The sequence below is a fragment of the Natrinema sp. CGMCC1.2065 genome (genome assembly GCF_051225675.1).
GTDB classification, from domain to species: Archaea; Halobacteriota; Halobacteria; order Halobacteriales; family Natrialbaceae; genus Natrinema; species Natrinema thermotolerans.
In genome coordinates, this window is sequence record NZ_JBPJSJ010000021.1 from 1 (window position 1) to 55,236 (window position 55,236).

General features: G+C 60.9%; 54 protein-coding genes, 3 tRNA genes, 2 rRNA genes and 1 pseudogene. 30 read left to right on the plus strand and 30 right to left on the minus strand.

The window, feature by feature from the left end; translation table 11 throughout:
* The 3 genes from ACSBP4_RS16935 to ACSBP4_RS16945 form a co-directional block, all read right to left on the minus strand.
* On the minus strand, window positions 1-1,741 hold a 1,741-nt coding region (locus tag ACSBP4_RS16935; protein ID WP_435552921.1), incomplete at its 3' end, for a heavy metal translocating P-type ATPase.
* A 2-nt stretch (window positions 1,742-1,743) separates the two neighbouring features.
* Entirely contained in the window at window positions 1,744-2,535 is a 792-nt protein-coding gene (locus ACSBP4_RS16940) for a sulfite exporter TauE/SafE family protein (RefSeq protein WP_049905818.1), read from the minus strand.
* 98 nt (window positions 2,536-2,633) lie between these two features.
* Window positions 2,634-2,849 carry a hypothetical protein gene (locus ACSBP4_RS16945; RefSeq protein ID WP_006182632.1) on the minus strand — a complete coding sequence of 72 codons (216 nt, stop codon included), beginning with the start codon at window positions 2,847-2,849 and terminating at the stop codon, window positions 2,634-2,636.
* Between the two features lie 100 nt (window positions 2,850-2,949).
* On the opposite strand from ACSBP4_RS16945, the gene ACSBP4_RS16950 reads away from it, so the two are divergent.
* From ACSBP4_RS16950 to ACSBP4_RS16965, 4 genes are read left to right on the plus strand one after another with little or no spacing between them, the layout of a single operon-like run.
* Window positions 2,950-3,153, plus strand: coding sequence for a hypothetical protein (locus tag ACSBP4_RS16950; RefSeq protein ID WP_049965075.1), 204 nt, complete (start codon window positions 2,950-2,952; stop codon window positions 3,151-3,153).
* Window positions 3,150-3,956 (plus strand): cytochrome c oxidase subunit II, encoded by an 807-nt coding sequence (locus tag ACSBP4_RS16955; protein ID WP_006649999.1) that lies wholly within the window; start codon window positions 3,150-3,152, stop codon window positions 3,954-3,956. The genes ACSBP4_RS16950 and ACSBP4_RS16955 overlap by 4 nt, the downstream gene beginning before the upstream one ends.
* Window positions 3,916-5,697, plus strand: coding sequence for a b(o/a)3-type cytochrome-c oxidase subunit 1 (locus tag ACSBP4_RS16960; RefSeq protein WP_435552922.1), 1,782 nt, complete (start codon window positions 3,916-3,918; stop codon window positions 5,695-5,697). Before ACSBP4_RS16955 ends, ACSBP4_RS16960 begins: the two co-directional genes overlap by 41 nt.
* The gene (locus tag ACSBP4_RS16965) at window positions 5,698-5,907 is read left to right on the plus strand and encodes a hypothetical protein (protein WP_049965077.1); all 210 of its coding nucleotides are present in this window, start codon (window positions 5,698-5,700) and stop codon (window positions 5,905-5,907) included.
* A gap of 37 nt (window positions 5,908-5,944) precedes the next feature.
* On the opposite strand, the gene ACSBP4_RS16970 is transcribed toward ACSBP4_RS16965, so the two are convergent.
* Both ACSBP4_RS16970 and ACSBP4_RS16975 read right to left on the minus strand, forming a co-directional pair.
* Window positions 5,945-6,982: a mannose-1-phosphate guanylyltransferase gene (locus tag ACSBP4_RS16970; RefSeq protein WP_435552923.1), complete on the minus strand. Its 1,038-nt coding sequence runs from the start codon at window positions 6,980-6,982 to the stop codon at window positions 5,945-5,947.
* Window position 6,983: 1 nt separating this feature from the next.
* On the minus strand, window positions 6,984-7,295 hold the full coding sequence (locus tag ACSBP4_RS16975) for a DUF7091 family protein (RefSeq protein WP_049965079.1): 312 nt from the start codon (window positions 7,293-7,295) through the stop codon (window positions 6,984-6,986).
* 111 nt (window positions 7,296-7,406) lie between these two features.
* Between ACSBP4_RS16975 and ACSBP4_RS16980 the strand changes: the two genes are divergently transcribed.
* The 3 genes from ACSBP4_RS16980 (at window position 7,407) to ACSBP4_RS16990 (ending at window position 10,063) form a co-directional block, all read left to right on the plus strand.
* Window positions 7,407-8,297, plus strand: coding sequence for a dihydrodipicolinate synthase family protein (locus ACSBP4_RS16980; RefSeq protein ID WP_435552924.1), 891 nt, complete (start codon window positions 7,407-7,409; stop codon window positions 8,295-8,297).
* A 190-nt stretch (window positions 8,298-8,487) separates the two neighbouring features.
* Window positions 8,488-9,417, plus strand: a complete 930-nt coding sequence (locus ACSBP4_RS16985; RefSeq protein ID WP_006649993.1) for a hypothetical protein — start codon at window positions 8,488-8,490, stop codon at window positions 9,415-9,417.
* A 1-nt stretch (window position 9,418) separates the two neighbouring features.
* Complete coding sequence (locus ACSBP4_RS16990; protein WP_006182641.1) at window positions 9,419-10,063, plus strand: RPA family protein; 645 nt, start codon at window positions 9,419-9,421, stop codon at window positions 10,061-10,063.
* A gap of 44 nt (window positions 10,064-10,107) precedes the next feature.
* Here ACSBP4_RS16990 and ACSBP4_RS16995 read toward each other — a convergent pair whose 3' ends face one another.
* A complete protein-coding gene (locus ACSBP4_RS16995) occupies window positions 10,108-10,779 on the minus strand; it encodes an alpha/beta hydrolase (protein ID WP_435552925.1) in 672 nt (223 codons plus the stop codon).
* Entirely contained in the window at window positions 10,776-11,756 is a 981-nt protein-coding gene (locus tag ACSBP4_RS17000; RefSeq protein ID WP_435552926.1) for a VOC family protein, read from the minus strand. Before ACSBP4_RS17000 ends, ACSBP4_RS16995 begins: the two co-directional genes overlap by 4 nt.
* 149 nt (window positions 11,757-11,905) lie before the next feature.
* On the opposite strand from ACSBP4_RS17000, the gene ACSBP4_RS17005 reads away from it, so the two are divergent.
* Window positions 11,906-12,310 (plus strand): ribbon-helix-helix protein, CopG family, encoded by a 405-nt coding sequence (locus ACSBP4_RS17005; protein ID WP_006182644.1) that lies wholly within the window; start codon window positions 11,906-11,908, stop codon window positions 12,308-12,310.
* 24 nt (window positions 12,311-12,334) lie between these two features.
* Here the strand turns inward: ACSBP4_RS17005 and ACSBP4_RS17010 are convergent, their stop codons facing one another.
* On the minus strand, window positions 12,335-12,562 hold the full coding sequence (locus ACSBP4_RS17010) for a hypothetical protein (protein WP_006649990.1): 228 nt from the start codon (window positions 12,560-12,562) through the stop codon (window positions 12,335-12,337).
* Between the two features lie 149 nt (window positions 12,563-12,711).
* Window positions 12,712-13,167: a DUF5814 domain-containing protein gene (locus tag ACSBP4_RS17015; RefSeq protein WP_006182646.1), complete on the minus strand. Its 456-nt coding sequence runs from the start codon at window positions 13,165-13,167 to the stop codon at window positions 12,712-12,714.
* 166 nt (window positions 13,168-13,333) lie between these two features.
* Between ACSBP4_RS17015 and ACSBP4_RS17020 the strand changes: the two genes are divergently transcribed.
* From ACSBP4_RS17020 to ACSBP4_RS17030, 3 genes are all read left to right on the plus strand, one after another.
* A tRNA-His gene (locus ACSBP4_RS17020) sits at window positions 13,334-13,405 on the plus strand.
* Window positions 13,406-13,602: 197 nt separating this feature from the next.
* Window positions 13,603-15,564 carry an ATP-binding protein gene (locus tag ACSBP4_RS17025; RefSeq protein WP_435552927.1) on the plus strand — a complete coding sequence of 654 codons (1,962 nt, stop codon included), beginning with the start codon at window positions 13,603-13,605 and terminating at the stop codon, window positions 15,562-15,564.
* Between the two features lie 214 nt (window positions 15,565-15,778).
* A complete protein-coding gene (locus ACSBP4_RS17030; protein WP_006649988.1) occupies window positions 15,779-16,132 on the plus strand; it encodes a hypothetical protein in 354 nt (117 codons plus the stop codon).
* Between the two features lie 30 nt (window positions 16,133-16,162).
* On the opposite strand, the gene ACSBP4_RS17035 is transcribed toward ACSBP4_RS17030, so the two are convergent.
* Window positions 16,163-17,011 carry an alpha/beta fold hydrolase gene (locus tag ACSBP4_RS17035; RefSeq protein WP_006649987.1) on the minus strand — a complete coding sequence of 283 codons (849 nt, stop codon included), beginning with the start codon at window positions 17,009-17,011 and terminating at the stop codon, window positions 16,163-16,165.
* A 143-nt stretch (window positions 17,012-17,154) separates the two neighbouring features.
* Between ACSBP4_RS17035 and ACSBP4_RS17040 the strand changes: the two genes are divergently transcribed.
* Window positions 17,155-18,426 (plus strand): hypothetical protein, encoded by a 1,272-nt coding sequence (locus tag ACSBP4_RS17040; RefSeq protein WP_435552928.1) that lies wholly within the window; start codon window positions 17,155-17,157, stop codon window positions 18,424-18,426.
* Between the two features lies 1 nt (window position 18,427).
* On the opposite strand, the gene ACSBP4_RS17045 is transcribed toward ACSBP4_RS17040, so the two are convergent.
* Window positions 18,428-19,288: an aldo/keto reductase gene (locus ACSBP4_RS17045; RefSeq protein ID WP_049965087.1), complete on the minus strand. Its 861-nt coding sequence runs from the start codon at window positions 19,286-19,288 to the stop codon at window positions 18,428-18,430.
* 176 nt (window positions 19,289-19,464) lie between these two features.
* On the opposite strand from ACSBP4_RS17045, the gene ACSBP4_RS17050 reads away from it, so the two are divergent.
* The 5 genes from ACSBP4_RS17050 (at window position 19,465) to ACSBP4_RS17070 (ending at window position 22,742) form a co-directional block, all read left to right on the plus strand.
* Window positions 19,465-19,755: a DUF7577 domain-containing protein gene (locus ACSBP4_RS17050; protein WP_006649984.1), complete on the plus strand. Its 291-nt coding sequence runs from the start codon at window positions 19,465-19,467 to the stop codon at window positions 19,753-19,755.
* 152 nt (window positions 19,756-19,907) lie between these two features.
* A complete protein-coding gene (locus tag ACSBP4_RS17055) occupies window positions 19,908-20,297 on the plus strand; it encodes a hypothetical protein (RefSeq protein WP_100243426.1) in 390 nt (129 codons plus the stop codon).
* A 3-nt stretch (window positions 20,298-20,300) separates the two neighbouring features.
* Window positions 20,301-20,501: a helix-turn-helix transcriptional regulator gene (locus ACSBP4_RS17060; RefSeq protein ID WP_006649982.1), complete on the plus strand. Its 201-nt coding sequence runs from the start codon at window positions 20,301-20,303 to the stop codon at window positions 20,499-20,501.
* A gap of 479 nt (window positions 20,502-20,980) precedes the next feature.
* The gene (locus ACSBP4_RS17065) at window positions 20,981-21,193 is read left to right on the plus strand and encodes a YgaP-like transmembrane domain (protein WP_006649981.1); all 213 of its coding nucleotides are present in this window, start codon (window positions 20,981-20,983) and stop codon (window positions 21,191-21,193) included.
* A 301-nt stretch (window positions 21,194-21,494) separates the two neighbouring features.
* Complete coding sequence (locus tag ACSBP4_RS17070) at window positions 21,495-22,742, plus strand: tyrosine-type recombinase/integrase (RefSeq protein ID WP_435552929.1); 1,248 nt, start codon at window positions 21,495-21,497, stop codon at window positions 22,740-22,742.
* Window positions 22,743-22,750: 8 nt separating this feature from the next.
* Here the strand turns inward: ACSBP4_RS17070 and ACSBP4_RS17075 are convergent, their stop codons facing one another.
* Both ACSBP4_RS17075 and ACSBP4_RS17080 read right to left on the minus strand, forming a co-directional pair.
* On the minus strand, window positions 22,751-22,951 hold the full coding sequence (locus tag ACSBP4_RS17075; RefSeq protein WP_435552930.1) for a hypothetical protein: 201 nt from the start codon (window positions 22,949-22,951) through the stop codon (window positions 22,751-22,753).
* Between the two features lie 481 nt (window positions 22,952-23,432).
* Window positions 23,433-23,579: a DUF7557 family protein gene (locus ACSBP4_RS17080; RefSeq protein WP_175607270.1), complete on the minus strand. Its 147-nt coding sequence runs from the start codon at window positions 23,577-23,579 to the stop codon at window positions 23,433-23,435.
* Window positions 23,580-23,642: 63 nt separating this feature from the next.
* On the opposite strand from ACSBP4_RS17080, the gene ACSBP4_RS17085 reads away from it, so the two are divergent.
* Entirely contained in the window at window positions 23,643-24,344 is a 702-nt protein-coding gene (locus tag ACSBP4_RS17085) for a hypothetical protein (RefSeq protein WP_435552931.1), read from the plus strand.
* Window positions 24,345-25,339: 995 nt separating this feature from the next.
* On the opposite strand, the gene ACSBP4_RS17090 is transcribed toward ACSBP4_RS17085, so the two are convergent.
* Window positions 25,340-25,672, minus strand: a complete 333-nt coding sequence (locus ACSBP4_RS17090; RefSeq protein WP_435552932.1) for a hypothetical protein — start codon at window positions 25,670-25,672, stop codon at window positions 25,340-25,342.
* A gap of 264 nt (window positions 25,673-25,936) precedes the next feature.
* Between ACSBP4_RS17090 and ACSBP4_RS17095 the strand changes: the two genes are divergently transcribed.
* Window positions 25,937-26,155 carry a winged helix-turn-helix transcriptional regulator gene (locus tag ACSBP4_RS17095; RefSeq protein WP_435552933.1) on the plus strand — a complete coding sequence of 73 codons (219 nt, stop codon included), beginning with the start codon at window positions 25,937-25,939 and terminating at the stop codon, window positions 26,153-26,155.
* Window positions 26,156-26,214: 59 nt separating this feature from the next.
* Here ACSBP4_RS17095 and ACSBP4_RS17100 read toward each other — a convergent pair whose 3' ends face one another.
* From ACSBP4_RS17100 to ACSBP4_RS17120, 5 genes are all read right to left on the minus strand, one after another.
* On the minus strand, window positions 26,215-27,294 hold the full coding sequence (locus tag ACSBP4_RS17100) for a hypothetical protein (RefSeq protein WP_435552934.1): 1,080 nt from the start codon (window positions 27,292-27,294) through the stop codon (window positions 26,215-26,217).
* 233 nt (window positions 27,295-27,527) lie between these two features.
* On the minus strand, window positions 27,528-27,926 hold the full coding sequence (locus ACSBP4_RS17105) for a hypothetical protein (RefSeq protein WP_435552935.1): 399 nt from the start codon (window positions 27,924-27,926) through the stop codon (window positions 27,528-27,530).
* 58 nt (window positions 27,927-27,984) lie between these two features.
* On the minus strand, window positions 27,985-30,651 hold the full coding sequence (locus ACSBP4_RS17110; RefSeq protein WP_435552936.1) for a DUF1156 domain-containing protein: 2,667 nt from the start codon (window positions 30,649-30,651) through the stop codon (window positions 27,985-27,987).
* Window positions 30,652-30,654: 3 nt separating this feature from the next.
* The gene (locus ACSBP4_RS17115; RefSeq protein WP_435552937.1) at window positions 30,655-31,545 is read right to left on the minus strand and encodes an alkaline phosphatase; all 891 of its coding nucleotides are present in this window, start codon (window positions 31,543-31,545) and stop codon (window positions 30,655-30,657) included.
* Window positions 31,529-34,030, minus strand: a complete 2,502-nt coding sequence (locus ACSBP4_RS17120; RefSeq protein WP_435552938.1) for a DUF499 domain-containing protein — start codon at window positions 34,028-34,030, stop codon at window positions 31,529-31,531. The genes ACSBP4_RS17115 and ACSBP4_RS17120 overlap by 17 nt, the downstream gene beginning before the upstream one ends.
* 485 nt (window positions 34,031-34,515) lie before the next feature.
* On the opposite strand from ACSBP4_RS17120, the gene ACSBP4_RS17125 reads away from it, so the two are divergent.
* Window positions 34,516-37,860 carry a hypothetical protein gene (locus ACSBP4_RS17125; RefSeq protein WP_435552939.1) on the plus strand — a complete coding sequence of 1,115 codons (3,345 nt, stop codon included), beginning with the start codon at window positions 34,516-34,518 and terminating at the stop codon, window positions 37,858-37,860.
* A gap of 228 nt (window positions 37,861-38,088) precedes the next feature.
* Here ACSBP4_RS17125 and ACSBP4_RS17130 read toward each other — a convergent pair whose 3' ends face one another.
* Both ACSBP4_RS17130 and ACSBP4_RS17135 read right to left on the minus strand, forming a co-directional pair.
* Window positions 38,089-39,723: a MarR family transcriptional regulator gene (locus tag ACSBP4_RS17130; RefSeq protein WP_435552940.1), complete on the minus strand. Its 1,635-nt coding sequence runs from the start codon at window positions 39,721-39,723 to the stop codon at window positions 38,089-38,091.
* An 84-nt stretch (window positions 39,724-39,807) separates the two neighbouring features.
* Window positions 39,808-39,881: transfer RNA gene (locus tag ACSBP4_RS17135), tRNA-Phe, on the minus strand.
* A gap of 220 nt (window positions 39,882-40,101) precedes the next feature.
* On the opposite strand from ACSBP4_RS17135, the gene ACSBP4_RS17140 reads away from it, so the two are divergent.
* A complete protein-coding gene (locus ACSBP4_RS17140; protein WP_006182656.1) occupies window positions 40,102-40,548 on the plus strand; it encodes a DUF7344 domain-containing protein in 447 nt (148 codons plus the stop codon).
* A gap of 231 nt (window positions 40,549-40,779) precedes the next feature.
* Here the strand turns inward: ACSBP4_RS17140 and ACSBP4_RS17145 are convergent.
* Window positions 40,780-40,853 (minus strand) — tRNA-Val (locus ACSBP4_RS17145).
* 416 nt (window positions 40,854-41,269) lie between these two features.
* Here ACSBP4_RS17145 and ACSBP4_RS17150 point away from each other — a divergent pair.
* Window positions 41,270-41,722 (plus strand): annotated as a pseudogene (locus ACSBP4_RS17150) (DUF192 domain-containing protein); the annotation flags it as partial.
* A gap of 54 nt (window positions 41,723-41,776) precedes the next feature.
* Entirely contained in the window at window positions 41,777-43,711 is a 1,935-nt protein-coding gene (locus ACSBP4_RS17155; RefSeq protein WP_435552941.1) for an ABC transporter ATP-binding protein, read from the plus strand.
* Between the two features lie 93 nt (window positions 43,712-43,804).
* On the opposite strand, the gene ACSBP4_RS17160 is transcribed toward ACSBP4_RS17155, so the two are convergent.
* Window positions 43,805-44,149 carry a DUF5789 family protein gene (locus tag ACSBP4_RS17160; protein WP_049965090.1) on the minus strand — a complete coding sequence of 115 codons (345 nt, stop codon included), beginning with the start codon at window positions 44,147-44,149 and terminating at the stop codon, window positions 43,805-43,807.
* 116 nt (window positions 44,150-44,265) lie between these two features.
* Here ACSBP4_RS17160 and ACSBP4_RS17165 point away from each other — a divergent pair, with 116 nt between their 5' ends.
* The gene (locus ACSBP4_RS17165) at window positions 44,266-45,003 is read left to right on the plus strand and encodes a creatininase family protein (protein WP_049965103.1); all 738 of its coding nucleotides are present in this window, start codon (window positions 44,266-44,268) and stop codon (window positions 45,001-45,003) included.
* A gap of 24 nt (window positions 45,004-45,027) precedes the next feature.
* Here the strand turns inward: ACSBP4_RS17165 and ACSBP4_RS17170 are convergent, their stop codons facing one another.
* Window positions 45,028-45,480 (minus strand): DUF5790 family protein, encoded by a 453-nt coding sequence (locus ACSBP4_RS17170; protein WP_006649967.1) that lies wholly within the window; start codon window positions 45,478-45,480, stop codon window positions 45,028-45,030.
* 271 nt (window positions 45,481-45,751) lie between these two features.
* Between ACSBP4_RS17170 and ACSBP4_RS17175 the strand changes: the two genes are divergently transcribed.
* The 3 genes from ACSBP4_RS17175 to ACSBP4_RS17185 all read left to right on the plus strand — a co-directional run bounded on the left by ACSBP4_RS17175 (window position 45,752) and on the right by ACSBP4_RS17185 (window position 48,002).
* Window positions 45,752-46,108, plus strand: coding sequence for a dihydroneopterin aldolase family protein (locus ACSBP4_RS17175; protein WP_006649966.1), 357 nt, complete (start codon window positions 45,752-45,754; stop codon window positions 46,106-46,108).
* Window positions 46,109-46,193: 85 nt separating this feature from the next.
* Window positions 46,194-46,967 carry an NAD-dependent glucose-6-phosphate dehydrogenase Azf gene (gene azf, locus ACSBP4_RS17180; RefSeq protein ID WP_006649965.1) on the plus strand — a complete coding sequence of 258 codons (774 nt, stop codon included), beginning with the start codon at window positions 46,194-46,196 and terminating at the stop codon, window positions 46,965-46,967.
* Between the two features lie 63 nt (window positions 46,968-47,030).
* Window positions 47,031-48,002 (plus strand): aldo/keto reductase, encoded by a 972-nt coding sequence (locus ACSBP4_RS17185; RefSeq protein ID WP_435552942.1) that lies wholly within the window; start codon window positions 47,031-47,033, stop codon window positions 48,000-48,002.
* Between the two features lies 1 nt (window position 48,003).
* On the opposite strand, the gene ACSBP4_RS17190 is transcribed toward ACSBP4_RS17185, so the two are convergent.
* The 4 genes from ACSBP4_RS17190 to ACSBP4_RS17205 form a co-directional block, all read right to left on the minus strand.
* Window positions 48,004-48,876, minus strand: a complete 873-nt coding sequence (locus ACSBP4_RS17190; protein ID WP_435552943.1) for an LLM class F420-dependent oxidoreductase — start codon at window positions 48,874-48,876, stop codon at window positions 48,004-48,006.
* Window positions 48,877-49,012: 136 nt separating this feature from the next.
* Window positions 49,013-49,627, minus strand: a complete 615-nt coding sequence (locus ACSBP4_RS17195) for a DUF309 domain-containing protein (RefSeq protein ID WP_435552944.1) — start codon at window positions 49,625-49,627, stop codon at window positions 49,013-49,015.
* A 320-nt stretch (window positions 49,628-49,947) separates the two neighbouring features.
* A complete protein-coding gene (locus ACSBP4_RS17200; RefSeq protein ID WP_006649961.1) occupies window positions 49,948-51,045 on the minus strand; it encodes an aminopeptidase in 1,098 nt (365 codons plus the stop codon).
* Between the two features lie 90 nt (window positions 51,046-51,135).
* Complete coding sequence (locus tag ACSBP4_RS17205) at window positions 51,136-51,861, minus strand: queuosine precursor transporter (RefSeq protein ID WP_435552945.1); 726 nt, start codon at window positions 51,859-51,861, stop codon at window positions 51,136-51,138.
* A 457-nt stretch (window positions 51,862-52,318) separates the two neighbouring features.
* Here ACSBP4_RS17205 and ACSBP4_RS17210 point away from each other — a divergent pair, with 457 nt between their 5' ends.
* The 3 genes from ACSBP4_RS17210 to ACSBP4_RS17220 all read left to right on the plus strand — a co-directional run bounded on the left by ACSBP4_RS17210 (window position 52,319) and on the right by ACSBP4_RS17220 (window position 54,834).
* The gene (locus ACSBP4_RS17210; protein WP_006182670.1) at window positions 52,319-52,513 is read left to right on the plus strand and encodes a cold-shock protein; all 195 of its coding nucleotides are present in this window, start codon (window positions 52,319-52,321) and stop codon (window positions 52,511-52,513) included.
* 254 nt (window positions 52,514-52,767) lie between these two features.
* The gene (locus ACSBP4_RS17215) at window positions 52,768-53,043 is read left to right on the plus strand and encodes a PadR family transcriptional regulator (protein WP_006182671.1); all 276 of its coding nucleotides are present in this window, start codon (window positions 52,768-52,770) and stop codon (window positions 53,041-53,043) included.
* Window positions 53,044-53,487: 444 nt separating this feature from the next.
* Window positions 53,488-54,834 carry an RNase J family beta-CASP ribonuclease gene (locus tag ACSBP4_RS17220; protein WP_435552946.1) on the plus strand — a complete coding sequence of 449 codons (1,347 nt, stop codon included), beginning with the start codon at window positions 53,488-53,490 and terminating at the stop codon, window positions 54,832-54,834.
* Between the two features lie 96 nt (window positions 54,835-54,930).
* Here the strand turns inward: ACSBP4_RS17220 and rrf (ACSBP4_RS17225) are convergent.
* Window positions 54,931-55,052, minus strand: a 5S ribosomal RNA gene (rrf, locus tag ACSBP4_RS17225).
* 71 nt (window positions 55,053-55,123) lie between these two features.
* Window positions 55,124-55,236, minus strand: a 5S ribosomal RNA gene (gene rrf, locus ACSBP4_RS17230); the annotation flags it as partial.

Sequence of the window (55,236 nt, forward strand, 5' to 3'; positions counted from 1 at the left end):
CGATGTCCGCGCCGGGGCTGGCTGCCGTCGCGTCGTCGGGTGCCGCGTCGGCGACGGCGGCCGCGACGGGGTGTTCGGAGAGGGACTCGACCGCGCCGGCCCGTCGGAGCAGTTCCTCGCGCCCGGGGCCGTCGCCCGCGGCGTCGCCGCCGACCACATGGACGGCGTCGACGGTCATCGTCCCGGTCGTGAGCGTCCCCGTCTTGTCGAGGACGACGGTATCGACCTCGGGGGCGTCCTCGAAGATCGTCTCGGCGGCGACGACGATCCCCCGTTCGGCGGCCGACTGGACCCCCGCAGCGATGGCAAGCGGCGTCGCCAGCCCCAGCGCGCAGGGACAGGAGACGATGACGACCGTGAGCCCGAGCAACAGCGCCGTCGACGGGCTCGAGCCGGTCGCCAGCGAGACGGCGACCGTCCCGGCGGCGAGGGCGACAACCAGCGGGACGAAGACGGTCGCGAGCTTGTCCGCGAGCCGCTGGACGCCCGGCCGGGAACTCTGGATCGACCAGAGCAGGGAGACGAGCCGGTCGAGGGTGCTTTCCGCCTCGTCGCCGACCGCGACGACGATCGGGGCGTCAGTGACGACGGTCCCCCCGCGGACCGGATCGCCCGGCTCCTTCTCGGCCGGCAGCGACTCGCCGGTGACCAGCGACTCGTCGACCGCGGCCGATCCCTCCACGATCTCGCCGTCGAGGGGAACCCGCTCGCCGGGACGAACGAGCAAACGATCGCCGGGCTCGACCGCCTCGAGGGGCACCGTCTCGCCGCTCTCGCGGCGGGCCTCGTCGACCTGTCGTTCGGTCAGGTCGGAGAGCAGGCCGGTCGCGCGGCGCTTGACGATCCGTTCGTAGCGCCCGCCCGCGGTGACGACGAGGACGACGGCGACGGTGACGTCGAAGTAGAGGTGACTGCTGCCGAGCAGCGTCGCGACGGCGCTGTAGCTATAGGAGCCAAGCGCCGCCGTCGCCACCAGCAGGTCCATGTTCGGGCTGCCGGCCCGGAGGCTGACGTACGCACCCCGGAGGATCGGATAGCCGGTATAGAAGAGGACGATCGAGGCGAACACCCAGATGTTCGCCGACAGAAAGGCGGTCTCGTACCCGCCGAAGTCGGCGACCGGCTCGTAGCCGAAGTACCTCGGGTACAGGAACAGGACGTACCACACCATAATCATCATGCCGAAGAACCCGCCAAGCAGGAGCGGTGCAAGCCCGTCGTCCGATCCGCTCGCATCATCAAGAGCCGATCGGTCGGACGCGGTGTACCCGTAGCCGGAGACGAGTTCGGGGAGGTCGTCGGAATCGAGTCGATCGGGATCGTAGACGAGCCGAATCGTATCCGTCGCGTAACTCGCCGTCGCGCCGCGGACCCCGGGTTCTCGCTCGGCGGTGGTCTCGAGGAACGCCTCACAGGTCGAGCAGTGCATGCCGTCGACCGCGAGGTAGGCGTCTTCGCCGTCGAGATCGTCGAGGTCCGGCCCGTCGTCGCCGGAATCGAGGCGGGATCGTACCGCCGCCTCGTCGGGCGCGTCGTCGGTCCCGTCGAGCGTGCGAGCGACCTCGAGACAGCCACGACAGCAGTACGTGCCGTCGACGTCCGGGTCGGTGATCGGCTCCGCGGGTGTCGGCAGATCACAGAGGTCGCAGGTGTCGGCAGCCGCATCGTCGACCGTCGCCGTCCCGCCGGTTGCAGCCGGTGACGATATCGAGCCTCGTGCGGGTGGTGAATCCGGTGTCATCGTTAGAATAGTGGTTCGTACGGGAGCGGGGGATGGGGCAGGTGGATGCCGTACAGCATCAGACCGTGCGAAAGGGGAATATAGCCGAGGAGGATAAACGCCGCGCCCAGCGCGCGGTGGAGTCGCACCCGCGTGTCGACATCGATCGCGGTCATGGCGGTGCCGTAGACGAACAGCGTGGGGATCGTTCCGAGTCCAAGGACGGCCAGCGAGAGCGCGCTGCGTGCCGGCGATCCCAGCGCGAACGCGTAGAGATACGCGGGATAGATGATCGGACACGGCATGACCCCGTGAACCGCTCCGAGCGCGACGATCCCCGGCGACGTCGCGAGCCGATCGACGCGGCTCGAGAGCAGCTCCGAGAGCCGGCGAAACAGCGTGCCGACGATCGGGAGCCCGTGGCCGGGAACGGCGGTCTTGCCCCGGAGATAGTAGAGACCGCTCGCGACGATCGCGATCCCGACGAGGATTCCGGTCGCCCCCCTGACGCTATCCCCGACCGCGGCGACGGCCTCGCTCGAGGCGACCGTCACCGCACCGAGGAGACCGAACAGGCCACCGATCGCGGCGTAGCTGGCCGTCCGACCGAGGTTGAACAGCGCGTGCTGGCGCACCTCGTAGCCGGTCAGCGTGTCGTCGCGGCGCTTGTCACTGGCGTCACCGATCCGATCGGCGTAGGTCGTCACCAGCGGGCCGCACATACCCAGACAGTGTGCGCCGGCGAGCAGTCCGACGACGAAGAGAACGAACAGGTTCACGTGTTCGGGGGCGAGTCCGGGGCCCGGACTCGCCATCAGCGGTGTTCCGACGGGGAACCGGACGGCTCCGTACCCCGCGCTAGTCGTCAGTAGCTCCGGGGAAAGTGAACTGAGGGTCATCTCGCGGGCGGCGGTCACCCGGCAGTTCCGTTGCCGTCACCGTGGTGATCGCCGTGCGAGCCCTCGACCGGGGACATCGCGAGGTACAGTGAGCCGACGATAAGAACGACGTTAACCGCGCTGACGGCGCCGGCGACCGTCGAGTTGGTGAGCCCATAGACGAGCAGCGGAACGATCGCCAGTAGCCCCGCGATCGCAGCCAGCCGCGGCGGTACTGTCTCGAGGTTCATACTCGGTACTGGGCGGGACGAGCGCTTAATACCCCACCATCTTCCCATCGAACGGGAACCAAGGTTGATAGTAAGTCGTCCCTATTCCCTACTCGTCCGTATGAGTTCCAGAACTGAACAACGGGAGCCCGATCATGTTCAAACACTCGGGCACGAGGAGTACGATCCGATCGGGACGGCGATCCTGATCGGAATCTACTTCCTGATACTGGTATTGTTGTGGATATTCATGTACTTCGTTGAGTTCCTCGGCAACGGGCCGACCGTCGTCGGAATGGCCCTGACGGTGGTGGGACTGGCATGAACATTCACACCTACGAGAAGGTATGGCTCGTCGCCGCCATGGTATTAATCGTTGGTTTCATCGCGACGATCACCTACGGGGCAGTCGGCCCGGGTATCGCGATGATCGACGACGAAGGCGGCGACATCAACCCCGACGAGATCAACGACGACGAACGGTTCGCCGAGCCCGGCGTCGAACACGTCGGCGGCAACGAGTACGAAGTCGCGGTCGTCGCACAGGCGTGGTCGTACACGCCGAGCCAAATAGAGGTGCCAGCCAACAGCGAGGTGACCTTCTATGTCACCAGCCGGGACGTGACACACAGTTTCTCCGTCGTGGGAACGAACGTGAACACGATGGTCATTCCCGGGCAGGTCTCGGAGATGACCGTGAAGTTCGACGAACCCGGCGAGTACGGCATCCTCTGTAACGAGTACTGCGGCGAGTATCACCACACGATGGAAGGCAAACTGAACGTCGTTCCCGAAGACGAGTTCGACATGACCGAACTGTCCGTCGAGGCCGACGACGAGGTCGAATCGGGCAACGAGACGACGATCACCGCGAACGTGGAAAACGGCATGCAAGAGGACCTCGAGACGACCGTCTCCCTCGAGATCGGCGACGAGACGCGTGAAGAAGCCGTCACCGTCCCCGGCGACGGCAGCGAAGAAGTCGCGTTTACCGTCGACAGCGCCGACCTCGGCGAGGGCGACCACGACTGGACCGTGACCGTCGACGACTACGAGGAAAGCGGAACGCTGTCGGTCGTGACCCCCGATGGCAACGAGTCCGCCGACGGAGGTGACGGCGATGCGTAACGCCTACGTCGACCAGTTCCCCGACGAGGCGCGAGTGATCAAAGCCGCCTTCTGGAGTTCCTTCATCGCGCTGGCGATCGGCGGGACGCTCGGCCTGGTGCAGGCGCTTCACCGGACCGACGTCTTCAGGTTCATTCAATCACCCGACTACTACACCGTCCTGACCGCCCACGGCGTGTTGCTGGCGATCACGTTCACGATCTTCTTCCTCGTGGGGACCTTCACGTGGGCGGTAACGACCAGTCTGGACCGGGGCGTCGTCGACGTCCGGTTCACCTGGGCCTGGTACATCATGATGGTCGTCGGCACGGTACTCGTCGCGATCGCGATCTTTAGCGGCTTCCTCGAGTCGGCGCCGTCGGTACTCGGCTCGGAGCTGAACGCCGACGTCCTCTTTACGTTCTACGCGCCGCTAGAGGCCCATCCGATCTTCTACATCGGCTTGGTGCTGTTCGTGGTCGGCTCCTGGCTCGCCGGCGTCGACTGGTTCCGAACGTGGTTGGCCTGGCGGAGCGAGAACCCCGACGAGCGGATCCCGCTGCCGACCTTCATGGTGCTGACGACGACGCTGTTCTGGTACATCTGCACGCTCGGTGTTGCCCTGTCGATCCTCGTGTTCCTACTGCCGTGGTCGCTGGGGATCACCGACTCGGTTAACCCGCTGTTGACCCGGACGCTGTTCTGGTACTTCGGCCACGCCGTCGTGTACTTCTGGCTGATGCCGGCGTACATGATGTGGTACATCATGCTGCCGAAGTTCTCCGGCGGGAAACTGTTCAGCGATCCGCTTGCACGCGTCGTCTTCGTGCTGTTCCTGCTGCTCTCGACGCCGCTCGGAATCCACCACCAGTATCTGGATCCGGGCATCGCTGAGGGGTACAAGTTCATCGCGATGACGAACACGATGTTCCTCCTCCTGCCGAGCCTGCTGACCGCCTTCACTGTCGTCGCGAGCATGGAACACGGCGCGCGCCAGCGTGGCGGCGAGGGCTACCTCGGCTGGCTGAAGGCGCTCCCGTGGCGCAACCCGATCTTCACCGGGATGGCGCTCGCGGGCCTGATGTTCGCCGCGGCCGGCTTCTCCGGCATGATCAACGCCGGCATGAACATCAATTACCTCGTCCACAACACGTGGTGGGTCGTCGGTCACTTCCACCTCACCGTCGGCACCGCCGTCGCACTGACGTTCATGGCAGCGTCCTACTGGTTCATCCCGCAGCTGACGGGCAAGGAACTCTGGAACCGGTCGGTCGCGCTCGGACAGGTCCTCCTCTGGTTCATCGGCATGACGTTCATGTCCAACGCGATGCACCGCTCCGGACTGTTCGGGATGCCCCGCCGGACCGCCGAACCGCAGTATCAGGGCTTCGACTTCGAACCCGCCGTGGGTACCGTCGGCGAGATCAACATGCAGGTCGCCCTCGGCGGCGTCATCCTGACGCTGTCGCTGGCCCTGTTCCTCCTGAACATGATCATGACGTCGATCGGCGACGACAGCGAGTCGATCCCGGACAACACCTACGCGGGGACGCTCTCCGGGGCCGAGGACTCGCCGCGCATCCTCGACAACCTCAAGCTCTGGACCGCGATCGCCGTCGTTCTCGTGATCATCGCGTACACGCTCCCGCTCGCGAGCATCATCGACGCCGGCGGCCTCTTCGGGCCCGGCATCGAGGGCGTCAGGCTCTCGACGTGGGTCGACCCCGCCGTTATCGAGTCCCTCAGTGGGGTGATCCGCTAGATGCGCATCTCGAAGGGGGCGCTACTGGTCGTCGTGGCCTTGCTCGTCCCGTTCGTCGTCGAGTTCCGAACGGCGCTGTCGTGGTTCGGGATCAAACTCACCATCCTCGAGTCGCTCGCCCTCGCCGGCGTCCTCGTCCTCGGGCTCCTGCTCTGGGCGGTATGGCCGGAAAACGGTAACGGCGGGACGGGAACGGCCGACTCGAGCTGACAGCCGAACTCGTTTCGCTGCGTTCCGTCGCTGTTTCTCAGAAGGCGTCGCGTTCGCGAAGCCGATCGACGACTTCGCGAACCCGCTGTGACGACGTCCGTGGCGCGACGAGGATCCGGTCGTCGTCGGCGGCGACGATCAGGTCCTCGACCTCGAGCAGGGAGACGTGCCGGTCGGGCGCGGCGACGACGTTGTTCGCCGCGTCGACCGACAGGATCTCACCGGCGACGCGGTCGTTTGTTCCGTCCGCGTCGCGGTCCGAGCGGGTCCGCCCCACGGCATCCCACGTCCCGAGGTCGTCCCAGTCCACCGGCAACGGCGTCACGAAAACGTCGCTCGCCCGCTCCATAATCGCGTAGTCAACGCTGACGGCATCGACCGCGTCGAACCCGCGTTCCGGCTCGCCGGCCTCGAGGGCCTCGACCAGCGGGGCAAGCGGCGAGTCCCGCGCTTCCCGCAGCAGGGCGGCGGGCGTCCAGGCGAAGATCCCAGCGTTCCAGTACGCGCCCGCCTCGCGGAGCCGCCGCGCTTCCTCGCGGTCGGGTTTCTCGGTGAAGCGCTCGACGGCGTCGTAGTCCGCGCTCGCCCCCTCGAGTTCGTCCCCACCGTCGGGAATGATGTAGCCGTAGCCCGTCGCCGGCCGAGTGGGTTCGACGCCCAGCGTCACGAGGCCGCCGGTGTCGGCGGCGATCCCGGCGGCGCGCTCGAGGTGGGCGGCGAAGGCGGCGTCGTCGCCGACGTGGTGGTCGCTGGGGAGACAGACGAGGACGGGGTCGCGGTCGAACCGTTTTCGGAGCCGCCAGGCGGCGTAGACCAGCGCCGGTCCGGTGTCCTTGCCGGCGGGTTCGACCAGCAGGCCCGCCTCCGGCGCGTGGTCGTGGATTTCGTCGGCAAACGATTCGCGAGTCAGGACGAAGCGCTCGTCGGCGAACGCCGTCCGATCCATCGTCTGCGAGAGGAGCGAGCGGTCGCCGCCGAACTCGAGGAACTGTTTCGGGCGCTCCCCGCGACTCGCGGGGTAGAGCCGGCTGCCGATACCCCCGGCGAGGACACAGGCAACGATGGGCCGATCCATCTTACCAGGTCTCGATCCGCCCGCGTCGGACGTCCTCGGCACAGCCCTCGCAGTCGGGGTGGTCCGCCTCGTAACAGGCCGGTCGGTACTCCTCGTCTAACTTCGCCGCCCGCTGTTGGGCGTAACGCCGACAGACGATCTTCGCTCGGCCCGCCTCGTCGGTGGGTAACTCGCGGGCGTTTCGCGCCACCTCGTAGGCCTCGCGGGCCTCCTCGAGCTGGTCGTCGGTCGATCTGCGAAGCTCCTCGAACTGCTCGCCGGCTCCCTGCAGCGTCGTACGCAGGAACCGCTCGAGTCGACGCCGATCCGCCATTGCCCCGTGGTTCGACCGCCGGACACATAGGCCCGCCGGTGGTCGGAGGCGCGGCGACGGCTCGCGGAACCGATGCGAACGATTTTCATCGTCCCGACGGAGGCAACGAGCATGGCTATCCGCGATGCACTCCGCGGGATCACCGCACCGACGGTGACCCCCTTCGACGACGGCGCGATCGACGAGGCGGCCCTGACCGATCTGCTCACCCATCTCGAAGACGGCGGCATCGACGCGGTCTTTCCCTGCGGGACGACCGGCGAGTTCCCGAGCCTGACCGCCGACGAGCAGCGCCAGGTCGTCGCGGCGACCGTCGACCGCGTCGACGTCCCGGTCGTCGCCGGTGCGGCCGCCACGAGCGTCGCCGACACCGTCGCGGCCATCGACCGCGCGGCCGCGGCCGGTGCCGACGCCGCCGCGATCGTCGCGCCGTATTTCACGACCGCGAACGCGCCCGACGGCAATCGAGCGTTCTTCGAGGCCGTCCTCGAGGAGGCGGCGCTCCCCGTCCTGCTGTACAACATCCCGCAGTGTACGGGCCGGCGCATCGAGCCCGAGACCGTCGCCGCCGTCGCCGATCGCGACGGGGTCCTCGGGATCAAGGACTCGAGCGGCGACCTCTCCTATTTCCTCTCGGTGCTGCGGGCGACGCCCGAGGAATTCCTGTGTCTGCAGGGGTACGACGCTTTGCTGGTGCCCGCCTTGCGGATGGGGGCCGACGGCGGGATCAATGCCCTGTCGAACGTCGTCCCCGAAGTGCTTGGCGAGGCGTTCGAGCAGGCGGACGCGGAGCGCGGGCAGGAACTCCAGTCCGACGCGATCTCGCCGCTGTTCGAGGCCTGTACGAGCCACGGCTTCGCGCCCGCGACGAAGACGGCCCTCGCCGAGCGCGGCGTCATCCCCTCCGACGAGGTCCGCCCGCCGCTGGTCGGCGTCGACGACTCGGGAACCGACGCGATCGCCGCCGCCCTCGAGACGGCGCTCGAGGACGGCAAGCAGTAACCGCCAGTCCGCGGGATCGGCGGAACCCGACGACACCGCTGCAGACCGACATCTCCAATCGGCTCCGCAACGCCTTCTTGCGGTTTCTTCCCCGGGCGTTCACTTTCGCTCCGGTGGCGGTAGTTTAAATACCATCGGGAGCGAACGGACGTATGCCTCCCACTGAAACCGAAGAGGAGGCGTGAAGCCAATGAGCGACGTACGACAACACGCGGACGACATCCACGAGCAGTTTTCGGACCACCTCGACGTCGACGTCGAGGACGTCGAAGAGCGCCTGACGACGCTCGTCGACGAGTACAAAGTACCGATGGACGAGGCGCGCCGGAGCGTCACCAACCACTACCTCGAGGAGGCCGGCCTCGATCGCGAGGACATCTCGAGCGGCGACAGCGAGGCGGCCAACGTCGAGGACGTCGACGAGCCCGAGGAGTGGATCGACCTCACCGCGAAGGTCATCGAACTCTGGGATCCCCGCAGCGACTCCGTCGCACAGGTCGGCCTGCTGGGTGACCCGACGGGGACGATCAAGTTCACCAAGTGGGCCAAATCCGACCTCCCCGCGCTCGAGGAGGGCGGCGTCTACGAACTTCGCAACGTCGTCACCGACGAGTACCAGGGCCGGTACTCGGTCAAACTCAACTCGACGACGGTGATCGAGGAACTCGACGAGGACCTCGAGGTCGGCAACGACACCAGCGAGGTCGAGGGCGCACTGGTCGACATGCAAAGCGGCAGCGGGCTGATCAAGCGCTGCCCCGAGGAGGGCTGTACCCGCGTTCTCCAGAACGGCCGCTGTAACGAACACGGCGAGGGCGAAGGCGAGTTCGACCTCCGTATCAAGGCCGTCGTCGACGACGGTATCGACGCCCACGAGGTCATCTTCGACAAGGACGCCACGGAGAACTTGACGGGACTGAGCCTCGAGGAGGCCAAAGAGATGGCGATGGACGCCTTAGATACGACCATCGTCGCCGACGAGATCCGCGAGGACATCGTCGGCACCTACTACCGCATCGAGGGACCGACCTTCGGCCGGTACGTGCTGGCCGACGACGTCGAGGAACTCGACGGGCCGATCGATGGCGAGGAACTGCTGATCAAAGCGAGGTCGATGTGATATGAGCCAGGCAGAACTCACCCGCGAAGTCGCCCGCCGCGTCTTCGCATCGGAATTCAACGACTCGACGTACACCTTCAAAGAGAGCGACGACGAGCGCGCGCCCAACTACGCGCTCTTACCGACGGGCGACCGCGCGAACCGCGTGTTCGTCACCGGTACCCTAACCGAGACCGAAGACGTCGGCGACGAAAGCGAGTACTGGCGCGGCCGGGTCGTCGACCCGACCGGGACGTTCTTCGTCTACGCCGGCCAGTACCAGCCGGAAGCCGCCGCCGTCCTGCGGGACACCGAACCGCCGGCCTACGTCTCCATCGTCGGCAAACCCCGGACCTACGAGACCGACGACGGCACGGTCAACGTCTCCCTGCGACCCGAGTCCATCGCGGTCGTCGACGACGCCACTCGCGATCGCTGGGTCGTCGAAACCGCCGAACGGACCCTCGATCGCATCGAGGCCTTCGAGGCCTGGGAGGCCGAGCAGGAAGCGCCCGAAAGCGGCTCGACCGCACCCACGAACGAGTACGCCGAGATGGCCCGCGAGCGCTACGACTCGCCGGTCGTCAACTACCGCAACGACGTCATTCAGGCGCTCGAGCAACTCGAGGACGTCGAGGAGCCCGACGACGCGGAAGCGACGGTCTGACGGCTGGACCAGTCGACCGGTTTTTGTTGTAGTCGAACCGCGAGCTACAGCGCGGCCTCGAGCATCGCCCCGATCGCGTCGAACTCATCGTCGGTGACTTCGTGGCCGGTCTCGGGATACCGCCGCTCGTCGACCGCGGCGGCCGCCTCTTCGAAGATCCGGGCCGTCTCGGTGACGTGGGCCGAATCGGCGTGTGGGTCGTCGGCGCCGTAGCCAAAGAGTACCGGCGTCCCCTCGAGCGAGCCGGCGATCGCGGTCGCACGGAGTTCGGCGAGCGTCCCGGGAAGCGTACCCGAGAGGACGGCGATCCCGCCGTACCGCGCCGGGTTCAGGCGGGCGAACTCGGCGGCGACGCAGGCCCCTTGCGAGAAGCCCGCGACGACGGTACGCTCGGGCGGGACGCCGATCTCGGCTGCCGCCTCGAGGGCCGCCGCCACGCAGTCGACGCTCGAGGAGAGCCACGGCTCGTTCTCGGCTCGAGGGGCGGTCGCCCGGCGGGGGTACCAGCGGCTTCGCTCGGCGTCCGGCGCGAGGACGGCGACGCCGTGGCGGACGGCCGGTTCCATGAGGTTGATAACGCCCTGCGCGGTCGCGCCGCGGCCGTGACAGGCGACGAGCGCGGCGTCGGCGGCCAGCGCGGGCGCGCCGGCAGTGAGCAGCGGTCGGCCGGCGTGGGGTCCCGAGACGCCGTCCATCGAGCGGCCGGAGTCGGTCATCGGTCCGTTGGAGAGTCGCCGCTCTCGTCAGTCTCACTCCCGGTCGGCGCCGTCAACTCGGGGAGTTGGCTCTCGATCAGCTCCCGGTCGCGTTCGAACCACTCGGGCAGGTACAGCGACTCGCCGGGACCCCCGGTCGGCCCGCTGGCGGCGACGCCGTCGGTCTCCGTCGCCAGTTCGAGGAGGATGCCCCCTGGTTCACGGACGTACAGTGAGTGAAAGACGTGCCGGTCTTTCACGCGGGACACGTCGTCGCCGCGCTCGTCGAACAGGTCCCGCCACTCGTGGAGGGCGTCCTCGCTCTCGACCCGGACCGCGACGTGATGCAGCGTTCCCTGTCCCTCGCGGCCGAACGCCGCGTCGCGATCGAGGACATCCACGACTGCGGCTCGTGAGCCGGACGCACGATACCGGATCCGATCGCCGTCTTCCGCCTCGTGTTCGAACCCGAGCGTCTCGAGCGCGCCCGCGGTCGCGTAGGGGTTGACCGACAGCGTCGCGACGCCGTGGAGACCGCGGATCGCGCGGTCCGTCGGGATCGGTCCTTCGGTCCACGGCTCGACGTCGCCCGGAACCGGCGGGCCGGCGACCAGTTCGAGTCGCGTTCCCGCGGGGTCGGCAAAGCGCAGGACGCGTTCGTCGAACCGCTCGAGGGGCCCCTCGACCGCGACCTCGTGGTCCGCGAGCCGATCCGCCCAGTACGCGAGCGAGCCGTCGGGGACGACGAACGCGACCGATTCGGGCTGGGGAGCCCCGAACCGGCCGGGATCGCCGTGGGGGTCCGCGAAGTGGGTCAGGACCGTCCCCGGCCGGCCGGCGGCGTCGCCGAAGTAGAGGTGATGCTGGAGGATATCCTCGAAGTTGACCGTCTGCGTGACGAGCCGGAGCCCGAGGACGCCGCCGTAGAAATCGATCGCCGACTGGGCGTCCCCGACGATCCCGGTCACGTGGTGGAGTCCCGCCGTGTCAGTCAGCATACGCCGTGTTGGGACTCGAGGCGCATAGCGTGTCGGGTCCCGAGTGGTCATGGCGGTTCTCGCCCGGCGCTCGAGCGCGGTCAGCGGTCACCGCGACGCCCCGTGTCTGACTAATAGTTAAGTTCCGTGAACGACGACTAGGGGTATCGATGGGGAACAAGAACAAGACCATCTCGTTCCGGGTCAACGAGGACGCCTTCGAGGCGCTGCAGGCGATCGCCGAGGAGCGCGACATCTCGCTGTCGGCCGTCTTCCGGGACTACGTCGACCAGTTGGTCGAACACGACGGTCAGGTCGAGGTCGTCCCCGAGGCCGACCTCGAGGCCCGCACGGACGAGGGGGAGGACGTGTCGTTCCCACCGACCGTCGAGGTGCCAAAGCGGTTCGTCCGCGAACACGAGCGGCTCGAACTCGAGGCCGAACACCTCCGGGAGCAACTCGAGGAGTACAAGGCCTACGTCAACGACCTCCAGGACCGCCTCGAGGACGAAGAAGAGGAGATCCTGTTGCTCGACGAACTCGACGACGAAGACGAATCCTACCAGTTGCGCTGACGATCGGTCCCGGTCGGAACACACCTAGCGGTCGTCGTCCGCGCCCAGATACCCGAGTTGCTGTAAGTCCTCGCGGGTCGAGTCGTCGAGATCGGCGTCCGCGAGCGCGTCTCGTCCGATGTCGTGTCGTTCTTCGACCACCAACAGCAACTGCCGCACAGTCCGGAGCTTGAACCGTAGGTCCGGGTCCTCGAGTTCCTCCTGGACGCTATCGAGCATCGTGTTGATCGTCTCTATCGTCGTGTCCGGCATCGATTCTCGATAGGGGAGGACCACTGATGTCGCGCTCGATGATTATAGATTATTAATAATGTTCGAAACGCGTAGGTGGCCACTACAACCGAGAGACGGCGTGTCGACCAGGGTGTAAGGGCGGAATCGGAGAACGGAACAACAGTCGGTTACCGCTCGAGGTTCCGTTTCGCCCGCCGGATCTCGTCGTGTTTCTCCCCGGCACCGTCCACTCGCGCCAACCCTTCGGCGGCCTCGAGGGTTCGAACGGCGTTATCGAGGAAGGAGAGAACGTCCCCGGAGTAGGCATAGACCATGTAGTCGTCGGTCATCACGTCGACGATCGCGTCCGGGCCCAGTCCCTCGGCGCGCAACTCGAGCAGGTACGTCATGAACTTGCGCTCGGGACAGCCACAGTAGGGGTTGTTGTCGCAGCTACAGTCCAGAAAGTCCTGCGTGAAATCCAGCACCCGCTCGCGGGTCGCGTCGTCGAGTTTCTCGAGGCCCTCGCCCTGGAAGAGCATGTCCAGCGTCGCCCCCTTGAACGCCCCTTTGGGGATGTTCGTCTCGAGCTGGGAGCTGAGCTGGCGGTGATTCTTGACGTAGATCTTGTCGGTGATGGCCACGCGTTGGCGGGACTAACGCCCGCGGATCGAAAAACGTCTCGGTCGCGAACGGCCCGCGGGGGCAGCCGAGATCCGCCGGCCGAAACCGAGCGAGGGCATCACACACCGCGTCCGGGAGTCGTAACGTATTTTAGTCCAACCGGCTGTAGGTTCAGGTGTAAGCGTGTCCGGGTTGGGGTAGTGGTTATCCTTCAGCCTTGTGGAGGCTGAGACGCGGGTTCGATTCTCGCACCCGGACTTTGTCGCCGCGAACAAATCCGTGAGCGGCGCAAATCCGACCGAGATCGAACCACGCGAGACGAGTGTCCCCGACTGGCACGGTTCCGTCGAGTGCTTGCTGCGGTCCGTGGTGACTGTGTTCGATTCCGAACGATAGCTCGTCGACTGGCGATACCCGGAGAAGGCTTTACCCGTCTCACGCCGTTTGAATTGGGCATGGCTTCATCGGCCGATACAGATCCACACCCCCGAATTCGACACCAAGTGGTTGTCGCTGAACTCGGCCAACAGGCGCTCGAAACCGACGACATAGATCAGTTGATGCACGACGCATGCGTTGCAGTAGCCGAGACGCTGAGCAACGACTACTGTAAGGTCCTCGAGTTGCTGCCCGGCGGTGACGAACTCTTCCTTCGGCAGGGTGTCGGCTGGCGGGAGGGTCTCGTCGGGAGCGCGATAGTCCCGACCGACCGGGGCTCACAGGCGGGCTACACGCTGCTTTCTGAAGAGCCCGTGGTCGTCGACGACTTGCGTACCGAGGAACGCTTTTCGGGCCCCGAACTCCTCACCAGTCACGACGTCGTCGGCGGGATCAGCGTCATTATCGGCTCGATCGAAAACCCGTGGGGGATCCTCGGTGTACACGCCACCGAGAAGCACGAGTTCACCGACCACGACGTTACCTTCGTCAAAAACGTCGCGAACGTCCTCGCAGCAGCGATCGAGGAAACGAGAGCCAAACGGAAACTCGAGGAGCGAGAGACCGAACTCGAGCGGACGTTCGAACGGATCACCGACGGATTCGTCGGTCTCGACGAGGACTGGACCATTACGTACGCGAACGAGCGGGGGAAGAACGTCCTCGACCCCGAAGACGAGGGCTTAGTCGGCGAGAACTTCTGGGAGGTGTTCGAACCGGCGCTCGGAACGACGTTCGAGGAAGAGTACCGGGAGGCGGTACGAACGCAGGAACCCACATCGTTCGAGGAGTACTACCCGCCGCTTGGCACGTGGTTCGAGGTTCACGCCTATCCCTCCGAATCCGGACTCTCGGTCTACTTTCGAGACGTCACGAAACGCAAGGAGCGAGAGCGCAAACTCAAAGAGAGCGAACGTCGGTATCGCACGCTGGCGGAGTTTTTCCCGAACGGGATCGTCACGCTGTTCGGTGCCGACCTCGAGTACACGCTCGCCGCGGGACAGGCGTTCGCGGAGTTACCGATCTCGCCGGCCGACGTCGAAGAGCGGACACCAGCACAGGTGTGGGGTGACACGGTTGCTGCCGACCTCGAACCTGCACTCCGTGCGGCGCTTGACGGCGACGAGACGTCAGTCGAGTTTCAGTACGTAAACCGAGACTGGCGAGTTCACGCCGTGCCGGTGACCGACGATGATGGTGAGGTCTTTGCCGGAATGACGATGGCCCAGGACATCACCGAACAGAACGAGCGCAAACAACAGTTGGAGGACACGGTCGAGAAACTCGAAAAATCGAACGAGCGATTGGAGCAGTTTGCCTACGCCGCCTCCCACGATCTGCAGGAGCCGCTGCGGATGGTCTCGAGCTACCTGCAACTCCTCGAACGGCGGTACGATGATACGCTCGACGAGGAGGGTGAGGAATTCCTCGAGTTCGCTGTCGACGGCGCAGACCGGATGCGTGCGATGGTCGACGGATTGCTGCAGTATTCTCGTGTCGATACGGAGGGAGACCCGCCCGAACCGGTCGATCTGAACGCGGTACTCGACGACGTTCTCGCCGATCTACAGTTGCAACTCGAGGAAACGGACGCCGACATCACGGCGGCGTCACTGCCCCGTGTCGAGGGAGACGCCAGCCAGCTGCGCCAACTCTTTCAGAATCTACTGGATAACGCAGTCACGTACGCGGGAGACGAGCCGCCACGGATCGCCATCTCTGCAGAGCGGGCCGGACGGGACTGGGTGGTCTCGATCAGCGACGAGGGGATGGGGATCGATCCTGACGACCAAGCGGCCGTCTTCGAGGTGTTCCAGCGGCTCCACGGCCCCGACGAACACGCTGGCACCGGTATCGGGCTGGCACTCTGTGAGCGGATCATCGAGCGCCACGACGGTGAGATCTGGGTCGACTCCGAACCGGGCGACGGGTCGACGTTCTCGTTTACGCTGCCGGCACCACGTGATCGCGATGCGTGATCGACGAACGGGAGTGCGTCGATGGAAGTGCTGTGAGTCGAGGACGATACCAGTATCGCGTGGCCAACGGCGGCGGCGTTCAAAGACCGCCGGATCGGGACCACGCTCCACGCGCCGGCGATGGCCTACTCACCGGGCAATGCGCCGCCCGGAAGAAAGCGACCTCCAGTCCCGAAGCGGGACTTTTTATCGTGCGACTCCGACAGTGGACCACATGACCCACGGACTGGAGCCGACCGAGGAATACGACGGCTCTATCGCCGTCCACCTGCTGGACGATCAGTCGGGCCGGGAGGAGATCCGCTGTGGCTCCTACGAGGAGGCGATCGACGTCGTCAAAGCCAACCACCGCTCGGTCACGGTCGCGAAGATCGTCGACCGGGGCGGCGATGTCGTCTTTACCTCCGCGGAGATGACGATCGACGACTGGGAGACCGAGTGGGAACGCGCGAAACGCCGCCTCTCCGTCGACGTCGAGGCGTACGACTGTCCCTACGACAACGTCGCCTGTTTTGCCGACGATCTCTGTCTCGACTGCCAGATCGACAGGGTCAAAGAACAGTACTGAGCGCGTAGTCACGACCGGCTCGAGCGTCGGTCACGCGGCGTCGTCGAGAAACGTCGTCAACCGATCGACGAAGTATGCCGGCCGTTCCTCGGGGATCCAGTGGCCGGCACGGTCGACGACCTCGCCCTCGACGTCGGTCGCGACCGCCTCCATGTCTCTGATCGGCAGCTCCCGAAACGAGGCCGCGCCGCCGAGTGCGAGGACCGGCAGCTCGAGCGGGTCCTCGGCGTGGGCACGGTTGTGTTCGGCATCGGTCTCGTAGGCACGGTAATACTCGAAGCCGCCCCGCAGGCCGCCGGCCTGTGAGTAACAGCGGACGTACTCGTCGCGGGCCTCGTCGTCGATCGCCGACGGATCGTACGCGCCCTCCTTGTAGAACCAGTCGAGGTAGAGCCGTTCCCGGCCGGCGACCAGCCGCTCGGGCAGGTCACGAACGCCGTGGAATCGTGTGTGCCAGAGTTTCTTCTTTCCGTCTTCGTTGATCCCCGGCAGGCCGGCCTCGAGGACACAGAGCGCGCGGACTTCGTCGCGATACTGGGCGGCGTAGGCGTAGGCCGTCGGCATCCCCCAGTCGTGGCCGACGAGCGCGATCCGATCGTCGCCGAAGCCGAGGTGGGCGACGAGTTCCCGGACGTCGGTCGCGACGGTGTCCTTGTCGTATCCCGAGGTCGGGGTCGCGGAATCACCCAGCCCACGGAGGTCGGGCGCGATGACGGTGTAGTCGTCGGCGAGTGACGGGATCACGTCCCGCCACTCGTACCAGGTCTGTGGCCAGCCGTGACACAGCACCAGTGGCGGGCCGTCACCGGCGGTCACGTAGTGGAGTTTCGTGTCGTTGACGCGGGCCTGTCCGTGTTCGAGGTCGTCACGTGCAACCATACGTCACCATTGCGGGACTGACGTATCAGGCTTCCGTCGGAAACGGGGTGGCGAGTCGGGCCGTTCGGAGTCGCTCGAGGCAGTCGAGACGAGTGGCTTTGTCATGCTCTCGCGTTTAGGGCCGTCGGCCCGTACAGCGGCGTATGGCGGACGCTCGACTCGACGGCCTGTTCGACGACACGCAGGGAAACGCGGTACTCGCGTGGGCGCTGACGATCGCGCTCGTCGCGTTGGCGATCAATCACGGGTTCGCGGACTCGTACCGCTGGTTCGCGTTTACCGCGTTCGCGGTCGCCATCGTCCTGCTTCCCGTCGTCGCGTTTCGAGATCCGCTCGTGATGCCGCCGTGGGAGTTGCTGGTGCTGGTCTTGCTCCCCGTCGTCGACGCGACGGTCCTCGGCGAGTCGGCGCTGACGTCGATCGCCGTCTACGTCGCCGTCGCCGCGGTCGCGCTCGTCGTCACCGTGGAGACCGACCGGTTCACCCCCGTCCGGATGAACCACGCCTTCGCGGTCGCGCTCGTCGTACTGACGACGCTCGCCGTCGCCGGCGCGTGGAACGTCGCCCAGTGGCTGGCCGACGTAACGTTCGGGACGGAGTACATACTGAACGGGCGCTCACAGGACGCGGCCAACCGCACGCTGATGATCGACTTCGGGTACGCGGCGGTGGCCGGCCTGTTCGCTGGCGTCCTCTTCGGCCGCTACTTCGGGTCCTACGGCGACGAGGTGGTCGAGACGCCGCGGGACACCTCGCCCGACGAGGAGCCGGATCCCGTCCCGACGCTGATCCGCGATCAGCTGAACGTCCCCGATGGGATCGTCGTCCGACTCTCCCGAGGCATGCAGGCGGCGCTCGCGATCCTCCTCGTATACGGCGTCGTCAGCCGCGATCTGACGACCGTCTCGAACGCCGCCATCGCGCTCGCGATCACGTTCCTCCCCGCGCTCCTCGAGCGCGACGCCAAGTTGCCCCTCGAGCCGGGGCTGGTGTTCTGGCTCACGGCGGCCGTCTTCCTGCACGTCCTCGGATCGGCCGGCATGTACGCGCTCGTCGGTCAGTGGGACAGCATGACGCACACGGTCTCGGCGTCGATCGTCGCCGCGGGCGGCTACGCGGTCGTCCGAGCGATCGACCTCCATACCGACGAGATCTACGTCCCGCCCGCGATGTTGTTCGCGTTCATCCTCGTGTTCGTACTGGCCTTCGGCGTCGTCTGGGAACTCATGGAGTTCGGCATCGACTGGAGCGCCCAGCGGCTCGGCCTCGAGGCGGTGCTGGCCCAGCACGGGCTCGACGACACGATCAGCGATCTCGTCTACGATACCGTCGGGGCCGTCGTCGCCGCGGTCTGGGGCTCGTTCTATCTCACCGACCTCTCCGAGCGCATCGCCGGCCGACTCGCGGCCTCGTAACTCACTCGGCCGCGTCGGTCAGTCGCTGCACCTCGTCGTCGGACAGCGACAGCTGCGAGGCGGCGACGTTCGACTCGAGGTGGTCGGGATCTGAGGTCCCCGGAATCGGGAGGATGACCGGTGAGCGCTCGAGGAGCCACGCCAGCGCGACCTGTCGGCGCGTCGCGTCGTAGGTCTCGGCGATCTCGTCTAAGAGGTCGCCGTGTTCGGCCAGGTCGTCGCCGTTGATCGGGGCCCACGGGATGAAGCCGATGTCGTTCTCGGCACAGACCTCGAGGGAATCGGCCGCGCCGCGGTCGTTCAGGTTGTACCGGTTCTGGACGGTCGCGACCTCGACCTGTTCCCGGGCCTGATCGATGAGTTCCGGGGAGACGTTGCTGAGGCCGACCTGATCGACGAATCCCTCGTCTTTGAGTTCCGCAAACGCCGCCACGGAGTCCTCGAACGGCGTGTCGTCGTCTGGCCGGTGGAACTGATAGAGGTCGATGGTGTCGGTCCGGAGTCGGTCCAACGACGTCAGCACCTGATTCCGGATGTAGTCGGGGTCGCCGTGGGCGAGCCAGTCGCCCTCGCGGTTGCGCAACAGGCCGGCCTTGGTCGCGACCAGCACGTCGTCGGGATCGCCGATCGCCTCGCCGATGAGTCGTTCGCTGGTTGCCGGGCCGTAGGAGTCGGCCGTGTCGATGAGGTCGACACCGCAGTCGACGGCGTGTTCGACGACCTCACGGGCGGCCGCCTCGTCGTCGGGCGCGCCGATAATGTCCTCGCCCGTGATCCGCATCGCCCCGAACCCGAGCCGATGGACCGTCGTCTCGCCGATCTCGAACGTGTCGCTCTCGTTTGTGATCGAGTTACTGCTCACGTCCGTATGTCAGCCTCGGGCCCCTTGAGAAGTCGGCTTCCCGAACGATGTGCCGGTTACGCCAGTTGGGTCCGTTTCGCCGTCCGACTCGAGGGATACCACCGTTCGTCTCGCCGGACTAGTATCGTATGGTATCATGCCCCAATCGCTAACTGTCGGGCGACCGTAACGGCGATATGGGTGACCCCGGGCAGTTGTATGCCGTCATCATCGGCGTTCTCCTGCTCGTCGCGTTGGGAGTCAGCGTCCCGGTTCTCGTCGGAATCGCACGGGACGGCCTCGAGCGCCACCGCAAGCGACGGGCCGGTAAACTGGAGCGCGACACCGACGACGAGGAGTTCGACCGCAGGCCCCCCGGAGCATTCGAGGCGGACACGGCGGATCGAACGCGCGTGACGTGTCGTCGCTGCGGTACGGAAAACGACGCCGAGTTCACGTACTGTCGTCGCTGTACGACGCCGCTTTGACCGCTCTCGAACGGATCGAGGTAACCGATCGAGGGCCGTTCGTCGTGGGTCGTTCTGCAGTCAGTTCCGTGAGCCGTCGTCACTCGAGCGTCGTATCTCTCTGATAGTATGGAAAATTCTTATAACGTATTGGAAAGTGTGCTTTACACGAGATGGCAGAAACGTACTCCCGTAAGCTCTCCGCCGGGATCGGACTCATGATCGCCGGCGTCATCGCATTGACCGTCGGTGCCGACGTGGCACCCGATCCGGAGATCAGCACCGCCCTCGCGATCGGCGGCGGCCTCCTCATCACGCTCGTCGGTGTCTGGTCGTTTCGCCTCGCCGAGCGACGAAACGACTACGACGAACGGTATCTCAAGATCGGCCTCCGGGGAACGGCGGTCTCCCTCTGGGTGTTCTTCTGGGCGGTCGCCGTCTGGACGACCCTCGAGCGCAGTACCGATCTCACGACGCCGGTACTCGAACCGCTGACGTGGCTCATGATCGTGCCGTTTCTCGTATTGCCGAGTACGATCTGGTACTACGGACGGGTCATGTGAACGATGGAGAACGATCTCACCGTCTGGCGGGCGAAAGCCGACATCACGCAAGCCGAACTCGCCGATCAGGTCGGTGTTTCGCGACAGACGATCAACGCGATCGAACGCGGGCGGTACGACCCGAGCCTCGAGCTTGCGTTCGAGTTAGCACGCTATTTCGACTGCCGAATCGAAGACATCTTCGACTACGAGCCGGACGACTGAGCGCTGGGGGGGCCGATCGAACGCGTTCGATACCCCGGTTTCGACACTGTCGGTCGTCCGCGCACGGCGGCGCGCCTTTCACGGACGGGCTCGGATCCGCGCCGACCGCTCGCGTTAGAGGTCCTCTCCCGTCGCTTCTTCCGCCGTCTCTTCGACACCCTCAGACACTGCCTCCTCGGTCCCACCCGAGAGGTATCCCTCGATCATCTCGGCGACGATTTTGAGCGCGTCCATAGCGTTCGTTCTCGAATACAAATACAATAAATTAATCGATTATCATCAGTTCGACTGGAGAACACGGCAGTTTCGACGATATGAATCGATACCTGGCCTCACAGAGCAGGCTCTCGGAGATGGACCGAACGGAAACGCCGTCCCGGATTTGACCGGGGGGTCCGGCTTGCTTCGCTGCAGGGGCTAGATGTGGAGTTAGCATCCGCTCGGGAAAATACAAGGCCAAGGCGGCCCATGAGTCGGATATGGTCGACCAGAACGTCGGCGGCCGTGACAGACTCGTCCGCGCACTACTCGCCGTTGTGCTGACGCTCGTCGCAGCAACCACGCTCCGAAACGGCAAGCGCAAGACCGGCCTGCTTGCCCTCGTCGGGGCGCTCGGGCTCGGCTTCAACACGACGACGTGTTTCTGCGGGCTGAATGAGGCGCTCGGGATCGACACGACGACCGACGAGTAGCGGCCCTTCTTCGAGTGAGAGAGCGACTACGCCTCGTTCACAAGCCGTTCAGCCTCGAGTTCCGTTCCCGACTCGAGTAATTCCGACAGAGAATGCTGGTCGACGGTACGTACAATGGAATGAAACGCCCGCCAGCGAAGGGTGCGTTCATGAGCCGGTTCAAATCTCTCCGGAATCGCGGGGGTAACACTGCCGAAATCCGCCGCTGTACGGTCAATACACAACGAACCGTAGGAGTATGCCGCCTCCCGGACCTCAACCGGTGGTTTACATGCTCATACGATAACCCCCTGAGTAGACGATGACCCGCGATGCTGACCGTCGGCTCGAACGGCTGCAAGAGCGTATCGAGGACAGCGAAGATATCAGTAGCGACGATCGAGAGGCCCTCATCGACTTCGACAGGCAACTCGCCCTCCTCGGAAGCCAGTACGGCAAGCAGCGCCGTGCGAAGCTCGTCAGGCACTGTGTTCGAATCTCCGAGAACGTTGGTGGACTCGCGGATGCTCTCAACGATAAGAGAGCAGCGGAAGATATCGTCCGTTGGATCCACAGTAACTACGAAAACGAGGAATCGAACCGCGACTATCGGGTTGCCCTTCGGATGTTTGGCAAGCGCGTCACTGACGGCGATAAGATCCCCGACAGTATCTCCTGGGTCTCCGCGACGACATCGAAGAACTACAATCCGATGCCGGACCCGGCGAAGATGCTCTGGTGGGACGACCACATCAAGCCGATGCTCGAGGAGTGTCGTCACCATCGTGACAAAGCTCTCATCGCGACCGCATGGGACTCCGGCGCTCGAAGCGGTGAGATTCTGTCCCTTACCGTCGGCGACATCGCCGATCACAAGTACGGTCTCCAGATTTCCGTCGACGGGAAGAAGGGCGAGAGGTCGATTATGCTCATCGCTGCTGCTCCGTATCTCCGACAATGGCTGAATGTCCATCCCGCACCGAACGATCCGCAAGCACCACTGTGGTGCCAGCTCGATCAGCCGAAAGAAGTCAGCTATCAGATGAAGCTGAAGATCCTGAAGAAGCACGCCCGGAAGGCCGGCGTCACTCACACCGACGTTACCTTTACTCAGATGCGGAAATCCTCCGCATCCTATCTCGCTTCCGAGGGCGTCAACCAGGCGCACCTCGAGGACCATCACGGATGGGATCGCGGTTCCGATGTCGCCGCTCGCTACGTCGCCGTCTTCGGTGACGCCAACGATCGAGAGATCGCGAGGGCTCACGGCGTCGACGTCGAGGAAGACGAATCCGACCCCATCTCTCCGCAGACTTGTCCACGCTGCCAGCGGAAGACGCCACGGAACGAATCGCTTTGCGTGTGGTGCGGTCAAGCGATGGAACACGGGGCGGTTGAAGAGATCGAGGAGCGACAACAGGAGACGCGAACTGAACTCCTCAAGATCGCCCGTGACGATCCCGAGTTGCTCGACGATCTCGAGCGAATCGAGCAGTTCATCGAACTCGCTGACGAGAATCCCGGAGTACTTCGGGAGGCCCGAGAGTTCGCCGACGCCAGTACGGACTGAGGTTGTCATTAGACGCGTTCCTCCATGTCCTGTTTCGCTCGATCGATTTCATGCTCGATATCATGAAGGAGCGGCTCGTCTCCATAGCGGATTATCGCCGCCAGAGCGAGCCCTCGAACGAACTTATCGTCGCCGTGTTTGATGATACGGACGAGCGTGTCCTTGTTCTCCTGAACGTACCGATCCGGATCGGAAGCGGCCCCACTCATAGGACCTCACCCCCGGTTAGCCCGAAATCGGAGGGAGAGTGTTTCTCGATGTGATGTGCCGTCTTCTTGCTTCTGAGGCCAACACCACAGACCGGGCACTCGACGAGCCGGATCTTGTCGTGGCCGAATCGCTCGATTCGCTTTCCAATCTCGTCGCTGGTACGGCTACTAATTTCGTCGCTCGAGTCGACCTGACTACGTTCTGTATTGTCTTCGTGGGTTGCGTGCATGCGTCCAGTCTTCGCAGCCGAGTCGGCCGGCCAGACCGGAGCCGCGAGAAACAAGACGAACCCGAACGTTCTTATCTACGGAATTTGTAGATGAACGTACGGAGACCCGTCCTGTTCGACGGCTCCAAGCTTCCAATTCGACGGCGGCGTACCCACCCCAGATTGAATGGGGAGAGCCCCAAAGTGTGCCAGCACTCCGGTGTTCTGCCGCCGTGTCCTACACTCGTTAGTGTCACTGATCTCGTTCGTAACTACCTGTCGGCCTCTTCGGGATCGTATTGATCAGCCATCTTGTTTAGCAGCTCGTCATAGGATTCCCCGCCGCGTTTGAGGGCTCTTACGCGGTCACGGGTTTCAGGATCAACCTTGATGTCTGCATAGTTCCCGGTCGAGGCCATCGGCCTCTAGTTCAGAGGGCCCCTTCATTAGCTTTATGAAGTTTCTGATTAAGCTATCTGTAGATGACTGAGCCAGACATCGATGTATCCCGCGAGGGGCCAAACGGGATACTCACTGATAGTGATCGACGGTATCTCCTTAGTCAAATATCAGGGTACGATGTCGAGTGGAGCGGTGACGAAAATCAGAAGCGATGGCGTATTCGAGAAAAGATCAAAGCGGGCTTCGATGATTTCCGGTGGATAACCAGCTTAGATGACAAAGAGTTCGGACTTATTTTCGATGATTTAGGATTTGCTGCTGCTGATATCGATGAAATCCCTACTGGGTCCGTCAGGGAAATATTAGCAGAACTCGGCCACGGTCACCAACAGAACGATCTCCAAGCCACTCTCGAAGTCATCTATAAAGCGTGTTTAATGGCTCCCCGTGTCGACTTCGAGCGATTAGTCGAACGAGCGATCCTAAACGCCGAAAGCCGGTGGACCGACCACGCTCCTGGCGGAAAATATCCGGTCTCAGTAGACGCCTCTGTTGAAGTCGAATACCAAAATATTCCTGATGTTGAAACAATTGAGGAGAAACTCGAGTACGGTGAACGGATAACTCGTGAGGAGATCGGGGAGCTGTTTCTCAAAGGGCGTATCGAACCGGGTGATCTCTCACAACGAGATATTGATACACGAATTTTAGATGAAGAGCATGACGAGAAACTCCTTGGTCTTAAAGAAGTGAAGTGGGATCATGAAGAATTTCCGGAATAGACGGAACTAATAGCAAAGCGATCCATTAGAGGTGGGAAGCTTCCTGATCTTGAGTTGGTCGTCTTACTCGAGCTAAAACGACCAGCAAAAGGCGGAGAGTAAGGGGGTAGAAGACACTTCTGAGTAGGAGGCAGAGGGGAGATTAAAGGGAGGAAATGCTAACTGCGGATCGTCGTCGATCGAGCAGCGAAAGAGCAACACAAGCAGGTAATCAGAGGGGTGCTTGTGGCTGCTCAAGGGGAAGTCATCTGGATCGAGGCAAAACGACCAGCGAAAAGGCAGGGATGGCAGGGGGATACGACCCAGTCTCGAGCAGCCAGAAAGGGGGCCCTTGAGGGGGTGGTCATGGCTGGTCGAGCGATTGGTCGGAACGGTTCAGGGAGAGACGACCAGTGACGACCAGCAAAAAGGCGGAGACGGCAGGGGGACACGAGCAACTCTCGAGCAGTCAGAAGGGGGGCCTGAAGGGGGTGGTAGCGGCTGCTCGAGGGACGGTCGCTTCGATCGAGGCAAAACGACCAGGGAAAAGGCAGGGACGGCAGGGCGATACGACCCAGTCTCGAGCAGTCAGAAGGGGCCCTGAAGGGGGTGGTAGGAGTCGATCGGGGACACCTTGTTCGGCTCGAGCAGCGAAAGAGCAGCAACGACCAGGCAAACAAGGGGGTGGTAGCGGCTGCTCGAGGGGCGGTCGCTCTGATCGAGGCAAAACGACCAGGGAAAAGGAAGGGACGGCAAGGGGATTCAAGACAGAGACGACCAGCAAAAACGAGGGGGTTCAGGGGTGGGTAGCAGGTGGTTGAGGGGATATTTCTCCACTCGAGCTATGAGAGACCAGCGATACCCAGCGAAAGCAAGGGACGGCAAGGGGGCTCGAGGTAACATCAATCAGGAATAAAAGGACAAGAAGGGGGCTATCTCACTGGGTCGTTTACCGCGCGCAGATCGAAAGCGAATCGACCAGCGAGATCGAGTGCTGGTAGTGGAGCTTTTTGCTGTTACTCGGTTTGCTCTTGATACTCGTATTTCGTCTTCGAGCGTTGCTCACGAACGCGCTGGATGTATCGTGATCGGGCCTCCTCATCGAGAACATCCCAGACACCAGGGAGTGGTGTAACTCCTTGTGTCGCCTCAGCAGCCAGTTCAGTGATCTCTTGCAATTCGTCGATCGCTGCGCGCATTCTGTAGATGTCCTCTGCTCGTAGCTCTTCGCCGCGATCGAGGCGGCGTGCCGATGTCGAAAAGGCGTCTCGGGCGACTTCTTCGCTTATCCGCTCGAGTTCCTTCTGGAGCAATATTCGACCAGTACCTTCCCAGTCCAATTCACTCATCGATTTGCAACCTCATTCTTCCAATCGTTGATGGGTTCTGATACTGTACGTCGGATTTATCCGCGTCGTTCTCGTAGCATATCATGCTGGCTTATCCAGCACGGTCGAGGGCGCTGCAACGCCCCGACCCCCCTATGAGGCCGTTTCCGTGCTATACTAGCATTCAGTCATACAGCCCAAATATCTTACTATCTGTAAGCTACTTTCTGTAGTCTGTGGAGAGTAGATCACAGTAACTATTATTCTAGAATCGAACAATAGTGCATGGCGTTGGATAGATCGGATCTCAACGGAGCTGATAAAGCCATTATTGCCGCCCTTAGAGAGGGTCGAAACATACCGAGTAACTTGGCTGACGAATTGGATTACTCAAGAGAATATGTCTCTAGTCGCTTGAAGAGGCTTCGAGAACATGATATTGTGGAGAATATTGGAGGGGGCGTATACGAACTCATCGAAGAGAACGTGCCAACAGAAGAGTGATCCTCTATTTTGTTACTTTATACTAATCTCATACCAGTTGTTCGGTCGGAAGAGTGCTTCTAAGAGCCGTAGTCATGCATCAGTTGTCTTCTCTTTATAGCTGAGATGTGGGGCTGATCTCGTGGTTGACGGTCGCCAGCACCGATGAGGTCGACCTGCCAATTTTCTCTATTTGTAGAAGCAAAGACATGGAGAAGCTCACCATGCTTAAGACGATCCTGTTCGTTGCCGTTGAATTCGACCGTCTGATTGCTGTCCTCTTTGACGGTAGTAACAGAGTCCATGGACCCTATAGTTCCTTGGCTGCGTTTGATTTCACATGCTGCTTTCTCCGAAGTTATAATGTCCAAAATAAGAGCTTGGTCTATGATCATGTCCATCGACTTGAAGTTGATATTGAATCCAGCACTATCTCCTAGGTTATGATTAGTTCCGATATGTTGGGTGTCAATTGGACACGACCCTGTAAATGGGAGATCCTGAGCGATCGGATCCATGGATTGAGAGAAGGCCTCTTCTATGGACATCTTATTAGCTATCCAGATTTGTGCTGGTTCTATGGGTTCCTCCCGTGTTTCTCCTAAAATATTCTCATACTGAATAAAAAGGCGGACTGTTGCACTCTGAGTACCTGTATAGTTAAGTTTCGCTGTTGCAGTTGTGAATCGAGATAATGTGTCTGAAAAATAACTGCTATTCATTCCAATGATGACTGAAGATTTGAATTGCCCACTATCACTAGCAGCCAGATTAGAACCTTGGGCTGGTGAGGAATCCTCACTCTCAGTTAAGGGTGTTCCAGTCGGCTGAATATCATAATATTCATTCTCTGTCTCAATAGTACACGACAACGTAAGATTCCTTGCAATACCATTCCCTTCATTTTCTATTTCAAACTTAACCCGATCGCCCTTGCTAAACGAAATGTTTTGGACCGATAATAGGGGTTCGTGGTTCGCGCGACTAATCTCCGTCTGTGATTTGATGAGTTCCGTTTGTTTTTCCTGAATCTCAGCTTGTGTTCTTTGAACGTTCCTCATTTCACGGTAGAAATAAACCAATACTGAACTGAGTAGAACAGAACCAAGAGCCCCTATTACTTCGCTCCAGTGAAGAAGCCAATCGAAGATAGCCTGCATCAACTGATATCGGGTTCTCATATCATATAATTGTTCTCTCGATAGAATCTCTGCTCCTTTCTATAGTGTCCGCGAAGCCTGTCTTCGAGGACAATTTCACCCAGTATCAGGAGCTAATGGCGACTGATAGCCCGGAAGATCATGTTCTGTAGGGATAAAACTGAGAATCGAGGACATGAGCGTGAACGTAGGCCACGAAAGAAAACTAATCAACGAAACGGGTTTTCTGGCGATCAAGACGTAATATTGAGTCGACTATAGTGCCAGCTCGGGCCCTCCGGTTCGAGGGATCCCTGAAAGACCATATTGAGGTTGATATCCTCGTCATCGTTCGGAATGACAGGTTCGTCCCAGAATTCGACATCGTCGACAACAAACTGAACGATAGGGTTTTTCTTCAGCAGGAAGTTGACTCGTTCGGAGAAGAGACGGTTAATGAACGAACAGAGTTCTTCGGGACTTTCAGCACCCTGTAGGTAGGCATCGAGGCCGTGAACGGTGACGTTATAGGGAAGGTTTCCCCTCTGGTCGATCCGACGGAGGAACTCGACAACGCTCATCTCGTTATCGAACATGTCCTCATGACTGAGTGCGTCGCGAGCGACGACGTGATATCCGATATCGAAGTTCATTGAACTGGTACTAGATGATTCGTTATCTGTCTTAAACCTCAGTACTACAACTGGCCGGTCAGAAGAACCGGTCCATCTCGGCTTGGGTATCGGAGTTCTCTTCGACGTACTCCGCGATCTGTGCGTAATCGTCGTCGTTGTGGATCTCGCTCAGTCGGCTAAGGGCAGCTATCGCCTCGTCGTCGGTCCACTTTCCGAACTCTCGCGAGAGTTTGTCCGTTTCGAGAAGGTAGTAGAGGTAGTGCGCCTTGTCGATCGCAAGCGGGTCTTTCTTCCTCTCGATACGATCGGCTCGCTGCGTCGGTGACAGCACTCGGAGAGAGTCGCCATCCTGTTCGAGTAGTCCCTCGTTGACGAGTTCGGAGACGTCGACGCCGCGCTGTCGAAGGTCCTTGTTCAGCGCATTGTAGGAGATTGAACTCCCGCGACCGAGAACATAGGTAAGGTAGACGGCACTGAGTGCATCCATCTCGTTACTCATTATTTGGACGCGTTCAGCCATCAGCTGATCGTCGACGATATCGCGGATGGTCTCCAGCGCGTCGTCGACAGACATCGGGTCGCCCTCGTGGGTGACGTTCGGATAGTGCTTTGAGAACACCTCGAGGCACTTGCCCATCGTGACTGCGAAGATATCGCCCTGAGTAAGCCGGGAACCGCTCTCCTCAAGTCGGTTGATTTCCTCGTTGGCCCGGAAGTAGATGTCGTCCTCGAGGGAACGCCAACTCACTGGTTCAGGATCTACTTCCCGGTTCCGGCAGACGACGATCATGTCGTACTCGATGTTCGCCTTCTCATGGATGTGGGTACTACCACGCATTTCTCCGCGAATCGGGTAGAGAGCCGTGACGTAGAACCCAGCTTCCAGAACGGATTTGAGGACCGTACTCCAACCCTCGGTCTCCTTATGATGGAAGGTGAAGGCCATGATACCGTCGTCCTTCAGCTTCTGGTTCGCCTGGTCGAAAACGTTCGTCAGCCCCGTGACGAAGTGATCCTCGTCCCGGTACGTGTCGACGCTATCCTCACCGGCGGGGTCACTCACTACTTCGCTGGCCTTCGGCGTGAGTTCAGCCGTGAAGTGTTCGTACTCGTCTTCGAGAATCTGCTTGAGCCAGACGTAGTAGAAGTCCGCTGTTTCGGAGTACATCACGTTGTCGAAGTACGGGGGGTCCGTGATGACCGCGTCCACACTGTCATCCTCTACCGGGAGGTACTCGGAGGTTCCACAGCGGAGGTACACATTCCCTTCTGCCCCCAACTCGGACGGGTCATCTACGAGGTGACCCTCGATTTTCCCAACACCGTCCCGCTGTTTCGTCTCCCCATCTTCGACATACTTCTCATACGGGTTCTGGCAGAACTCTTTGCCAGCACGCATCTTATCGAATTCGCCTGTGAAACTACCACGTCCATACTTTGCCCCCCAGACGTTGTTTTCAGCGGCTGTATGCCTGGCTAGGATAGTATGTCGTTTGTATAGCCCTTCAAGCGTATGTCGACTCTTATTGTAGTCACAGAACATATTATTAAATTCTGTTGCGCTCGAGAAGGCCAACAATAGGTATTCCTTGATGTTCTGATTTTCGACACCATCTATTTCGTCTAGCAATTTAGATAGACATAGGAGCTGACGGTCGTTGAACATCTGATGGTAATATTCGTATCCATGATTACGTGCGCGATCAGAGCTACCACGGTAGCGTTCTTGCGTCGGAATTGGCAGAATATCCCGTTTTTGCTCAAGTTTGCTTTGAGCTTGCTGGATTAGCCGATGATCGAATTCCTCTGGCTCTTTGTATCCACGTTCATCTGCTTCTGGACAGTAGTATTCGATAGCATAAGGTTCCCTCTCAGCCATACCGAACCTCTCTACACTCTCGATAATGTCCATCTCGGGGTGTTCGTCACAGTGTGGACAAGTGTAAGTACCTCGTGAAGCGTGGCCCGCATCGTACGGCACGAACTCGTTGTCGCATTCGGGGCATTCAGAAGAAGAACGCGAATCCTCCGTTGAGAAAATATTCCAACAATCTGGGCAAATAACATTATAGTAACTGTCGTTCGAGGAACGGGAGTTTGCTAGACGGTAGTCTTTGAAAAGAGAAACATCCTCACCACAATTCCGGCATGGTAGCTGATTGACCCAGAAGGTATGCATTACGTCCGCATAGTGGTTATCCTTATCACAGTGTGGGCATTCAGTACGGTAGTAGTCCTGAATCTCCTGCCCGACAGTTTCCTGAATCTCATTGAACGCAGCGTCAAGCTCATCAAGATTGACTGACTCAACCTCTTTTTTTACGACAAACCAAGCGACCGGATTCAGTTCACTACCAATAGCGTTACATCCCATCCGAATCGATTCCACAATGCTCGTTCCCCCTCCCATGAACGGATCAAGAATAGTTTTATCGTCGAAGTCGACATCCTCTAGATAGTACTCCCATAGTGCGGTTGGGTTCTCCCAATTAATCTCCGGGAGGTCGTCATCATGACCTAACGTTGACTGTCTTTCACCGTCAACAGTCATCTCCTTGTCTGCGAGTGCATACAAAATCATACTCCGAAATACCGACCCGAGACGCCGAGCCCACCACTTGTGCATGGTATAGACTGGCCGGTAGTACCGTTTCGCGTGAGCCTCCTTGTCCGCAATCTCGTTGACTTGCTCGATCGGGAATGTAATCTCGATAGGCCGTCTGTTGGTGTCGTCTTCGTTCATGGATTAGAGTTCGAATTGAATTCGCGGTGTGATGCATTCCGTGAGACTGAGACCGCCGTGAGTGAACGTGGAGTACTTGCCTCTCGCCGGCCACGTGTACCTTCCGATAGGCGTGTAATACCCGTCGGCTTCGACCACGAGACCTTCGTCGACGAGATCATCTGCGTTCACATCGGCGACGCTCTCGAAGCGGCCACTGAACGTCTCTTGGAGTCGGTTCTTGTTCCGCTCACCAACCGGGAAGGTATTCCCCGAGTCGAGTCGAACGTACCCGTGGTCAGATCCAACGACGATACGCTCAGCATCGAGCTGATTGACGATACGACCGAAGGTCCGTTCGGTCTTCTCGTACATCTCCTCGATGGTCGAGAGCTTCGTCTTTCCCTCCTGGATGTTCTCCAGAAGCGCGTCGGGGAACCGGCACCACACGATGTCCTCATCACCGTCTAGCGACGGGTCGTCGTCTTTCACGTCCCGCTGCTTGTATTCCCGCTTCAGATCCGAATAACCGACGCGGTCTCGGTATGGCGTCGTCTCTGAGGGCACTGTTGAGAACGAGTAGCCGACGGTCGGTTCGTACCCCTCATCCCGGAGGAAGTCAACAAGCAGGCTTCCCTCGCGGACGCTCATCGCGTCCATCACTACGAAGGCCCCGTCCTCAGGAACCGCCATCGACGCCTCGTTGACGCACCGGTCTGCGAGTACGTCCCCGTAGAACTCCTGATAGACATCGACGAGCAGTCGCTCGTAGGTCTTCATCTGTATTTCCCGATCGTAGTGGCTACTCACGGACTCTGCAGCAGGGCTCCAGATTCCCCACATCGACTCCCAGACGCTCTCGACAGGATCGTTTGATTCGACCAGCCCAGTCAGTGCCTCAGTCCTGAACTTCACGCTCGATCACCACCGTTGCGTCGATGTGGTTCCCGGAGGGAAGGCTCTCGACGAATTCGATCAGTTCCTCCTTCGAGAGCCCGTCCACGTCGTAGGACAGGTCGATACTCGTCACGGTATCCGTATCTCCGTTGACCCGCGCTTCGGCGTGACTCCGGAGTACTCTGGCGCTGGGTCCTTCGAGGTTGACCCGCTTCGTCTCCGTCTCTGTGGCGACGGTCGACTCCGTCTCGTCGTCACCATCGTCGTCCACCGTGGTCGTCGTATTTTCTGGCTTCCCCGTAATCGTGGTCTGGCTCTTGATCGTCGTCGTGGACCCACCACTGCTACTCTCGGTCTCCGGCGTTTGCTCCGTATAGACGGACTCGTCGAGGTTATCCGGGTGGTGGATGGTGAGTTGATCGTCGAGATCGGGGAGTCGATCACCCTTCTGCTTCGCGGAGAACTTCCCACGATCGCCCTCGAGGACGATTTTCTCGTCCCGGTAGAGCTGACCAAGGGCCGAGGTGAATACGCTCCGGTCGAGCAGTACCGGCATTCGACGGAACTGGTGGAAGTCGTTCAGCATCGACTCGATTGCGATGCCGCCGTCCGTCTCTTGAACTTCCTCGACGATCTTCTCGCCGACGTACGCCTTGTCCCGCCCGACCTTGCTCTTTACGTCCTGGACATCGGCGGTGATACTCTTCTTTCGCATCCGGAGTCCGCCTTCAGGATCCTCGCTCCACTTCACCCAACTCCCGTACCGGTCCTGAAGTTCGTTCCGCAGCTCGCGGCGCTCGTCGCGGATAATTTTCCCGAGTTCGCTGTTCTCGTCTTCGACCTTCCCTCGGAGATTCTCCGCACCGAGTACTCGAGCGGCCTTGTTGATGATCTCACTATCGTCCCGAATCTTCTGGTTCGGCGTGACGAACAGTGCGGTGTTCGCGTAGGTCCGGTTCTCGAAGAACTCCTCGAGTTCCGCCTGGAGTGCCCCGTTTGAGAGGTAGTCGAGCGTCACCACAACGGAGATTTCATTCGTGTCCGGAACGTCGTCATCGGGATAGATGTAGACATCACCGTTCCAGACATCGTCCTTGACCACTTCCCCGAGCTTCGTCTCAATGGATTCACGATTCCTACTCAGAACACGCTCCTGTTCGCGTGTGACAAGCGCGGTCAGCTTTGGATCCTCTGTGATGTAGTAGTGGTCCTGCTGCTCATCTCTGTCCAAGTAGTGAGCGGTCCCATAGAGGCTGCTCAAAGACATGTCGAGCTTCGAGATCGACGTCTTTCCAGGCTTGTATGTTCCGAGCAGGCACTCAGTCACAGATGCCATCTGCGAGCGTTCGTCGAGCGTGTACAGGAGGATGGTCTTTAGCAGTTCGTCACCGAAGTCGATATCCTCGACCGCCTCCAGATCTGAGTTATAGCGGTTGAACAGCGTCTGGTTGATTCCTCGGAACGCGGCCGCTTCGATGTCCGACGTAATGATGAGATTGGTCTCTTCGTACCGCTCCCGAACCGTCTCCGCGAGTACGTTCATCGCACCACGGACGTTTTGCCGCTCACGGCCGCCCTCGTAGAGGCTATCCAGCAAGTCGAGCAGCTCCGGATGGAACGGATAGGTTTCTACCATCCGGTTCTCGTAGCGTTTCTCCTCTTCGAGTTCGATGGGATAGCCATATCCCTCAATGTACTCTTGGATAACATCTCGAACCGCACGCTCGTCGATTTCGTTCCGCCGTGTCTCAAAGAGACGGTGGAGGATGATGCGTTCGCGATCGCCCGTCGCGTTCAGATCGACCGCATAGGGATCGGTACGGTTGAGAATCCGCTTTAAGTCCTGACTCTTGTCGAGCAACGTAGTAAAGACAAACAGATTCTCATCGGGGTCGTTCGCAACCTCCAAAAGGTTCTGGAGGAAGAATTCGTTTCGGTTCAGCAACTCTTCGTCGTCTTGTTTGTCGAACGACTCCCACCAGGTCTCTATTTCGTCGAAGAAAATTGCTGCATTCGCATTCGAGACCAGTTCTTCGATGTGATCCGTCGTGGGATAGCGTTCGATGTCATCGAGGATATCCTGACCACCTAAGTCTTCGAAGATCGGCTCCCAGATCAGGTTCGCATCGGTTTTACTCGTCGAGAGAATGGAAGCTTTCGCAGAATCAGGGAGACTGACTGGGATATCCCACTCATCAAGCCAGTCCTGGGCCACGACGGGGTCGTTAAACAGATGATAGAGTACGAGCAGTCCGTGAGACTTACCAGCGCCGTATGGACCAGACAGGGTGATTGCACCCTGGCTGTCGCGCCCGCTAAGTTTGTTCCCGACGTGTTCGAACGCACTCCTGAGAGCGTTTGAGGGGTACGTCATCGAGAGTAACTGCTGCGGGTCGTTTTCCAGTCGATCGCTAGACTCATCTACCTTGTGAGCCAGGAGAACCCCCTGAAATTGCCCTTCCTTCACTTCATCCCGGGGCGTGAGGAACTCGGAGATAGCCATGTAAGTCCCTCCGCAACTGTTACACTTCATACTTTCCACCAGAAGTGAAGGAGACTGCGCTCAGCTTTCGTGGGCCGATTGCAGGACACCTCTGGAAAGATGGTGTCCGAGAATTCGGGGAAAGTCGGCCAGAATTGGCCCGATTATACCAGTCAACACTACCACAAGAACTAGATTACTGGGAGTTCTTGTCCGGTATGCAGGCAAGCCGGACAGCATGAAAAGCGTGACGACATGAAGGTGTAGCTCAGTCAGGATGAATCGACGACTCTTCTTGACGCTGCCAACGGACCTAGCCGCTGATCGCACACTCTGAGCACTCGATACGGCCTCCGTAACCGTAAGACTCGTTTCTAAATTCTAAACAAGGTCTATGGTGTATCTCTTACAGAATATCGAACATTCACGGAATTGATAAACTGGCAAGTTTGTCCTACTTCATAGATAGCAACATGATTATGTCTTTGACGCGATAAACGAGACCAATGAGTGCGATATTCGCCAGTTTTGTCGTGAGTCTGCTTGCGGCAAACTCTGGTCGGGCCTACGATCGTTTACGTAACGAGGTTGAAAATATAAATCGTGAGTCCGATTATTCCGTGGATCTTGACTCCGTTGAGACCGAGTTCCAGCGGTCTCTTCAGGACCAGATCAACGAACAGGTAGAGGATTATCTTGCGGAACCGTTGTCTGAGGCGATAGAGCCATGGGACCTTTTTGTGAACGAATTACATGGGATCGAGTCCGGCAGCAGCAGCGTCGAAGAAATTGATGCTGGGGACCATGACTGGCTCGCCGTCAAGACGGAGGAAGAAGCAGTTGATCAGATCGTCGATACCTGGATTCGAATCGCTGAGCGGAACCACGACGAATCAATCCCGCCTCAACCTGTCCGGAAGGTCGTGATAAAGGCTTACAATGAATCTGTTGACCGATTTCATGAGGAAATCGCAGGCACCGAACTCGCCGATGAGGCCCTCCTTGGGTCTCTTGACGATTTACGTGAACGACTTGCTAGTCTTGCCGCTGACAATCACAACACAAATGTTTATAAGAGCCGTACAGAGTTCGAGCGTCTTTCAACGCTGTTCGATCACCAGCCTGATTATGTCCCGGTCACTGCCGAACTGGAGACCATAGATATCGATCCCGAGACAGATACTATCAAAGTAGAGGATGCAAAAGAGGAAATATTACACCTTCTTAATGAAGGAATTGATCTGATTGCTGTATCTGGCGATGGAGGGGCAGGGAAAAGCCGACTGCTCGCTGCTGTAGGCGAAGAACTTGAAAACCATGACACCCTCGACGTTTATTATGTGACAAATTCTTTGGAGCAAAAGCCCCTTCCCCTCGATCGTGATACCGTCCTCTTTGTCGACGATGCCGGCCGAGAGGATATGGAGTATTTTCTTCGGAAAGCAGTCCCAGAAGAGCGGAGACAATCAAAACGTAACCACACAGTCCAAGTTGTCGCAGCCACCAGATCGGTCTATGATGAAACATTGGAAGGCACTGTCACTGGCCTCGGAACCGCCGATACAAGGTCTCTCAAGTTAGATAATCTAGATGAGTCCGATATACTTAAATTAATTGAATACTATGATCTAAGCGAAGATACCGTAAACCACATTGTCGACCGCTCCGATGGAAATCCATTTTTTGCACTTCTAATTGCAAGACTCGCTGCTGAGGGGAGAAAAAATCGACTCACGATCAAAGAGGCTCTCGCAGACGTTGTTGGTGAGATGACTAGTTCAGAAGCCGATCTTAACCAAGTTGCTGAGACTGACTCTGCCCAAGCTGTGGAGCGCTGGCTTGAAGCGTTGGCCCTCTGGCAACATTATATCGAACCCGATGACAAGGAACTTATCACAGAACAAGCGCCTGGCTTTACAAGCCCCAGTGCCCGAAGGCGTCAACTTGATTCACTTGCTAAGAACGGTTATTTTGACAAAAGCGAGATGCCGGAAGTCGGTAGTTTTGAATATTCTCATCGTTATGACGTACTCGCCGATTATCTTCGCTTCGAGATAATTAAGGATGATCAGCACTATCCATACCTCCAAAGAGGTACTCTATCTGAGAAAGCACCAGGGGTTGCCCGGGGCGTTGTTGATCTGAAAGGCAGTCCACTCTCTCGCCTATACGCGAATATGGACGAGGAGATAGAGGAACTAGTAGGCTGGTTAGCTGAAGAAATACTCAATGTTGGTCTCTCGCTTCACCACATACTTGAAGCTGAAAATCACCTTATGCAGGTAGCCCCTAATCGTGTTCCGTTAAATGAGATTCTCGATCGTATTGACTCTTCAAACGAACCAAATGCTTGGGCCGATCCGATGGTTCGCTTCACTGGTTCTGTCATCAGTTACTTAACTAGTGAGAAAGAGCCGAATCTAGCAGCAGAGTGGTTACATTATGCAGACAAAGTGTACAATAGAGGTGATATTGAAAGCGATAAGTATGCGAAACTGCTTTCTCACGCAATACGCCAGTACGGCGCTGTCAATGAACTTGATAGGGTTGAAGAGATAGTTGAAAAACTTCGACAACTACCTGAATCGGGGGCTCATGAAGAAATTGCAGTTGGACTAGCAAATTCTGCGAATATCTATGGAAAATTAAAGCACTTCTCGAAACTAGAGGCAACCTTGTCATATTTACGTGATTTATATGGGAGATATCCAGAATCGGATATCCATGTGCCACTCGCAATGGGCCTAATGAATACAGCGGCAGGTTATGGTGGGTTAGAACATTTTAGGGAAGCAGAGGCTGCATTATCAGAACTTAGGGAACTGCACGAGGAATACCCGGAAATTCCCGTATCTAAGCAGCTTGGGATGGGTCTAGCAAATGCAGTTACTGACTATGGCGAAGCAAGACGTTTCAAGGACGCTGAAGAGGCACTTTCCGATCTCCGGGAACTCCACAGCAAGCATTCAGAAGCGATTATTAGAGAGGAACTTGCCATTGGGCTTTACAATGCGGCTATAAATTACGGGAAGGCGAAGAAGTTCAGTGATATGGAGACGATACTGTCGGAACTAAATAACCTCCACGAGATACATCAAGAAGCAGCTATCCGTGAGGAACTCGCAGATGGGCTCTCGGAGGCAGCTGCCCACTATAGTGTGGCAAAGCAGATGGATGACGTTGAGATGGTAGTCTCGGAACTTGAGGACCTTCATCAGGAATATCCAGAATCACACATTCGAGAGAAACTTTCGAGTGCATTACACAATATGTCGGTTGGTTATGCGAACATGAAACAGTGGGGGGATGTCAGAGAAGTTTTGTCTAAGCTTCGAAAACTTCACCAGGAATATCCAGAAGTAGGCATACGTAGGACACTATCATTAAGTTTAGCCAATACGGCTGGTGAGTTATGCAAATCGCAACGATGGGACGACTTAGATTCTATATTGACGGAACTTAGAGATCTCCATGAAGAGTACCCTGATGCGGTTATCCGTTCTAACCTTGCAACAGGGCTGACTTATGCCGTTGAAACAAATTGCAATGAGATGCGTTTCGATCCAGTCAAAGAGTACGTCGACGAGTTGTCGTCAATTGTTGATGCCCATGGTGATCTAGGTGGTTTTGAGGAAAAAGATCGATTTTCGCAAGCTTTTCAAAAACTTATCTTGGATCTCTTCAACCATGTCCCTGAGACTGCCTTGACAGCAGTCGATTTGATGGCCGAAATCACCGACAAGATATCTGTTCTGCAGTTACAGGTCAAACTGGGACAAGAGGCTGAACGTCTGCATAATGAGGGTGTAATAACGACTGAGACGTATAGGAAGATTCTTGATCGACTTTGATACAGGACAAATAGAAATAACATCATTAAAACGTGTCTGAGCGTTCGCGAACTAATACTCTCTGCTAGATTCTCTATTAGGCGTGTCCCTAAGGGGGACTTCAGCAAAACACATTCCTGCCTCCCCGTGCCGTACCCCTGGGGGGGAGGAACACCGAGCTATGAAGAAAGAAGCAGAGTTTGCTGCGAAATCGCCGCGCTAGATAGTGTTGCCACTACCGAGGCGGGTTCAGCCGAGGTGATGCCACGCTACTGAGGCAAAGGATTTCGTCTCGGTCTTATCGATCGACCGGAGGCCAGAGTCGATCTCTTTCGCGTATTGGATCTTGGCCATCCGGTACCGATCCTCGGGCATATCGGCAGCAGTCCACAGCTCGTAACCTTCCCGGATCTTTCGCTTAATATCGTCTACGACACCGAACTCTAGTCGAAGTTCTTCCCCATCCCGATCTCGGACATCGATATCGTGTTTTGCGGCCCATGCGATGAACGCACTCGTCGATTGATCGAGTCCACGTTCGGCCGCTTCGATCGCCTTGGCACCGGCTTCCGCAGCTCGTCTCGTCGCTTCCTTGGCTTCTTTCACTGCGTCGTGGACGAGATCCGCGATGTACTTCGATCGAAGAGAGACCCGTCCATACTCCCGCTCGACCAGCTCCGGAATTCTGTTTAGGGCCCTACGGACACTCCCTGGATGACGGCCCGTCTCGTCAGCGATATCCTGTGGACTCACCTCGCCCCCGTCCGTGACGAGAACCTCGAGGGATTCCCACGCCGTCGGGGCGATCCCGTCCGCGAGGTGCTTGATGACGACCGACTCTTGACGGTGCTTGATTTGCGTGAAGTCGAGTTCGATGATATCGCGATCGCGGTCAGAGTCCTCGGCCACGAAGTATGCATCGTCGACGTAGGTTCCGGCCCCCGATCGAAGCGGAAGACCGGCTTCCGCGAGAACGCTGAGAAGCGTCTCCTCGAGTTCACGATTGAGACGTTCGATATCCGCTGGAGACGCATCGAGTTGCTCCTTCCAGAACGATCGTTGGTAGGATACACCGACTTTCGGATGCGCGATTGAGCGGCTGTTGTCCAGACTCACTGCCTGCTGCGCGTAGTAGTGTTTCACTTCCTTCGGTAACTCGTGCGATGGAAACGCCTCACGGACACGTCGTGGGCCGAGAGTCGCCGTGTGATAGTATCCGGGGCGATCTCGAGCGTGTTCATCACTGTCGTACTGAACGAGTTTGCGTCGCCCCGTGCGGTCGTTCTCGAGCAGGTGGCCCAGTTGGGCTATCGGACCGTCCCGCGCATGCACTGGGCCACTCTCGTTCTTGTGGACGCGTACGTATCGCTCGGCATCAAGGATCGTCGAAAAGTCGTGTAGCTCGTCGAAGTACCGGCTGTTGATTCCGATCGCGCGCGCCGCGTGCTGGATCAGTGGGTGATAACGATCGAATTCGATATTCGAGCCTTGGACGTGGAGATTCACTCCTTCGTCGAGATCGTCGGGGACGCTGATTTCGTTACCGCCCTCGCTTCGCATTCCCTGCCATCGCGGCGCGATATGAGCGTGGAACGACCGCTCGCCGACAATATCTTTGCTGCTCTCGACACTGAGATCGAACTCGCGCATCTCTGCGAGTCGGAAGTCAGTGCCAGTCGGAAGCTGCTCGCCGGGATGTTCGAGGCCGGAGTCTCGATAGGAGAGCGTCACTTGCCATGACTCGCCCGCGAATTCGAACTCCGCGCGCTGGCTCCCGTCGCCGTCCTTGATCCGTCGGTCGCACGCGAAGAACGGATCGAGACCGTACTCGTCGAAGAGGAAGTGAGCCGCGAACTCGTGCGGCGCGGTCTCGATCAGCTGCACCCGCGCTCACCCCCCTTGCGAACGACGGCATAGAGACCACTGAGTAGGGGGTTTGTGGTTACGGCATGTAAACCGAGAAGGTCATGCCGCCTCCCGGATTTGAACCGGGGACAGCTCGATCTTCAGTCGAGTGCTCTCCCAGTCTGAGCTAAGGCGGCGCATCTCTTTCTCCGTCCATCGTATAAAAAAGGATTTCGAATCGCGATCGTCGTTCCGATCGGCTTACAGGTGGCCGGCCGGCGACCGGACCGCTCGAGTACGGGTGTGATTCGTGAGTAATGGAGGCGATACACGCGACTCTACATGCCATTACCGGCGTCTGTTGGAATTTCGGATATTCAAGACACCCTTTTGCGCCCCGGGAGGTAATACCGTGTTATGGAAGCCCTTACCTCGAGTCAGGAGGCCCATGAACTCGACGCCGACACGATTCTCGAGCTGTTAGCGAACCGCCGGCGTCGCTACCTCCTCTATGCCCTTCGCGGTCGGGAGGACCCGATCGAACTCTCGACGCTGGCCGAAACGGTCGCGGGCTGGGAACACGACGTCCCGCCGGACGAGGTCGCGAAAAACGAGTACAAGAGCGTCTACGTGTCGTCGGTCCAGTGTCACGTCCCGAAACTGGACGACGCCGGCGTCGTCGACCACGACGAGGACAACCACACCGTCGTCCTCGCGGACAACTTCGACCAACTCGAGCCGTACCTCCGGATCGTCGTCAAGGACGAACCGGAGAACTCGACGCTGCATGCCGCCCTCCAGACCGAGTCGGGCGAGGGCCTGCTCGGTCAGATCCGTGAAAACGTCGCCCGACTCAAACAGTAACGCCAGCACTACGGCCGGCGTTGGTCGGTCAGACGTCTCGACTCGAGGTCGTTTCTCCCCGTTTGCCGGACCGCTCGGAGCGGCGGGTTTGAACACGGTAAAGTCTCGGCTGGGCCCGGGCGGGTTCGAACAACGCGAAGACTCGCTCACTGGGTTCGCGTCGCCTTCTCTCGTTCGAACCGTCCCTCGGTCCACATACCTGCTGCTCGCGAAGTTGCTCGCAACAGGAAGTGGGCTCGGGCGGGTTCGAACCACCGACCTCGGCCTTGTAAAGGCCGCGTCATGACCAGCTAGACCACGAGCCCGCACCCGAGACGAGTAGGTCCGTCCGAATAACCTTTACTCTCTGGCCCCACAGGAATCGTGCATGGCGCTCGAGTCCGTCTGGAAGGGGCTGCTGGTGATCGCCGCCGTCTCGATCATCGGCGTCGTCCTCGTGCAAGCCGGGTTGGTCTCGGTTCCGTGGGGACCGGACGAGGGCGAAGTCCGGATCTTCGACGACGAGACCGACGACGAGTCGACGACGCGATCGGATACCGGAGACGGCACCACGAACGAAGCCGACAGCGGGAACGGCTCCAGCGGTGGGACTGACGGCGGCAGCGCCACCGACGACGGTGACGGCGATGCCAGTAGTGACACGGACGACAGCGGTTCCACTGACGCTGACGACGGCTCGAGTGCCAGCGACGACGGTGCCACGGACGACGGGACCAGCGCCGAACCCAAAGCCGTCGTCGACGTCGAGGTCGCCGACGACCGTTCGGAACGCTACACCGGCCTGAGCGATCACGACACCCTCGAGCGGGGCAACGGCATGCTGTTCGTCCACAATCGGGAGCAGGAACTCACCTACGTCATGCGCGAGATGGACTTCGACATCGACATCATCTTCATCGACGCCGACGGCGAGATAACTCAGATACACCACGCCCGCGCACCCGAACCCGGCGAGGACGGCGAGGACCTCGAGTACTCGGGCCGCGGGAAGTGGGTCCTCGAGGTGCCCCGCGGCTACGCGAACGAAACCGGGATCGAGGTCGGCGATCGGGTCGAGATCGACCTCGAGTCGAACCGGACGTCGATCTTCGAGGTTACCCCCGGCTTCGACACGCTCGAGCAGTGGGCGCTGGCCGATCCCGACGCAGCCCCGACGGCGGCCGTCCGCCCCTGACGTGTTTCGATTCGTAGATAACCCTTATTGCCGGCGATCCCGGAGCCGTGTGCAATGAGTGGCGCCGACTTGGACGAGGACGATCCCTTCGAGGAACAACGCGAGGAGATCGAGAACCCGATGAAGCGGTTGTTCCTCGAGTACGGATCGAACTACACCGGTGCCGCGGTCGTCGGGATCATCGCGAGCTTCTTCGCCCGAATCCTGGATCTGCTCCCCGCGCTCATGCTCGGGATCGCGATCGACGCCGTGATCCGACAGGACATCCCGTACGCCGAGGCGTTCCCGATCGGCAGCGGGTTCGTCGGCCCGTACGTCCCCGACGGCCGAATGGCGCAGTTCTGGCTGACGGTCGGAATCATCGCCGGTTCCTTCCTGCTGTCGGCGGTCTTTCACTGGACCCGAAACTGGGGGTTCAACACCTTCGCCCAGAACGTCCAACACGACATCCGGACCGACACCTACGACGAGATGCAGCGTCTGGACATGGGCTTTTTCGCGGACAAACAGACCGGCGAGATGATGTCGATCCTCTCGAACGACGTCAACCGCCTCGAGAAGTTCTTAAACGACGGGATGAACTCCCTCTTTCGGCTGCTCGTGATGGTGGTCGGGATCGGCGGCCTGCTGTTTGCGATCAACAGACAGCTCGCGCTGGTCGCCCTGCTTCCGGTGCCACTGATCGCCGTCTTCACCTACCTGTTCATCCAGACCATCCAACCCAAGTACGCGGCAGTCCGCTCGACCGTCGGGAAGGTCAACTCCCGGCTCGAGAACAACCTCGGCGGCATTCAGGTGATCAAGTCCAGCACGACCGAGTCCTACGAGTCCGACCGCGTCGAGGACGTCTCCCGGGAGTACTTCGACGCCAACTGGGGGGCGATCCGTACCCGGATCAAGTTCTTCCCCGGCCTGCGGGTCCTCGCGGGGATCGGCTTCGTCATCACCTTCACGGTCGGCGGACTCTGGGTCACACAGGGCCCGCCGGGACCGTTCACCGGCGACCTCTCGACCGGGATGTTCGTCGTCTTCATTCTCTACACCCAGCGCTTTATCTGGCCGATGGCCCAGTTCGGACAGATAATCAACATGTATCAGCGGGCCCGCGCCTCGAGCGCCCGCATCTTCGGGCTGATGGACGAACCCAACCGGGTCGGAGAAGAGCCCGACGCACCCGATCTCGAGGTAACGGAGGGCCGGGTCGAGTACGACAACGTTTCCTTCGGCTACGACGAGGAGCCGATCCTCGAGGACATCGACTTCACCGTCGAGGGCGGTGAGACGCTCGCACTGGTCGGTCCGACCGGGGCCGGCAAGTCGACGGTCCTCAAACTCCTCTTGCGGATGTACGACGTCGACGAGGGCGAGATCCGCGTCGACGGCCAGCGGGTACAGGACGTGACGCTGCGGAGCCTGCGCGAGTCGCTTGGCTACGTCAGCCAGGATACGTTCCTGTTCTACGGCAGCGTCGAGGAAAACATCAAATACGGCACCTTCGACGCCGACCGCGAGGACGTGATCGAAGCCGCGAAGATGGCCGAAGCCCACGAGTTCATCCAGAACTTGCCGGAGGGGTACGACACCGAGGTCGGCGAACGCGGCGTCAAGCTCTCGGGCGGCCAGCGCCAGCGACTCTCGATCGCCCGCGCGATCCTCAAGGATCCGGACATTCTGGTCCTCGACGAGGCGACCAGCGACGTCGACACCGAGACGGAGATGCTCATCCAGCGCTCGATCGACGACCTCGCGGAAGACCGGACCACCTTCGCCATCGCCCACCGGCTCTCGACGATCAAGGACGCCGATCAGGTGCTGGTCCTCGAGGGCGGCGAGATCGTCGAACGGGGTACCCACGAAGAGTTGCTGGAAAACGGCGGGCTCTACTCGCATCTCTGGGGTGTCCAGGCCGGCGAGATCGACGAGTTACCGCAGGAATTCATCGAACGCGCCCAGCAACGACAGGCCCGAACCGAAGCCGGCGACGACTGAAACGGTTTGCTGTAACGATGTACCGGTTGGGCCGCGAACGTCCTGCGGTCCCACCGGCAATGACTTGCAGTAGGCCGTATGAGAGGGTCTGAACTAAAACGATTCCTGTCCGTCCTGGTCGTCTTGATCCGGGCCGCCCTCGTCCTGTCTATCCTCGCCCGCGGCGGGCGGGGTCCGATCGCTGTAGTTCTTCCGTCCGATGGCCTCGTCGCTGACCATGTTCATGATCGCCCCCTCGACTTCTTCGTAGTCGCGGTACTCGTCCTCGCCGAGCGGGCCGATAAGGTCCTCGAGTGTCGTCGTGTTGCCGCTCATCTCGATCGTCTCGTCGCCGTGTTTCTCGAGGAGTTCGTCGTGGCTGATCGGGTACGACTCGCTCTCGAGGGTCTCCTGCAAGCCGCCGAGTTCGACGCCGCGTTCGCGGCTATCGTCGGGCATGGGTCGTGAAAGGAGTCGGCGACGCAAACGGGTTGGGCCTGCGTTCGCCGTGACGCAGGCGAGTCGCGGTCACCGTCACCGCGGGTTTGATGCCCGCGCGGTCGGAGTGTTCGGCCATGCACCTCTCCGAGAACACGTGGACCGACGTTCGGGACCTCAAGACCGACCTCGCGGTCGTCCCCGTCGGGAGTACGGAACAGCACGGACCCCACGCCCCGCTCGGGACGGACGTAGCGACGGCCGAGGCGGTCGCCGACGCCGGGGTCGACCGCTGCGAGCGCGAGGTCGTCCGCGCGCCGGCGATTCCGGTCGGGATCGCCGAGGAACACCGCCAGTTCCCGGGCACGATGTGGGTCTCGGCGGACACGTTCCGGGACTACGTCGGCGAGGCCGTCGCGAGCCTCGCTCACCACGGCTTCGACCGGGTCGTCCTCGTCAACGGCCACGGCGGCAACGTCGACGCCCTCCGGGAGGTCGGCGGGCGACTCACGCGGGACGGCGACGCCTACGTCGCCCCGTTCACCTGGTTCGAGGCCGTCGGCGACCACAGCGCCGATATGGGCCACGGCGGCCCCCTCGAGACGGCCCTACTACGTCACTGTGATCCCGACTCGGTTCGGGAGGACCGCATCGACGAGGCCCGCGACGGCGCTGCCGACGGCTGGGGCGAGTGGACGAGTCACGCCAACCTGGCCTACGACGCGGCCGAGTTTACGGAGAACGGAGTCGTCGGTGATCCGGGTGAAGGCGACGCTGCTCGCGGCGCGGAACTGCTCGATCTCGCCGGCGACGCGCTCGCTCGGCTGCTCGAGGCGGTCGCCGAACGCGACGTCTCGCGGCCCGCGGACCGATAGGTCGGCGAACCCGAGGGCGGCCGATTACTCCTCGTCTTCCTCGTCGTCCGCTTCGTCCGCGGCGTCGGCCGCCTCGTCGTCGGCGGGACCGGCGTCCTGCAGCGTGCCCCGAAGCGCCGGGATCGTCGACGTGAGTTCGCCGACCTGCTCGCCGGCCTCGGCGATGTCCGTGATCGCGTCCCCGAGGGCCTCGATCTCGGCCTCGAGGTCGTCGGCGTCGTCGAAGGCGTCGGCGCGTTGGCCCATCGTGAACCACTTCTTCGCGTCGCGGAGGTGATCCTCGGCGTCGCCGACTTCCAGCGCGGAGTTGAGCCCGTTGAGTGCGCCCAACACGTTGTCCGCGTCGGTCTCCCAGACGTCGTCGGCGTCGGGCAGGGCCGCCCAGGCCGCCTCGAGCGAGGACTCGACGTCCTCGCGCATCTCGTTGGCGGCTTCCCCGAACAGTTCCTCGTCGTCGCCGAGCGTCGCTTGGCTCATGTCACCGTCTTTGCGGGCACGGGGGTTAAAAGATAGCCCGAAAGTGAAAGTGAAATCAGTCGCGAGCGGGTCGATATCGGTCGAACGGCGGCACGATTTCGAAAGGGAGGTCCTCGGTCCGGCGGCGGATCGCTCGCGTCCGCCCCGTTCGGCAGCGAGCCGACGACCGCTCCGGACGGACGGCCAGACGCAAGCGACGTGTCCGGACCGTCGCAATCGTCGCTCCACGAACATCGGAATCCCCTTGCCGGCCGCAGACGAGACCCATCGTATGAGTTCCGAGACACCGACCGACGCCGAGACGGCCTGCTTCGAGGCCGGCATCAAGTTCGGCTCGCTGTACCACCAGTTCGCCGGCACGCCCGTCTCGCCCGAGAGCGCGCCCAGCCTCGCGACGGCGATGGCGGAATCGATCGAGAACCAGCCCCACTGTCGCGAAGTCACCGTCGACGTCCGAACCGACGAACTCGAGGCCGCACTCGCCGAGTCGACGGCCGACTACACCGAACTGACGGGGCGCTTCCTCGAGGTCGAAATCGTCGTCGACTACGAAGGCTGTACGGTCGTCACCCGCATGGAAATGGAGGACGGCTATCCGCTGATGCGACTCGAGTCGGTTCGAGAGTGAGTCGATCGGGGGGCGTGTGCCATCGCCGACCGCACGCCCGGCAAACCGCATGGTACTTATCGACGCTTTCCCTTCCACCGAACGAATGGCACAGTCAGTCCTGCTCACCGGGGCTGCGGGGCGGGTCGGAGACGCCATCCTCGGCGGCCTCGCGGACGACTACGAGTGGCGATTACTGGATCGGGAGCCGCCGACCGACGACCAGCCGGGCGAGTTCGTCGTCGCGGACATCACCGACGCGGAGGCCGTCCGAGAGGCGATGGACGGCATCGACGTCGTGATCCACCTCGCGGGCGACCCGCGGCCGGAAGCGCCGTGGAACAGCGTCTTGACGAACAACATCGACGGGACGCAGACGGTCTTCGAGGCGGCCGTCGACGCCGGCGTCGAGGCGGTCGTCTTCGCGTCCTCGAACCACGCCGTCGGCAACTACGAGACCGACGAGCGAACGCCCGAGATGTATCGCGAGGACGACGACTACCTGCTCGACGGGACCGAACTCCCCCGCCCGAGCAACCTCTACGGCGTCTCCAAGGCCGCCGGCGAGACGCTGGGTCGGTACTACCACGACGAACACGACCTCTCCGTTGCCTGTGTGCGCATCGGCAACCTCACGCAGGGCCACCCGCCGATCGACTACGAGCGCGGCCAGGCGATGTGGCTCTCCTACCGCGACTGTGCGCACCTGTTCGACCGCTGCATTCGTGCGGACTACGACTACGAGATCGTCTACGGCATCTCCGACAACGACCGCAAGTACTACTCGATCGCGCGCGCTCGAGCGGCGCTGGGCTACGACCCGCAGGACAACTCCGCGTACTACGATGGCGAGGAGCAAGTCGTCGAACCGGACGCCTGACAAGAGCCGGCAACCGACTCCGACGAGCCCGATTTTTTGTCGCCGCCGGTCGGATCGTGATCCATGGAGTACACGACGCTCGGCTCGACCGGGATGACGGTCAGCCGAATCTGTCTCGGTTGTATGAGCTTCGGTACGGAACGGGAGTGGATGCTCGACCCCGAGGAGAGCAAGGCGTTGATCGACCGCGCGATCGATCTCGGCATCAACTTCTTCGACACCGCGAACGTCTACTCTACCGGCGAGTCCGAGGAGATCCTCGGCGACGCGCTCGCGGGCTACGACCGCGACTCACAGGTCGTCGCGACGAAAGTCTTCGGCGAGATGGATCCCGGCAACCCCAACGCCAGCGGCCTCTCCCGCAAAGCCATCGAGCAGGAACTCGCGGCCAGCCGCGAGCGACTCGGGATGGACACCATCGACCTCTACCAGACCCACCGCTGGGACTACGAGACGCCGATCGACGAGACGCTGCGGGCGCTCGACGACGCGGTCCGCCGCGGCGAGGTACGCTACATCGGCACCTCCTCGATGTGGGCCCACCAGTTCGCCGACGCCTTGCAAACGAGCGATGCGTTAGACCTCGAGCGGTTCGCGACGATGCAGAACCACTACAACGTCCTCTATCGCGAGGAGGAACGCGAGATGTTACCCCTCTGTGACAAGGAAGACGTCGGCGTCATCCCGTGGTCACCGCTGGCCCGCGGCGTCGCGACCCGCACCCACGAGGAGATCGAGTCGACCACGCGCGGTCGGACCGACCAGTACCTCGAGCAGATGTCCTATCTCCAGGGCGGCGGCGAGGCGATCAACGAACGGATTCAGGAGTTGGCCGCCGACAAGGGCGTCTCGATGGCCCAGATCTCGCTAGCCTGGCTGCTCCACAAGGAGTGGGTCGATGCCCCCATCGTCGGCACGACCAGCGTCGAACACCTCGAAGACGCCGTCGAGGCACTCGAGATCGACCTCTCGGATTCCGATATGGAGTACCTCGAGGAACCGTACGAGCCGTTGCCGGTGGCCGGACACCAATAAACTATAGCAGGCCGGTCTCGGTCAACACCTCGGCGACCCGCTCGAGGTGGGCCGTGTGTTCCGTCCCCTCGAGACCCTGGTACATCGTCGTGATCGAGAGGTAGTCGGCCCCCAGCTCCCGCCAGGCCTGGGCGCGCTCGATCCACTCGTCTTCCTCGTCGGGAACGGCGTACATCCGGCCGGCAAGGCCGATGTCGTCGGGATCGCGGCCCGCTTCCTCGGCGTACTCGGCGAGGTCCGCGAGGTGGGCCTCGGCGTCGTCGCCCGGCTGGAACTGGGGTAACCAGCCGTCCGCAAGCCGGGCGACCCGGCGCTTGACCGGCTCTGCCATCCCGCCCATCCAGAGCGGGATCGGTTGCTGGACCGGCAGCGGTCGGATACCGGCATCGGGAATCTCGTGGAAGTCGCCGTCGAACTCGACTAGGTCGTCGGTCCACAGGGACCTGAGGACCTCAACCTGTTCCTCGATACGCTGTCCGCGCCGCGAGAAGTCCTCGCCGAGCGCGACGTATTCGGGCTCGTTCCAGCCGACGCCGACCCCCATCCGAAATCGGCCGTCGGTAAACCGATCCAGCTGGGCGGCCTGCTTCGCCACGAGCGCCGTCTGGCGCTGTGGCAGGACGAGAATCCCCGTCATGAACGTCAACGCCTCCGTCTGCCCAGCCAGATAGGAGTACGTCGTCAGCGGCTCGTGGAACGTACTCTCGTAGTCGTATGGGCCGTCCCATCCCTCCCGGTCCGGGTTCACCCCGAGGACGTGATCGTACGCCAGCACGTGTTCGTACCCCGAGGCCTCGACCCGCCGTGCGTAGTCGGCGAGCGTCTCCGGGTCGTAGCCGATCTCGAGTTGTGGTAACACGGTACCGATTTCCATACCCCGGCGTTCGGACGGGGCCGACTTGAACCCCCGGCCGCCGGCGAACGACGGCGGCTATCGGCGCGCTGGCCGACCACGTGCCGCTCAGAACGTCACCTGGCGAATCGTCACCCGAGACTCGAGCGCCGACGCATCAGAACAGTCCCTCGACGTCCTCCTCGCGAGTCCGCCGCCGGCCGACGTGGTCCGTCAGGCGCTGATAAATGATCCCCCGATGCTCGTCCTCTCGGACGAAATCGAACACCAGCGTGATGAACTGACTGCCGTCCTCGCCGGCCTCGAGGGCGTCCTCGGCGTACTCTCGAGCCCGTGCGACCAGCTCCGGGTCGTAGCCGAACTCCTCGGCGAGGACGACCGCCGCGATCGCCGTCGGCTCGAACGCGAGCCCCGAAAGCGAGGGGGGCCCGTCCTCGTGTTCGATCGGGACTGGCGGGCCTCGCTCGATCCGTTCGGGATCGGTCGCGAGTTCGGACAGCGCGGTCCGGATCGGCTCGAGTCCCAGATCGCGGTAGTCCGCGGGCAGCCCCGCGAGGTACGCGCCGCCGCTCTCGGCGAGCCCGACCGCGCCCTCCCAGTTTCGCTCGCGGGCGTGGTAGACCGCACCGCTGTACTGGATGAGTCCATGAAGCAACCGTTCGTCGTCGCTACCGGACTCGCACTCGAGCCAGCGGTCCTCCCAGGCGTCGTGGGCGGCGTGGTAGTGGCCGGCGTTGAAGATCGCGGCCCCCGATCGAAGGTGATCGCGCATAGCCGTGGTTGGGGCTCGAAACTCGAGAACGTGACGAAAACGGAGACCGCCGGATACCTCGTCGAGGAGCGACCGGGGACGCACCGGGAGCGAACGGCCCCGTCGCCGCCCGACGACGCGTACCGCCTCCGGCAGGGCGGGCAGACGACTGTGGACGGGTCGATTCCGGGACGTGTGATCCCAACCGGTTACTGGCCGCCACCGGTGCGGCGGTATCCGTTGTGAGGGGCTCCGTACGGATTAGTATGGTATTGCTTCCGGCGTTTCCGAGCGCGTTCGAGGACGGTAAGCATTCCCTACCGGCCAGTCAGCTCGAGCGTTCAGGCATCGAACCCGTCCTCGAACCGGAAGATGCCGTTTCGCTGGACGACCTCGCCGTCGATCTCGAGGCGGGAGTCCGTGCTAACGTCGGTGATCAGGTCGACGTGGACCGCCGAATCGTTGCCCGACTGGCCGTCGGGAAGACAGGCGTCGTACGCTCGGCCAAGCGCCAGATGGACGGTATCGCCCATTTTCTCGTCGAAGAGAATGTTGTCCGTGTAGCGGTCGATCCCGCGGTTCATCCCGATACCGAGTTCGCCCAACCGGCGCGCGCCGTCGTCCGTCTCGAGGACATCGCCGATCACGCCTTCGCCCTGTTCGGCGTCGTAATCGACGACCGCGCCGTCCTCGAACTCGAGGCGGACGTTCCGGACGGACTCGCCCCGGATCGTCATCGGCACGTCGAAGGTCACCTCGCCCTCGGTCGCGTACGGCGCGGTGAAGACCTCGCCGCTTGGCAGGTTGTGGGAATCGTAGGCGACGGAGGCGGCGCTGTTGACCGCCGTTCGGCCCTCGATCGACATCGTGAGATCGGTATCGCTCGAGACGAGCCGCACCTCCGAGCCCGCATCGAGGAGGTTTTTCAGTTGCGCCATCTCGTCGGCCAGCGACTCCCAATCGCGCAGGATAGCGTCGTAGGCGAAGTCCCGGTACTCCTCGTAGGCCATGTTCGCCTGCTGGGCCAGCGAGCGCGTCGGATGCGCCGTCGACACCCAGCGGGTCCCCAGTCGCGTCTCCCGGATCTCGTTTCTGGCCTCGGTATAGGCCCGCCGGCGCTCGCCCGGCACGTCCGCCGTCGCGCTCGTGTTTCGCCCGCCGCCCAGCGAGAGGTAGACGTCCGCGTTCTCCACGAGCGCGAGTTCGTGGGCGGGGGCCTCGTCGAACGCGTCGTCGTGGGCCTGCAGATATGCCCGCGTGACCTCGCCCGAACTGTACGTCGCGAGCAGGTTCGCGCCCCGCTCGCCGAGTTTCTCGGCGACGGCCACGGCCAGTTCGTGGGCGTCCGGCCCAACCGAGACGACCACGTCGTCGCCCGCCTCGACCCGCGCGCTCCAGTCGACCAGTACCTCGGCGTGTTCGCGGACCCGTTCGTCCATACCCGCACCTCTCGAGCGGGCTACTAAACGCTCCCCGTTCGGACCGAGAACTCCGGGGCTGTGAGGAGGGTGACTGCGAGCCGCGAGCGATCAGGCGGTGCTGGCGTCTTCGGCCGGGAACCCCTCGCGCGAGCGCACGAGCGAGACGATGGCGTAGACGACCGGGGTGTCCAGGAAGGCAATCGCGAGTTTCAGCAGGTACTGGCCGACGATCAACGAGAGCAAGAGGTCGGGCTTGAGGACCGTACCGACGCCGAGGACGGCGGGTGCAACGGCGAACGCGACGACGACGAAGATGACGGTATCGATGGCCTGACTGGAGGCCGTCGACCCGATGTTCCGAAGCCAGAGCTTCTCGGGGCCGGTGTACTCGCGGATCCGATGGAAGACGAGAACGTCCCAGTTCTGACTGACGACGTAGGCCAGGAGGCTCCCCAGTACCACGTTCGTCGACGCCCCCAGCGCGGTCTCGAACGCGCCCGGATCGACGCTCGAGGGGGCGGCGGGCGCGGCGATCGTCGACCAGACCAGCGCGAGAACGACGAAGTTCAACACGAAGCCGACGTTGACCAGCACCTGTGCGGCGCGGCGACCGTACAGTTCGGTGTAACAGTCGCTCGCGAGAAACGTCAGTGCGTAGGCGAGCGCGGCCCCCGGCAACGCGAGCTGTGCCCCGGTGATCGGGATCGCGACGGGTAGTTCGAAGGCCAATACCTTCGAGGCAGTCAACTGTGCGGTGACAAGCGCCGTCACGAAGAGGCCGATCAACGAGACCTGGGCGGCCGTTGGAGCGCCCGCGGATCGTTCCTGACTCATGCCGCCGCGTATCCGTCGAACTCACCTAAACGATGCTACTTCGCCGCCGCGATCGCCGTCCGTCACCTCGAACGGCGATCGGATTCACCGGCGACGATCGCCGTTCGCCGTTCGACCCCCCCATCGAACGCGCGCCCTCGAGACGAAAGCGGTCCGAAGGCGTTCTTGACGGACGGTCACTCCGCTTCGAATCTGACCCAACGATATCGCCAGTGTCACGAACTCTCGGGACGTATTTAACGGACGACTACGGGGACAGTTGGGGAGTACATCCAGTTGGAGAGCTGTTCCGTGGGTTTCCGTCCGATTCCGCCACCCACCACTCGAGAAAAACAGGTTCCGCTGTTTCTCTGCAGTTCGCTCGTCACCCGTTTCCTATTATAGCTCAGTATTTTTCTTTCGGCTGCGGAATAATTGCACAACTGTTATACGCATCGCGGGTCTCTCTGGAATTGCAATGGCGAAAGGAAACGTTGATTTCTTCAACGACACAGGCGGCTACGGTTTCATCGAGACTGACGACGCGGACGATGACGTTTTCTTCCACATGGAAGACGTTGGCGGTCCGGACCTCGAAGAAGGCACAGAGATCGAATTCGACATCGAACAGGCCCCCAAGGGCCCCCGCGCCACCAACGTCACCCGCCTGTAATACGGCTACTTGCGTTCGGTAACGGGTTTCACAGTTCGAATACCATTCTTCGTAACGCAGACGCCTCGAGCGACTGCGTTCGCCCGAGCGAGGGAGAACGACCCCCTCGTCGCTCGGATATAGTCGGTCGTTACCGAGTGAAATCGGACCCATCGATCCGAGAGCCTCAATTAGTTGCCCGAAACGACTTCGGAACGGTTGATACGAAATCGATAACAAATAGTCGGATTCCCGTTCGTCCACCCGAGTACACAATGGACGATCTGACTGGGTTTCAACGAGACCTTCTGTACGTGATCGCGGGGGCCGATCAGCCGTCCGGCCAAGACGTCAAAGACGAAGTCGAAACGTACTACAACAGCGAGATAAACCACGGGCGGCTGTATCCGAACCTCGATACGCTCGTCAACAAGGATCTCGTCGAGAAAGGGCAACTCGACCGCCGGACGAACTACTACGAGATCAGCGACAGCGGCCAACAAGCCATCGAACGACGCCGCGAGTGGGAGCAACAATATATCAGCGACTAATCTCCGCCGACCGCCACACGAGGTCGATACCACGGGGCCGCCACGGACGGCAACCGCCCGACGCCACGAGTACCGAATAGGCCCTTGTCCCGACCATCCCGCTCGACCCAGTCAGCACCGCCTCGAGCCGCCATCCGACCCAAAATGTGGTGCCGATGCGATTCACCGTCGCGTCTCGGTTCCCGGCTCCCGCGACTACCAGTTTTCACACCAATCGACCCCCGACTGATCGCTCCCTCGCTCGCTGAAACCCGGGGCTACTTACGTCGGGAGAGCGGTTGCTATACTATCCGAAAAAGGCGCTGTCCGTGGCGCAGTCGGGGCCGGATATCGGTTCGACCGCCCGAGACGTGATCGAAGCCGGTTCTCGCCGTGCAGCACATCCGTCCGGCAACCGTTCTGGCCGCATGACTGTCCACAGGACTGCTCTGATCGGTCCCACCAATGGAAATCGAAATTGCGACGATCGGCGGTTACGAGGAAGTCGGCCGACAGATGACGGCTGTCCGCGCTGGCGACGACATCGTGATCTTCGACATGGGTCTGAACCTGTCGAAGGTACTCATTCACGACAACATCCGAACCGAAGGCATGCACAGTCTCGATCTGATCGACATGGGTGCCATTCCGGACGACCGGATCATGAGCGATCTCGAGGGCGACGTCCAGGCGATCGTGCCGACCCACGGCCACCTCGACCACATCGGTGCGATCAGCAAACTCGCACACCGGTACGACGCCCCCATCATCGCCTCCCCGTTCACGCTCGAACTGGTCAAAGGCGAACTCGAGGAGGAAGGCAAGTTCGACGCCGACAACGAACTGATCGCGATGGATCCCGGCGAGACGACCTCGATCGGCGACAGCGGCGTCCTCGACCTCGAGTTCGTCAACGTCACCCACTCCATCGTCGACGCGATCAATCCCGTCCTCCACACGCCCGAAGGCGCCATCGTCTACGGGCTGGACAAACGGATGGATCACACCCCCGTCATCGGCGATCCGATCGACATGGAACGGTTCCGCGAGATCGGCCGTGAAGGCGAGGGCGTCCTCGCCTACATCGAGGACTGTACCAACGCGAACAAGAAGGGCCGAACGCCATCCGAGAACGTCGCCCGCGAACACCTCCGTGACGTCCTCTACAGCATGGAGGACTACGACGGCGGCATCGTCGCGACGACGTTCTCGAGTCACATCGCACGGGTGAAGTCTCTCATCGAGTTCGCTCGAGATATCGGCCGGCAGCCGATCCTGCTGGGCCGATCGATGGAAACCTACTCCGGCACCGCGAAACAGATCGGGATCGACTTCCCCTCCGACGTCGAGATGGTCGGCTACCGACAATCCATCGAGCAGACCTTCGAGCGAATCATGAACGAGGGCAAGGAGAACTTCCTCCCCGTCGTTACCGGTCATCAGGGCGAGCCGCGTGCGACCCTCACCCGTATGGGCCGCGGCGAGACGCCCTACGAACTGGAGGACGGTGACAAAGTCGTCTTCTCGGCACGGGTGATTCCGGAACCGACCAACGAGGGCCAGCGCTACCAGGCCGAGAAACTCCTCCGCATGCAAGGTGCGCGCATCTACGACGATATTCACGTCTCGGGGCACCTCTGTCAGGAGGGTCACTACGAGATGCTCGATGCGCTGCAGCCCGAACACGTGATTCCGGCCCACCAGAACATGAGCGGCTTCTCGGGATACGTCGATCTGGCCACTAATCAGGGATACAAGCTCGGACGGGATCTGCACGTCACCTCGAACGGGAATATCATCGAACTCGTCTGAGTTAGCCAACAGCGGTTTCTCTTCTCTCAGTTACAAACAGTGCGACAATAAATACGAAAACCCGCATAGTCGCTACTATGCGGGTTGAAGTATGAATGGAAGCGGCGAAACGGGGTTCCCAGAGGGTCGCCCACTCCAGTACTGACCGTAACGTAGGCGAGCTTATCTTCCGTGTTCGGGATGGGTACGGGAGGCACCTCGCCACTATGGCCGCTGTAATGCCGACCGGCGGAATCGAACCGCCGTCAGACCACGATCGGTATATTTCGGCTCTATTGGCCGATATGAATGGTGGCGGCGAATCAGATTTCCCAGAGGGTCGCCCACTCCAGTACTGACCGAAACGCAGGCGAGCTTATCTTCCGTGTTCGGGATGGGTACGGGAGGCACCTCGCCGCTATG

Excerpts from the sequence above, each read along its gene's own strand:
- ACSBP4_RS17190 (WP_435552943.1), bottom strand. The coding sequence starts at position 48,876 with ATGGAAATCGGTACCGTGTTACCACAACTCGAGATCGGCTACGACCCG.
- ACSBP4_RS17100 (WP_435552934.1), bottom strand. The coding sequence starts at position 27,294 with ATGCAGGCTATCTTCGATTGGCTTCTTCACTGGAGCGAAGTAATAGGG.
- ACSBP4_RS17065 (WP_006649981.1), top strand. The coding sequence starts at position 20,981 with ATGGTCGACCAGAACGTCGGCGGCCGTGACAGACTCGTCCGCGCACTA.
- ACSBP4_RS17090 (WP_435552932.1), bottom strand. The coding sequence starts at position 25,672 with ATGAGTGAATTGGACTGGGAAGGTACTGGTCGAATATTGCTCCAGAAG.
- ACSBP4_RS17060 (WP_006649982.1), top strand. The coding sequence starts at position 20,301 with ATGGAGAACGATCTCACCGTCTGGCGGGCGAAAGCCGACATCACGCAA.
- ACSBP4_RS16945 (WP_006182632.1), bottom strand. The coding sequence starts at position 2,849 with ATGAACCTCGAGACAGTACCGCCGCGGCTGGCTGCGATCGCGGGGCTA.
- ACSBP4_RS17120 (WP_435552938.1), bottom strand. The coding sequence starts at position 34,030 with ATGGCTATCTCCGAGTTCCTCACGCCCCGGGATGAAGTGAAGGAAGGG.
- ACSBP4_RS16955 (WP_006649999.1), top strand. The coding sequence starts at position 3,150 with ATGAACATTCACACCTACGAGAAGGTATGGCTCGTCGCCGCCATGGTA.
- ACSBP4_RS16940 (WP_049905818.1), bottom strand. The coding sequence starts at position 2,535 with ATGGCGAGTCCGGGCCCCGGACTCGCCCCCGAACACGTGAACCTGTTC.
- ACSBP4_RS17080 (WP_175607270.1), bottom strand. The coding sequence starts at position 23,579 with ATGGCCTCGACCGGGAACTATGCAGACATCAAGGTTGATCCTGAAACC.
- ACSBP4_RS16960 (WP_435552922.1), top strand. The coding sequence starts at position 3,916 with ATGGCAACGAGTCCGCCGACGGAGGTGACGGCGATGCGTAACGCCTAC.
- ACSBP4_RS17215 (WP_006182671.1), top strand. The coding sequence starts at position 52,768 with ATGGACGATCTGACTGGGTTTCAACGAGACCTTCTGTACGTGATCGCG.
- ACSBP4_RS17110 (WP_435552936.1), bottom strand. The coding sequence starts at position 30,651 with ATGAACGAAGACGACACCAACAGACGGCCTATCGAGATTACATTCCCG.
- ACSBP4_RS17005 (WP_006182644.1), top strand. The coding sequence starts at position 11,906 with ATGGGGAACAAGAACAAGACCATCTCGTTCCGGGTCAACGAGGACGCC.
- azf (WP_006649965.1), top strand. The coding sequence starts at position 46,194 with ATGGCACAGTCAGTCCTGCTCACCGGGGCTGCGGGGCGGGTCGGAGAC.
- ACSBP4_RS17155 (WP_435552941.1), top strand. The coding sequence starts at position 41,777 with ATGAGTGGCGCCGACTTGGACGAGGACGATCCCTTCGAGGAACAACGC.
- ACSBP4_RS17160 (WP_049965090.1), bottom strand. The coding sequence starts at position 44,149 with ATGCCCGACGATAGCCGCGAACGCGGCGTCGAACTCGGCGGCTTGCAG.
- ACSBP4_RS17095 (WP_435552933.1), top strand. The coding sequence starts at position 25,937 with ATGGCGTTGGATAGATCGGATCTCAACGGAGCTGATAAAGCCATTATT.
- ACSBP4_RS16950 (WP_049965075.1), top strand. The coding sequence starts at position 2,950 with ATGAGTTCCAGAACTGAACAACGGGAGCCCGATCATGTTCAAACACTC.
- ACSBP4_RS17085 (WP_435552931.1), top strand. The coding sequence starts at position 23,643 with ATGACTGAGCCAGACATCGATGTATCCCGCGAGGGGCCAAACGGGATA.
- ACSBP4_RS16980 (WP_435552924.1), top strand. The coding sequence starts at position 7,407 with ATGGCTATCCGCGATGCACTCCGCGGGATCACCGCACCGACGGTGACC.
- ACSBP4_RS17030 (WP_006649988.1), top strand. The coding sequence starts at position 15,779 with ATGACCCACGGACTGGAGCCGACCGAGGAATACGACGGCTCTATCGCC.
- ACSBP4_RS16965 (WP_049965077.1), top strand. The coding sequence starts at position 5,698 with ATGCGCATCTCGAAGGGGGCGCTACTGGTCGTCGTGGCCTTGCTCGTC.
- ACSBP4_RS16985 (WP_006649993.1), top strand. The coding sequence starts at position 8,488 with ATGAGCGACGTACGACAACACGCGGACGACATCCACGAGCAGTTTTCG.
- ACSBP4_RS17010 (WP_006649990.1), bottom strand. The coding sequence starts at position 12,562 with ATGCCGGACACGACGATAGAGACGATCAACACGATGCTCGATAGCGTC.
- ACSBP4_RS16990 (WP_006182641.1), top strand. The coding sequence starts at position 9,419 with ATGAGCCAGGCAGAACTCACCCGCGAAGTCGCCCGCCGCGTCTTCGCA.
- ACSBP4_RS17000 (WP_435552926.1), bottom strand. The coding sequence starts at position 11,756 with ATGCTGACTGACACGGCGGGACTCCACCACGTGACCGGGATCGTCGGG.
- ACSBP4_RS17125 (WP_435552939.1), top strand. The coding sequence starts at position 34,516 with ATGAGTGCGATATTCGCCAGTTTTGTCGTGAGTCTGCTTGCGGCAAAC.
- ACSBP4_RS17035 (WP_006649987.1), bottom strand. The coding sequence starts at position 17,011 with ATGGTTGCACGTGACGACCTCGAACACGGACAGGCCCGCGTCAACGAC.
- ACSBP4_RS17185 (WP_435552942.1), top strand. The coding sequence starts at position 47,031 with ATGGAGTACACGACGCTCGGCTCGACCGGGATGACGGTCAGCCGAATC.
- ACSBP4_RS17195 (WP_435552944.1), bottom strand. The coding sequence starts at position 49,627 with ATGCGCGATCACCTTCGATCGGGGGCCGCGATCTTCAACGCCGGCCAC.
- ACSBP4_RS17105 (WP_435552935.1), bottom strand. The coding sequence starts at position 27,926 with ATGAACTTCGATATCGGATATCACGTCGTCGCTCGCGACGCACTCAGT.
- ACSBP4_RS16995 (WP_435552925.1), bottom strand. The coding sequence starts at position 10,779 with ATGACCGACTCCGGCCGCTCGATGGACGGCGTCTCGGGACCCCACGCC.
- ACSBP4_RS17165 (WP_049965103.1), top strand. The coding sequence starts at position 44,266 with ATGCACCTCTCCGAGAACACGTGGACCGACGTTCGGGACCTCAAGACC.
- ACSBP4_RS17040 (WP_435552928.1), top strand. The coding sequence starts at position 17,155 with ATGGCGGACGCTCGACTCGACGGCCTGTTCGACGACACGCAGGGAAAC.
- ACSBP4_RS16975 (WP_049965079.1), bottom strand. The coding sequence starts at position 7,295 with ATGGCGGATCGGCGTCGACTCGAGCGGTTCCTGCGTACGACGCTGCAG.
- ACSBP4_RS16970 (WP_435552923.1), bottom strand. The coding sequence starts at position 6,982 with ATGGATCGGCCCATCGTTGCCTGTGTCCTCGCCGGGGGTATCGGCAGC.
- ACSBP4_RS17175 (WP_006649966.1), top strand. The coding sequence starts at position 45,752 with ATGAGTTCCGAGACACCGACCGACGCCGAGACGGCCTGCTTCGAGGCC.
- ACSBP4_RS17025 (WP_435552927.1), top strand. The coding sequence starts at position 13,603 with ATGGCTTCATCGGCCGATACAGATCCACACCCCCGAATTCGACACCAA.
- ACSBP4_RS17055 (WP_100243426.1), top strand. The coding sequence starts at position 19,908 with ATGGCAGAAACGTACTCCCGTAAGCTCTCCGCCGGGATCGGACTCATG.
- ACSBP4_RS17050 (WP_006649984.1), top strand. The coding sequence starts at position 19,465 with ATGGGTGACCCCGGGCAGTTGTATGCCGTCATCATCGGCGTTCTCCTG.
- ACSBP4_RS17205 (WP_435552945.1), bottom strand. The coding sequence starts at position 51,861 with ATGAGTCAGGAACGATCCGCGGGCGCTCCAACGGCCGCCCAGGTCTCG.
- ACSBP4_RS17075 (WP_435552930.1), bottom strand. The coding sequence starts at position 22,951 with ATGAGTGGGGCCGCTTCCGATCCGGATCGGTACGTTCAGGAGAACAAG.
- ACSBP4_RS17220 (WP_435552946.1), top strand. The coding sequence starts at position 53,488 with ATGGAAATCGAAATTGCGACGATCGGCGGTTACGAGGAAGTCGGCCGA.
- ACSBP4_RS17200 (WP_006649961.1), bottom strand. The coding sequence starts at position 51,045 with ATGGACGAACGGGTCCGCGAACACGCCGAGGTACTGGTCGACTGGAGC.
- ACSBP4_RS17140 (WP_006182656.1), top strand. The coding sequence starts at position 40,102 with ATGGAAGCCCTTACCTCGAGTCAGGAGGCCCATGAACTCGACGCCGAC.
- ACSBP4_RS17170 (WP_006649967.1), bottom strand. The coding sequence starts at position 45,480 with ATGAGCCAAGCGACGCTCGGCGACGACGAGGAACTGTTCGGGGAAGCC.
- ACSBP4_RS17070 (WP_435552929.1), top strand. The coding sequence starts at position 21,495 with ATGACCCGCGATGCTGACCGTCGGCTCGAACGGCTGCAAGAGCGTATC.
- ACSBP4_RS17210 (WP_006182670.1), top strand. The coding sequence starts at position 52,319 with ATGGCGAAAGGAAACGTTGATTTCTTCAACGACACAGGCGGCTACGGT.